Genomic DNA, 56,123 nt, shown 5'->3' with positions numbered 1-56,123 from the left:
GAGGTGTTCGGCGGGGCGGAGCTGTCCGGGGGACAGTGGCAGCGGCTGGCCTGTTCCAGGGCCCTGTACCGCCGTCCGGCCCTGCTGATCCTGGACGAGCCCACCTCGCAGATGGACCCGCGCGGTGAACACGGCATCTTCGAGCAGATCAAGGCCGTCGCCGCCGACCGCATCACGATCGTGGTGACGCACCGGCTGGAGAACACCAAGGTGGCCGACCGCATCGTGGTCATGGAACAGGGGCGCATCACCGAGCAGGGCGGATACCAGGACCTGGTCCACGCGGGCGGCACCTTCGCCGAACTCCTCGAACTCTCCCAGGACCGGTAGCGGCTTCCCCCGCGGCCGGCAGCGGCGGCCTCCCCCAGGGCGGGTAGGGGCCTGCCCCGGTCCGGCGGGACACCTGGTCGTGTCCCGCCGGACCACCGGACCACCGGACCACCGGACCACCGGACCGCTCAGCACCGCGGCACCGCGGCACCGCGGCACCGCGGCACCGCACCGAATCACCGGACCGGACCGCCCGACCGGGCCACGGGACCGCCGGACCGCCCGGCGTTCAGCGGCGTCGCCGGGTCAGCGGCAGAACTCCGCCTCGACCGCTGCCTGTTCCAGGCCGTGGTCCCCCCAGTCGCCGTTCCGGTTGATCGTGATGACGTGCTTGCCGTCGGCGGTGGCCACGGTGCGGGTCAGCGAGCCGGTGATCTCCCCGCTGTGCCCCCAGACCCGCACACCGCAGGTGGTGAGCGTCTGGGACCGGATGCCGAGGCCGTAGGACCTGCCGCCGCCCAGGTCACGGGTGGTGAACATGTCCCGCTGCTGGGCGGGCGGCAACAGCTCGCCGCGGAGCAGGGCGCGGAAGAACACGTTCAGGTCCCGGGCGGTGGAGATCAGCTCGCCGGAGGCTCCGGACACCGAGGGGTCGAGCTCGGTGACGTCGTGGACCTGCGGGTCGGGATCGCTGACGTAGAGCGTGGAGTAGTGGCGGCCGTGCGGGCCGGGGATCGAGGGCGCGGTGCCGGGGAGCGTGGTGCCGTCCAGGCCCAGCGGCCGGATGATCCGCCGTTCCACTTCCTCGGCGTAGGTGTTGCCGGTCACCTTCTCGATGACCATGCCGGCCAGGATGTAGTTGGTGTTGGAGTAGTCCCAGCCGGCGCCGGGCGCGAAGCGCGGTTCGTGGGCGAGACCTGTCCGCACCAGTTCCTCGGGGGTGGCGCCGTCGAACCGGTGGTCGAAGAACGCCGTGCCGGTGTACTTGGCGCGGAATCCGGGGTCGTCGAGGTAGTCGTAGAGCCCGCTGGTGTGCTGCAGCAGCTGGCGCAGCGTGATGTGGCGGCCGTCGTTGCCGTTGCCGCGCACCAGGCCGGGCAGCCACCTGTCCACCGTGTCGTCGATCGACAGGCGGCGCTCGGGTTCGGCGGCGAGCTGCAGCAGCACGGTGGCGATGAAGGGTTTGATCAGACTGCCGGCGCGGAAGCGGTCCTCCGGCAGGAGGGGGCGGCCGGTACGCAGGTCCGCGACCCCCGAGGTGCCGTGCCAGCTCTTGCCTCCGCGGTCGACCCGGGCCAGGACCCCCGGGGTGCCCTGCCGGGTGATCGCGTCGAGGGCCTCCTGGGTCGCGGAGTGGGGGGAGGGGCGAGCCCCGGCCGCTACCGGGGCGGCCGCGGTCGCGGCGACCGCCCCCGCCATCGCCAGGACGGCCAGGGTGCGCGGTAAAGCCTGCTTGAGCATGGGGTTCTCCCTCTTCGGATGGGTCGGCACCCAGGAGGACTCCCGATCAACACGGCAGGTTGAGTGGCGGGCCCCGGCCCCGGCCCGCGCCGTGCCGGCGGACCGCGGGGGCGGTCCCGGCGGTCCTCGGCCGGGGGCGCCGGCTCCACCGGAGCCCGGGCCCGCGGTGCCCTACCGGGCCGGCGGTGGGCCTCGGGGCGGCGCCCCGGCGGGGGCGCGGCTACCGTACCCGGATGATCTTGGCACCGGGATCAGGACGGAAGGAGCCCCCATGTACACGGCAGCCGAGGACGGGACGCACGACGAGTTCTTCCCACTCGTCCCGGCTCCACCGGACGGTGTCCGCTGGTCGGCGCCCACCGACCTGGAGCAGCACCTGTACAAGGTGGGCCGCGCGGACGACTCGTACGCCTATCTGCGCACCCTGGCGACCGAGGGGGTGTACTACCCGGTCCGTCTCGACCAGGCGGTGTCGGCCGACGAGGACGAGTACCCGATGCTGACCACCGAGACCCCGGACGGGCGGGTGGTGGCGCAGGTGTACACGGCCGGCCTGCTGCCGCGTCCGCATCCGTACCTGGTGTACGAGTACGTGACGGTGGGCGCGCTGGCGCACGTCCTCCCTGCGGACGTGGACATCCTCGCGGTCAACGTGGCCACGCCGTGCGAGCGGTACTTCCCGACCACCGACGACGAGCGCGAGGTGTGGCTGGACGTGCACCACGAGCTGTTCGACCCGGACGCGCTGATGGACCGCGTGGTGACCCGGCGGGGCGGCGCCCCGGAACCCGGTCCGCTGCTGCACGGGCTCGCCTGCGGGGCGCACCTGTGCTATCGCAACGGCGACGCGTGGAACACCCCGCACTGGCACGGCATGGGTTACCGGGGCGAGGTGGCGCGGATCGCCGACGACTGGGGGGTGCACGGCCGCGAGGACTGGCTCGCGACGCAGCGGCGACTGCTCGACCGGGAAGTGAGCCCCTGGTACTGGGACTTCGTGCTGGAGATCCGGACCGCGCTGGTCCGTGCGTCCGGCGGCCGCCTCGACCCCGGGCAGTGGCGTGAGCGGGTGGAGGCGACCGTGCGCGACCGGGCCCTTCAGACCGGTCTCCCCGCCGACGACCCCGGATTCGGGGACTTCGTGGCCGGGCTGCGGGAGTTGGTGGGCAAGGTGCTGCGGTACGAGGCGCGGTTCCGGGCCGACGGGCTCCTGCCGCCCGACGGTCTCGTCCACTCCGTCGCCGCCTGGGACCTCGGCCGCGCGTCCAAGATGGCCCGCTGGGGCCTGGGCGCCCGGTACGCCGGGGAGGCCGAGATGCGCGCCGCGGTGGAACAGGTGTCCGCGGCCGCGCGGGCCGCGTACGGCTCGTGGGCGGAGTTCTCCGCCGGATATGTGCTCGGCCGGTGCCTGCACTTCGACGAGGAGGAGTTCGGCCCCTGGTACACCACGGTGCGGGACGCGCACCTGGAGCTGGTGGACGACCCGGAGAGCCCGTGGCGGACGGTGCCGTTCGCCGCGGGGTAGCGCCGGGCGCGGGCCGCACCGGCCGCCGCCGACCGACCCGTCCCGGAACAGCACGTCGTCGGCCCCGGCGACGGGGCGCCCCGGGCCGCGGGCGCCCGCGGGCCGGCGCCACCGGGCACGCGCCGGACGCCGGCGCTCCCCGGCGGCCGGACCGGCGGTTTCGTTCCCGGGGCAGGCACCGGCGGCCGGCGGCCGCGCCGGGGCCGCCCCGCACACCCCCGCCCATTGGTCCATACCTATTGACGCAATGGTCTAGTCCTCCTACTGTCTGCGGCACGATCCCCCGCGCGCCGCACCGGAGTTGCCGCGGGGTGCCGCACCCCGGTCCCCGCTCCCCCGCCACGGCACCGTTCGACTCCCCCACCGCACCCCCCATCCAGGAGGCCCCTTCGTGTCGCTGTCCCGCACCAGAACGAGAGCCGCCCTCGCCACGGTCTCGGCCGCCGTGGCCGGGCTGCTCCTCGCCACCCTGCCCGCGACGTCCTCGCACGCCGAGGACCAGTCCGGCTGCCGCCCCGACGGGCTCTACACCACCCCCGGCGTCGACGTGCCGTACTGCTCGGTCTACGACACCGCCGGCCGCGAGAAGATGGGCGCCGACCACCAGCGCCGGGTCATCGGCTACTTCACCGGCTGGCGCACCGGCAAGGACGGCACCCCCGCCTACCTCGCCTCCGACATCCCGTGGGACAAGGTCACCCACATCAACTACGCCTTCGCACACGTCGACGGTGCCAACAAGGTGTCGGTGGGCGGCGGTGCGGACAATCCGGCCACCGGCATGACCTGGCCCGGGGTGGCCGGCGCCGAGATGGACCCGGAGCTGCCCTACCAGGGCCACTTCAACCTGCTCAACAAGTTCAAGAAGAAGCACCCCGGCGTCAAGACGCTGATCTCGGTGGGCGGCTGGGCCGAGACCGGCGGCTACTTCGACGACAGCGGCAAGCGGGTGGACTCCGGTGGCTTCTACGGCATGGCCACCAACGCCGACGGCTCGGTCAACCAGGCCGGGATCGACACCTTCGCCGACTCGGCCGTCTCCTTCATCCGGACGTACGGCTTCAACGGCGTCGACATCGACTACGAGTACCCGACGTCGATGAAGGACGCCGGCAACCCGCTGGACTGGAAGATCGCCAACGCCCGCCGGGCCGGTCTCAACAAGGGCTACGCCGCCCTGATGAAGACGCTGCGCGAGAAGCTGGACCGGGCGGGCGCGGCCGACGGCAGGCACTACCTGCTCTCGGTGGCGGCCCCCTCCTCGGGCTATCTGCTGCGCGGCATGGAGACGTACCAGACGACCAAGTACCTGGACTACGTCAACATCATGTCCTACGACCTGCACGGCGCCTGGAACGAGCACGTCGGCCCGAACGCCGCGCTCTACGACGACGGCAGGGACGGGGAGCTGGCCAAGGCCGGCGTGTACACCACCGCGCAGTACGGCGGGCTGGGGTACCTCAACGGCGACTGGTCCTACCACTACTTCCGCGGCGCGATGCCGGCCGGGCGGATCAACCTCGGCCTGCCCTACTACACCCGCGGCTGGAAGAACGTCACCGGCGGCACCGACGGGCTGTGGGGCACCGCCAAGGCTGCCTCCTGCCCCGCCGGATCGGGCCTGACCACCTGCGGTGACGGCGCCGTCGGGATCGACAACCTGTGGCACGACAAGGACGACGACGGCAAGGAGTCACCCGCCGGCTCCAACCCCATGTGGCACGCCAAGAACCTGGAGAAGGGGGTCACCGGCGACTACCTGAGCCGGTACGGCTTCCCGGCGGACACCAGGCTGACCGGCACCTACGCGCGCAAGTACGACGCCACCCTGGTAGCGCCGTGGCTGTGGAACGCCGAGAAGAAGGTCTTCCTCTCCACCGAGGACGAGCAGTCGGTGGCCGCCAAGGCGAAGTACGTGGTCGACCAGGGGCTGGGCGGCACCATGGTGTGGGAGCTGGCCGGCGACTACGACTGGAACGCCGCCAAGGGGCAGTACGAGCCGGGCGACACGCTCACCACCACCCTGTACGACGCGTTCAGATCCGCCCCCGGCTACGGCGCGCAGCGGGCCACCACCACACTGCCCCAGGAGGTCGTCGACCTCGACGTCAGCTTCCGCGACTTCCCGCTCGGCGACTCCAACTACCCGATCAGCCCGAAGATGCGCATCACCAACAACAGCGGTGCGACCATCCCCGGCGGCGCGGAGTTCCAGTTCGACTACGCCACCTCGGCACCCGGCAACGCCAAGGACCAGTCCGGCTGGGGACTGAAGGTCGTCCGCAGCGACCACACCGCGGGGAACAACGTCGGCGGGCTGAAGGGCGCCTACCACCGGGCCTCGGTGAAACTCCCCGGCTGGCAGTCGCTGGCCCCGGGCGCCTCGGTGGACGTCGACTTCGTCTACTACCTGCCGGTGTCCACCCCGTCCAACTGGACCGTGAGCTTCGACGGCCGGACCTACGGGCTCGCCGGCGACCTGACCCGCGGCGCCAAGGTCGTCCGCCCCGGTGACGGCGGTACGCCGACCCCGACGCCCACCCCGCCCGGCGGCACCTGCACCGCGCCGGCCTGGAGCGCGACCGCCGTCTACACCGGTGGCGCCACGGTCTCCTGGGCCGACCACAACTGGAAGGCCCGCTGGTGGACCCAGGGCGAGCGGCCCGGTTCCGGCTCGGCCGTCTGGCAGGACCTGGGCGCCTGCTGACCCACCGGGCGCCGGTCGCCGCCCCGCGCGGGAGGCGGCCGGCGTCCGGGGCCCGGCCGGCGCCGCACGGCCGGCCCGCCGCGCGCCCCTCCGGCCGGGACCGCCGTCCCGGCCGGAGGGGGCGCGCGGTCGTGCCCGGACCGGGTCAGCGGGGCCGTTCCGGTGCGCCCTTCCCGGCCCGGGGGTCCAGCACCTCGGCCGTCATCACCCGCCGGAACGGCAGCACCGTCACCGCGACGGCGACCGCGAAGACCGCGAACGCCGGGCGCGGCCCCAGCCACTGGGCGAGCAGCCCGACCGCCCCCGCGCCGACCGGCATGGCGCCCCAGGTGAACAGCCGGCCGGCCGCTCCGGCCCGGCCGAGCAGGGCGTCGGGCACCCGTTCCTGGGTGAGGGTGCGGGAGTTGACCGACCAGAGGGTGCCGCCCATGCCGCCGGCGAACGCGGCGGCCGTCACCGCCCAGGACGCGGTCGTCACGGCGGGCACGGCCATCATCGCGAGGGTGCCGACCAGATCGGCGAACATCACCCGGCGGCGGCCGAACACCCGGTTGAGCCGGGTGACGGAGACCGCGCCCACGAGCCCGCCCAGGCCGAGCGCGCCGAGCAGGGTGCCGTACTCGCGGGAGTCCAGCCCCATCGCCCCGGTGGCGTACAGCGGCATCAGCGCCAGCCAGGCGCCCCAGCAGGCGCACAGCACGGTGAGGATCAGCGACATGGTGCGCAGCAGCCGCTCCCGCCACAGATGGCGCAGACCTGCCGCGATCTGCTGGTGGACGGTCTCCCGGGCGGCCGGGGCGCCGGTCGGGCGCGGGTCGCGCTCGGCGCGGAAGCGGCCCGCCAGCAGCAGGAGCACCAGGGACGCGGCGAGGTAGGACACCCCGGTCGCCCCCAAGGCGAACCCGGCCCCGGCGGTGAGCAGCAGGCCGCCGACGAACGGTCCGCAGAACTCGTTGCAGACGGTCTCCGCGCCGGCGATCCACGCGTTGGCGCGTTCGCGTCCGGCGGGTGGGACGAGGGCCGGGACCAGCGCCGCGGCGGCGGTGAGCGCGATGACCTCCGCGACGCCGAGGACCGCGCCGGCCGCGCACAGCACGGGGATGGACAGCCGGTCGGTGGCGGTGGCGTGGAGCAGCGCGCCGATGGCGAGCAGTCGCATGCCGTCGGCGAGCCAGAGCAGCCGGCGGCGGTCGAACCGGTCGACCAGGACGCCGACGTGGAGGGCGACCAGCAGCCAGGGCAGGGTCAGTGTGAGGGCCACCGCCGCGACCTGCGCCGGGGAGCCGGAGACACGGGTGGCGAGCAGCGGCAGCGCGATCTTGGTGACCCCGTCCGCGAGGTTGGTGACGGCGGTGAAGATGAGGAGCACGGCGGTGTTGCGGCTGCCGCGGGGTGCCGCCTCCCCGGCCGCGGACGGGGGCGGTGCGGTGCGGCGCACCGTTTCCAGAGCCTGCTCACCCATACCCAACTCCTAACCATCTATCTACTTAGCCGGTTGACCGCCGGGCCGAGTGTGCCATGGGACGCGGTCATCCCGCTACCGGTCAAACCGTTGACCGGTTAGCCGCTGTAGGCTGGCGGGACACGGAGGTGACACATGCTGAAGGCCCCGGCCCCGGCGCTGCTCGTCGAGGCGTTCGCCAACACGCTCGATGTCCATCTGGGCACCGACGCCCTGGCCACGCCCGCGCTGCTCGCGGACTGGCTGGTCGACCGCGGCCTGCTCGACCGCCGTCCGCGCGTCGGCGACGAGGACCACGCCCTCACCCTGCGGCTGCGCGCCGGCATCCGCGAGGAACTGGGCACCCACGTCGGCGACGTCCCGGACGCGGCGGTCCTGGCCGCGGCGGACGAGGCGCTGCGGGAGCTGCCGGTGCTGGTGACCGTGCGCGGCGGAGCCGCCACCCCGGCGCCCGGGCTGCGGCCGGCGCGCCGGGGTGTCGCCGCGATCGCCCTGGCCTGGGCGCAGGTGACCGCCACCGGGGAGGCCGCCCGGCTCAAGCGCTGCGCGGAGCACACCTGCGCCGAGGTGTTCTGGGACGTGTCGAAGAACCGCAGCCGCCGCTGGTGCTCCATGCAGGTGTGCGGCAACCGCGCCAAGGCCCGCGCGCACGCGGCCCGGCAGGCCCGGGCGGCCGGCCGCCCCGGGGACGCGAACTGACGCCGGCCCGGCCGCCGGACCACTCTGCGAGGATGTCCCCCATGGACGAGGAAGTCATCCCGATCCTGCACGTCGGGGACGCCGCGGCGGCGGTCGCCTGGTACGGCCGGCTGGGCTTCACCCGGCAGTGGGAGCACCGTTTCGAGCCGGAGCTGCCCGCGTTCGTCGAGATCGCCCGGGGCCCGGTGCGGCTGTTCCTGTCGGAGCACGCGGGCGATGCCCGCCCCGGCACGCTGGTGTACCTGCGGGTGCGGGACGTCGACGCGGTCGCCGCGGAGTTCGGGGTGGTCCCCCAGGACGCGCCGTGGGCCCGCGAGGTGGAGCTGCGCGACCCGGACGGCAACCGGCTGCGGGTGGGCACTCCGGCGCCGTGACCCCGCCGGCCGGCGCCTCCGGACCGCCCTGGCCGGTGGCGGGGCACCCGGCCCGGATCACGAGGGGCGCCCGGCGCCCCGGCGGCCGGCCGGCGCGCGGTGGGGCGCCGGCGCGCGGTCAGCCGATGGCGAACCGCAGTTCGGGCCGTGCCCAGGTGACCGCGGGCGGCGACGGGGCGACCGTGCCGACCCGCTCGGCGCCCAGCCGCCGGTAGAACCTCTCGGCCGGCGGGTGCGCGACCACCCGGACCGCGCCCAGCCCGACCCGGAAGGCCTGCGCCTTCATGTGCTCGATCAGCAGCCTGCCGATGCCCGCGCCCTGCGCCTCGTCCGCCACGAACGCCAGGTCCAGCTCCGCGGGTTCCAGCACCAGGGCGTAGAAGCCCAGCAGCCGGCCGGCCCCGTCGACGGCCTTGAAGACCTGGTGCCGGGCCAGGTAGTCGGCGGTGACCCGGTAGCCGGAGATGATCGAGGCGTAGTCGCCCCGGTAGGCGGCGGACGCGTGGATCAGGTCGGTGAGCGGAGTGGCGTCCGCCGCGGCGGCGCGCTTGATCGTTGTCTGCACCATCGCCGCAGTATAGGGGCGCCGCCGGGAAGGGGTCATTACCGTCGAGCCGCACGGGACGCCGCGGACGGTCAGCGGCCACCGGCGAACCCCTTGACCGTTTGACAGGAGTTTGTCCAGGTTCTATCACAGGAATCAGGACGCCACGGAAGATCGTCCGCGGCGGACCGGACGGCCGCACCGGACCGGGGGCGGGCATCCGGAGGCGCACCGCGCCGGGTGCCTCGCGAAGGTGAGGTGGAGAGGCAGGGCTGACATGGCGCGCGCAGTCGGAATCGACCTGGGCACGACCAACTCCGTGGTGAGCGTGCTGGAGGGCGGTGAACCCACGGTCATCGCCAACACCGAAGGCGCCCGGACCACCCCGTCGGTCGTGGCCTTCGCCAAGGGCGGCGACGTCCTGGTCGGCGAGATCGCCAAGCGCCAGGCGGTGACCAACGTCGAACGCACCGCCCGCTCGGTCAAGCGGCACATGGGCGATCCCGGATGGCGGTTCCCGGAGACCGGCGAGATCGACGGCAAGCGGTACACCGCCCAGGAGATATCGGCCCGGGTGCTGCAGAAGCTGAAACGGGACGCGGCGGCGTACCTGGGCGAGGACGTGACGGACGCGGTGATCACCGTCCCCGCGTACTTCAACGACGCCCAGCGCACCGCGACCAAGGAGGCCGGCGAGATCGCCGGGCTCAGGGTGCTGCGGATCGTCAACGAGCCGACGGCCGCGGCGCTCGCCTACGGGCTGGACAAGGAGAACGACCAGACGATCCTCGTCTTCGACCTCGGCGGCGGCACCTTCGACGTGTCGCTGCTGGAGATCGGCGAGGGGGTGGTCGAGGTGAAGTCCACCAACGGCGACACCCAGCTGGGCGGCGACGACTGGGACCAGCGGATCGTGGACCATGTGATCGCCCGGTTCCGCGGCAGCCACGGCGTGGACCTGTCGCGGGACAAGATGGCCGTCCAGCGGCTGCGGGAGGCGGCCGAACGGGCCAAGATCGAACTGTCGGCCGCGACCGAGACCACCATCAACCTGCCGTACATCAGCGCCTCGCCCGAGGGTCCGCTGCACCTGGACGAGAAGCTCGGCCGCGCCCGGTTCCAGGAGCTCACCGCCGACCTGCTGGAGCGCTGCGAGACCCCCTTCCGGCGCGCGGTCGAGGATGCCGGGATCAAGGTCGAGGACATCGACCACGTGATCCTGGTGGGCGGCTCCACCCGGATGCCGGCGGTGACCGACCTGGTCAAGGAGCTGACCGGCAAGGAGCCGCACAAGGGCGTCAACCCGGACGAGGTCGTCGCCGTCGGCGCCTCGCTGCAGGCCGGTGTGCTCAAGGGCGAGGTCAAGGACGTCCTGCTGCTGGACGTCACCCCGCTGTCCCTCGGTATCGAGACCAAGGGCGGCATCATGACCAAGCTGATCGAGCGCAACACCACCATCCCGACGAAGCGCTCGGAGATCTTCACCACCGCCGAGGACAACCAGCCGTCGGTGCAGATCCAGGTCTTCCAGGGCGAGCGCGAGATCGCCGCGTACAACAAGAAGCTCGGCATGTTCGAGCTGACCGGCCTGCCGCCGGCCCCGCGCGGGGTCCCGCAGATCGAGGTCACCTTCGACATCGACGCCAACGGCATCATGCACGTGGCCGCGAAGGACCTGGGCACCGGCAAGGAGCAGAAGATGACCGTCACCGGCGGCTCCTCGCTGCCGAAGGACGACATCGACCGCATGGTGCGGGAGGCCGAGCAGTACGCGGAGGAGGACCACCGCCGCCGCGAGGCCGCCGAGACCCGCAACCAGGCCGAGCAGCTCGTCTACCAGACCGAGCGGCTGCTGCGGGACAACGCGGACAAGATCCCGGCCGACGTCCGTGACGAGGTGGCGGCCGCGATCACGGACCTGAAGAAGAAGCTCGAGGGCGACGACACCGCGGCGCTCCGGGCCGCGACCGAGAAGGCCGCGACGGCCGCGCAGAAGATCGGCACCGTCCTGTACGCCCCGCCCCGGACCGCCCCCGACGAGGGCACCGGCTCCGACGGCGCGCCCCCGGGCCCGGACGAGGACGTGGTCGACGCCGAGATCGTCGACGACGAGCAGCAGCGCAGGGAGGGCGACGGATGAAGCGGCCACCCCGGTATCCGCCGCCGGCCGTCCGGGACGGGCCGCGGAGCACCGGCCCGGAGCGGCCCGGCGCCGTCGCGCCGCCCGCCGGTGGCGCCGGCGAACCGCCGGACCGGAGCGCCGGCGGTGCGGCCGCCGCCACCGGGCCGGGCGGGCGGAGCACGGCGCCGGACCCGCGGGCCCGGCTCCAGGAGCGCACCGCGGATCTGCAGCGGCTGAAGGCCGAGTACGACAACTACCGCAAGCGGGTGCGCCGGGACCGGCTGGCCGTCCGGGAGATCGCGGTGGCCAATGTGCTCGACACGCTGCTGCCGGTACTCGACGCCATCGACGGGGCGCGTGCGGCCGGTGAGGTGACCGGCGGGTTCGAGCGGGTGGTCGGTGCCCTGGAAGGCGGGCTCACCGCGCTGGGCCTGCGGTCGGTCGGCCGGCCGGGGGAACCGTTCGACCCCACCGTGCACCAGGCGCTCCAGCACGCCCACGACGACCGCGTGGCGAGCGCCACCTGCGCGGTGGTGCACCGACCCGGCTACCGGGTCGGCGACCACCTGCTCCGGCCCGCCCAGGTCACCGTGGTGGACCCGCCGCCGGAGGCCACCGGGCCGGGCACCTCGCGGGAGTGAGCGCCGGCCGCTCCCGTGCCGTGCCGTGCTGGCCGGCCGGTCCGGCACGGCACGGGGAGACGACGCGACCGCGGTCACCCGGCGGGGGCGGTGGTCGCCCGGGCGAGGGCGGTCGCCCGGCGGGGGCGGTCAGGCGGCCCGGGCGAGTTCGGCCCGGCCGAACAGCAGCGGGTAGCCGGCGGGGAGCGCGGCGAGGACGCGGGTGAGCAGGTCGGGCCCGGCCATGCGGGCGACCACGGCGAAGACGGTGCCGGTGTCCCACCGCGAGGTGGCCGGGGTGCCGCCGGTCCGGTCCGCGAGGTCCTTCACGAAACCCCAGCCGGTGAGGGGTTCGGGGTCGGGCACCTGGGCGGCGAACACCCGGGCCGCCTCGGTCGGCAGGTGGGCCGCCAGCGCGACCCGCTCGTCGCCGGTGAGCTGCCGGCCCAGCGCGGCGAGCACGGCGCGCACCACCTTCTCGGCGCGCTCGCGGGTGGGGTACGCGCCCTCGTACCGCACGGTCTCCAGCATCTGCTCGAACGTCATGACCGCCGCGGGCCGGACCGCTTCGGGCTGGTGGAACATCGGTGGCTCGGTCACCTTTCTCTTCTCCGGGACACGGAGGACGGGACCGGGGGGACCGCTTCCCGTCCTCCGTCACTGCTGGTCACGTGGTCCGGCTCAGCCGCTGATCTCCCTGCGCGTACGGTCCCCGCCGACGGCGATCCTGCGGGGCTTGGCGCGTTCGGCGATCGGGATGCGCAGGGTGAGCACACCCGCGTCGTAGTCGGCCCGGACGTTCTCCGTGTCGAGGGTGTCGGCCAGCACGAACCGGCGGGAGAAGACACCCAGCGGCCGCTCGGCCAGCTCCATCTGCACGTCGTCGGCGCCGGCCGCGGGCCGCCGCTCGGCCTTGACGGTGAGCATGTTCCGTTCGACGTCGACGTCGATCGCCTCGGGGGAGACGCCGGGCAGGTCGAGAGCGATGACGTACTCGTCGCCCGCCCGGTAGGCGTCCATCGGCATCGGCGCCGGCCTGGACCAGGTGCCGGTCGGGTTCAGCAGCCGCTCGGTGAGACGGTCGAACTCGCGGAACGGATCGGTGCGCATCAACATGGCGAGACACCTCCATCAGTTCAGTGCCAATGCGCTTCGTCTGCATCCGGTTGTAACATGTCATCCAAGCGATGACAAGCACGCTGTCATCCGATCGATGACACAGAGGAGGGAGGCTTCCCGTGCCCGCAGCCGACCGGCCCCCGACCCCCGCGCCCGTGCCCTTCCTCGCCGCTGCGGCGGCGTTGAGGGCAATCGACGAGGCCGTCCGCGCCGCACGCGCCGCGGACGCCGACGAACCCCCCGCGGCCGACCCGGAACCCCGGCAGGCCCTCGCCTCCCTCCTGCTGCTGCGGGAGGTCCGGGAACAGCTCTCCGGCTGGGAGAGCGGCCTGATCGAAACGGCCCGGGCGGCGGGCGCCAGCTGGGCCGACCTCGCCGGACCGCTGGGCGTCGCCAGCCGCCAGGCCGCCGAACGCCGCTATCTGCGGCTGCGCCCGGGCGCCGCCGACACCACCGGGGAGCAGCGCGTCCAGGCCACCCGGGACCGCCGGGCCGCCGACCGCACCGTCGCCGCCTGGGCCCGCCTCAACGCGGCCGACCTGCGCCGTCTCGCGGGCCGGATCACCGCCCTCACCGACCTGCCGGCCGCGGCCCGCGACCTCGTCGGCGACCTCGACCAGGCCCTCGCCGCCGACGACGCGGCCCGGCTGGTGGACCCACTGGCCGCCACCCGCCCGCATCTGGAGCCCGGCCACCCCGAGCTGGCCGCCCGGGTCGACGGCATCACCCGGCACACCGACCGGCTCCGCCGGGACAGCGACGGCCGGCGCCGCGCCACCTGACCGCCCCTGACGGCGCCGGGAGCCGTGGTGGGGCGGCGCCCCGGAATCCCGCTACGGCGGGCGGGTCACTCCGCCGGTCGAGCCGCCGCGCGGCGGGGTAGAACCAGGGCATGTGTGCCGCAGCGCAGCCGTGTCCCGTCGGTCCGGACGTACCGGCCGGCCCGCCCTCCGGCCCCGCGGGGCAGCCGGCGGAGGACGGGGCGCGCCCGGCCGGGGCGGCCGGGCGGGGGCCGGTCCGCGGGGTGCTGTTCGACTTCTCCGGCACCCTGTTCCGGATGGAGCCGGCCGAGTCCTGGCTGCGGACCGTGCTCGACCGGGCGGGACTCCCCGCGGCCGACGCGGCGGTCGCGGAGCTGGCGCGCCGGCTGCGGGAGGCCGGAGCGGTACCGGGCGAGGCGGCGCCGCGGACGGTGCCGCCGCACCTCGCCGAGGTCTGGCGGACACGGGACAGCGACGCGGCGCGGCACCGGGCGGCCTACACCGCGATGGCCCGCCGGGTCCCGCTGCCGCGCGAGGAGTTGTACGACGCCCTGTACACCCGCCACACGGAACCGGCCGCGTGGCAGCCGTACCCGGACGCGGCCGGGGTACTGGGCGGCCTGCGCGCCCGCGGGGTCCCGGTGGCGGTGGTGAGCAACATCGGCTGGAACCTGCGGCCGGTGTTCCGCGCGCACGGGCTGGACCGGTTCGTCGACGCCTACGCCCTGTCCTTCGAGCACGGGGTGCAGAAGCCGGACGGGCGGCTCTTCGCGGCGGCGTGCCGGGCGCTGGGCCGGGCGCCCGGTGACGTCCTGATGGTCGGCGACAGCCCGCGGGCGGACGGCGGGGCGGCGCGCCTGGGGTGCCGGGTCCACCTGGTGGACCATCTTCCGGTGGAGCGACGGCCGACCGGACTGCTGCCGGTACTGGATCTGGTGGCGGGGTCCGCCGGCTGATCGCCGGGCTCGCGCGGGGCCGGTCCGTGCGCCCCGGACCGCCCGGATACCGGGGCGCGAAGCCCTGCCGGGGCCGGGCGCGGCGGACCCCCGCTTCGACTCCACCGGACAACTCGCCATCTTCCTGCGGGCGCGGCGAATGACGATGCTCTGGTGTCGCGCACGTGCCCCATAGACGGCCCGCGACAGCGAACGACACCTCAGGAGCGCCTGCCGGTGAGGGCGCTGGTCAGCGGTGTCAGGGGATGGAGACACTCGATCCGAACTCGAACGTGCCGCTCGCACCACCGGGCGGGACACTGCCGATCGCCTCTCCCTGACAGTCCGGCCCGTCGTAGACGGTGGCAGTCTGATCGGTCTGGTTGATCACGATCAGCGGATTGATCTGCCCGTTGTGGCAGCCGCTGGGGTTCTCGTACGACCTCGGGACGATCGTCAGGACTCCGTTCGCGGCCACGGCCTGCCCTGATGACGACACGACCAGGGCCGCCGCCGCGATCACCGACGCCAGCACCGCTCCGATACGACGCATCACTACCTCCGGAAGAGCTCAGGAAGGCACCAGCGCCTCCCGGCACATTGCTACCGACCTTCGCTTGAGCACTGCTCATTTCCGACTGAGCCAGGACCACCGGGAGCGCTACCGGTGACGGAACCTGTCGAACACGAAGCGTCCCGCCTCACCCGCCGCGGCGACCGCCGGAATCTCCACGGCCATCCCCGAGACGACTCCCGGCGCGCACGGCCGACTCCGGGCCGCCGACCTCGACCGGACCCCGATGACCGACCGGGTATGGACTCCGGCGGCCACACGCCTGAACCCCCGAAACCCGCCCCGAGCCCGCCTCGAACAGCGGTCCGGCACAGCGGTGGCAGATGGTGCCGCGTTCGCAGACCCCCGGGACCGTCTTCTCGAAACCCGTGTGCGCCAAGGCGGCCCAAGAGGCCGGTCCCGCCCCACGGAACCGGGATCCACGGACTCCGCCACACGTACGCGAGCGTCCTCGTCGCGCGCGGCGCCGGAGGCCCAAGGCCGTGGCCGTACGCTGGGCGACACCGGTGGAAGTGGCCATGAGCGTGTACGCGCACCTGTTTCCTGACGAGGACCAGGAGACGAGGCCGTCGTGGACGACTTTTCGGAACGTGCCCTCGATGCGCCCCGCTCCCCCGAGCAGCCACAAAAGCCCAGGTGAGAGACGTAGAGCCGCCGATCTCGGACGATCCCCCGTTTCGCCCGAAATCGACGGCAACCGCGAAGGGTCCGCTCCGTTCGGCGGCGGGCGGACATCTCGCGGCACGCTGAGTATATTGGCTTTCAGCCAGTCAACGCAGGAGTTACAGGATGTCCCCCCGGAGCGCATCGGTCAATGAGGAACTGCGGCGGCGTTCGCAGACGCGGCTGCTGGACGCGACGGTCGAGCTGGTGGACCAACGCGGCTACGAGGCGACCACGCTGGCCGACATCGCCGACCGGGCCGGCGCGGCACGCGGCCTGGTGTCGTACTACTTTCCCAGCAAGCGGGAACTCCTGCAGTCGGCCGTGCACCGCCTGATGCACCGGGAGTTGGCGGCGGCCCTGGAGCGGGAGCCCGCGGCCACCGACGGCCGGGAGCGGCTGGCCCGGGCGATCGACGCCGTGCTGGGACTGGCCCGGGACCGGCCGCGGCTGATGCGCACGCACATGGCGGGCATCCTGACCGCGGAGGGCTTCGTCCAGTGCCCGGAGCAGCAGAAGCTGGCCTCCCTGCTCCGGGGGACGGTCACCGCGTACGGCTCGGCGGAACCGGACACCGACTACGTGCTGCTGCGCGCCCTGCTGATGGGCGCGGTGGTGGCGATCCTGCTGCCGGGGGCGCCGATGCCGCCGGAGCGGCTGCGCGCGGAACTGTTCCACCGGTACGGGCTGGACTGGCACCAGGGCGCCCCGCCGGGTGCCGAACCACCCGGCGGGGCGCCGTCACGGTCGGACGGCTGACGCCGGCCGCGGGGGCCGGCGCCGGCCGGTCGTCACCGGTAGTCGGGCTGGGTCTGCACGTTGAGTTCGTGCAGGCGGACCCGCTCGGCGCTGTCGGTGCGCCTGTCGTCGATCTTCAGGACGTCGAAGCCCTTGGCCATGTCGTTGGAGTAGATGTACCCGTTGTAGTAGTAGGCGGACCAGGAGCCGCCGCCGACCGGCTTGTCCGCGGAGAGCGGCCCGCGCTCGAAGTAGCCGATCTCCTTGGGCTTGTCGGAGTCGGTGAAGTCCCAGACCGAGACCCCGCCCTGGTACCAGGCCTGGACCATGATGTCGCGGCCCTTGACCGGGATCAGGGAGCCGTTGTGCGCGACGCAGTTCTCGGTGTCGGCCTGGTGGCGCGGGATCTTGAAGTAGCTCCGGAAGACCAGCTTGCGGTGCTTGCCCTTGCCGACGATGTCGTAGATGCCGTCGGCGCCGCGGTCCGGACCGACCTTGGCGTTGCAGGTGGCGGCGCCGCCGCCGCCGAGCTCGTCGGTGAAGACGACCTTGTTGCCCCGCTCGTTGAAGGTCGCCGAGTGCCAGAAGGAGAAGTTCTCCAGGTCCTTCACCCGGTCGATCACCTTCGGCGCGGCCGGGTCGGCGATGTCCAGCAGGACGCCGTCACCCATGCAGGCGCCCGCGGCCAGCTTCAGCCGGGGGAAGACGGTGATGTCGTGGCAGCCGGTGGTGGGGACCATGTCCGGCTTGCCGGCGTCACCCGGGTTGCCGCCGTCCGGGAAGAGCACCGGGAAGTCGACGACCGCGGACTTCTCCGGGTTGGCGCGGGGCACCTTCACGATGGAGATGCCGTCGTGCGGCGGCTGGCAGTCGGGGAAGCTCGCGCTCGGCGAGTAGGACGAGACGTAGACGTAGACGTCCTTGCGGTCCGGCACCAGGGTGTGGGTGTGCGAGCCGCATGCGGTCTCGACCGCGGCGACGTACCGGGGGTTCCGCTTGTCGGTGATGTCGAAGACCTTGACGCCCTCCCACGAGGACTTCTCGCTGGCCGGCTGCGTGGTGCTGTTGCAGGAGTCGTCGCTGCGCGAGGAGTCGGTCGACAGGATGAGCAGGTTGCCGGAGACGGCGACGTCGTTCTGCGCGCCGGGGCAGAGCACCTGGCTGACCGTCTTCGGGTTCCGCGGGTCGCTCACGTCGAAGACGACGAAGCCGTCGTAGTTGCCCGCGAAGGCGTACTTGCCCTGGAACGCCAGGTCGGAGTTGGTGCCCTTCAGCGCCTGCTTGGGGATGTTGGCGAGGTGGCTGATGTTGTCGCTGTGGACCACCTCGTCGACACCGGGTATGTCGCCGTTCTCGATGGCGGACCGGGCCTCGGAGGTCTGGGCCCGGGTCAGCGGCTCCGCCTTCGGTCCGCTGCCCGGGTCGGGCGACGCGGCTGCCGGGCCGGCCATGAGCAGGGAGGCCACCAGGCCGAACGCGGCAGCGGCCGCGCCGAGGTATCTGTGTCGCGTCGATGGTCGGTGCCACGACTTCACTGCGTACTCCCTTGCGTTCGTTCGGGGTTGAACCGTTCACGGCCCACGGCAGTATCGCTCCAAGCGTGTACACAACAACAGATGGCAACACACATGTAATGAACTTTTCCGATCACGACCAGCCACGGACGTGCTAGTACGGTCACTGTCATGGAACCGCTCGCCGGTCCTTCCCTCACCACTGGAGGTCACCGTGTTCAACCGTCGGACGGCGGCACGCCCGGGCGCGTCCGCGCCGGCCGTGGCCCTGGTGATGGCGGCACTCGCCCTGGCCGGGTGCGAGTCGGGCGGCGACCGTGAGACGGACGGGAAGAAGGACTCGCCCGCGGTGATCGCGCCGGGCAAGCCGGGCGAGCCGGCGAAGACCCTCTCGGCCGAGGAGGCGGAGCAGGCGGGCGACGACGACTCGCCCAACTCCGCCGACTTCGGCTACGTCCGCATGATGATCGTCCACCACCGGCAGGCCCTGGTGATGACCGATCTCGCCCCCGACCGGGCCGAGTCGGGCCGGGTCAAGAAGCTGGCCGAGCGCATCTCGGCCGGCCAGGGGCCCGAGATCACCGCCATGGAGGGCTGGCTGGCCAACCACGGCGGCGACGGCAAGGGCGGCCACGGGGGCCACGAGGACCACGGGTCGATGCCGGGCATGGCCACCGAGAAGCAGCTGGCCGAACTCCGCGCCGCGCGCGGCGAGAAGTTCGACGAGCTCTTCCTCAAGCTGATGATCACCCACCACACGGGTGCCGTGACCATGGCCACCGACGTCCTGAAGTCGGGCAACAACGTGCTGGTGGAGGAGATGGCGGGCGATGTGATCTCCCAGCAGAGCATCGAGATCCGGCGGATGCGGGAGCTCGACTGACCCCGGCCGGAGCGTCACCCGCCACCGGCGGGCGTGATCACTCCGGCGCGGAGGGCGACACCGGGGCACCGCTGACGGTGATCGCGCCGGCCGGGCACAACTCGGCGGCCTGACCCGCCGCTTCGGCGAGGTGCGGCGGCGGGGCGGGGTCCAGCAGCAGCACCCGGCCGACCTTGCGGTCCTGGTCGAACACCTCCGGCGCGGTCAGGGCGCACATGCCGGCGCCGCAGCAGCGCTTCCGGTCCACGCTGATCTCCATCGGTCACGCACCGTCCCAGGTGACCGGGAGCCGGAGCACGCCGGAGATCTGCGAGTGGTTCAGCGGCACCTCCTCGGGCGGCACGGCCAGCCGCAGCGTCGGGAACCGCCGGAACAGCGCGGGGAAGGCGACGCGCATCTCGACACGGGCCAGCTGCTGGCCCAGGCACTGGTGGATGCCGTGCCCGAAGGCCAGATGACCGACGGCGGAACGCCGCAGGTCCAGGTCGTCGGGGTCGGCGAACCTGGCCGGGTCGCGGTCGGCGGCGTGCACCGCGAGCGTCACCATCTCCCCGGCGCGCACCACCTCGCCTCCCAGCTCGACGTCCTCCAGCGCAGCCCGCCCCAGGAAGGGGGTGATGGTCAGATAGCGCAGCAGCTCCTCCACGGCTCCGTCGGTCAGGTCTCCGTCGGCGCGCCAGGCGTCGAGCTGCTCGGGCCGGCCGAGCAGGGCGAAGGTGCCCAGCGCGAGCATGCTGGAGGTGGTCTCCAGGCCGGCGCCCATCAGCAGGATCGCGATGTTGACGAGTTCCTCGTCCGTGAGCCCGGTGGTGGCCAGGTCACCGAGCAGGTCGTCGGTGGGCTCGGCGCGCTTGGCCCGCACCAGGTCCCGCAGGTACCCGACGCTCCCGGCCATGGCGCGGTCCAGTTCGTCCTGGGTCGCGTCCGGGTCGTTGGCCGTGGTCGCGGTGTCCCGGAAGAGCTCGCGGTCGGCGTAGGGCACACCCAGCAGCTCACAGATCATCAGCGCCGGGACGGGCTGCGCGTAGGCCCGCACCAGATCCACCGGCGGGCCCATCCGTTCCATGTGGTCCAGCTGCTCGGTGGCGACCTTCTCGACGTGTTCAGCGAGCCGGCGCATCCGGCGGACGGTGAACTTGCCGGTGAGCATTCGCCGGTAGCGGGTGTGCTCGGGCGCGTCCATCTGGAGGAACATGCCCGGCGCGGCCGGCGGGAACTCCATCAGGGCCGCCGCGCCGGGAAAGGGCGAGTGGGCGATCTCGGCCCGGGTGCTGAAGCGCGGGTCGGCCAGCACCGATCGGACCAGGGCGTGGCTCGTCACCAGCCAGCCGAGGTGCCCGTCGGGGTAGCGCATCCGGACCAGCGGCCGCTCCCGGCGTAACCGCGTCAGCTCCTCGGCGGGATCGAAGGGGCAGCCCGGAGGCCGCGTCATGGGCAGTTCGCCGACGGCCGGCGGGGACTGGGTCATCTCGGTTCCATTCCGGTCGGGGCAGGCGGCACGCCAGGCCCCGGCCTCGTCACAAACCTTCAGTACCCAGGAAACGCTACGTTGCATTCAATTCTCAATCAATATTCGGAGTTGCGCTTCTGCGTGTTCCACCAGGTCAGTTACGTGGAATCATTGCAATGATGCTGAAGCTGAATGCAATTCCGAACCGCACTTTGTTGCAATGGGATGGAAGTGAACGCACACTGTCCACCGACCCCGTGGCCATCGGGGTCCCCCGAGGCACAGGAGGCGGCGCCGATGCCGGGCGGCAGACTGACACAGCAGGACCGCCGGAAGATCGCCGCGGGCCTGACCGGAGGGCTCGGCTATGCCGACATCGCCCGGCAGTTGGACCGGCCCACCTCGACCGTCACCCGGGAGGTGCTGCGCAACGGCGGCGCCGACGGCTACCGTGCCGAGCAGGCCCAGCGGGCGACCGAACGGCGCGCCCGCCGCGGCCGGCGGACCCCTCCCCCGGCGCCACCGGCCGCCCCCGACACCTACGGGCGGGACCCCGCGGCGGTGCGCGAGTTCGCGGAGCGGTTCACCGCGCTGCTGATCCTGACCGGGCTCCCCCGGATGCCGGCGAACGTGCTCACCTGCCTGCTCACCACCGACGCCGGCAGTCTGACGGCCGCCGAGCTGGTCCGGCGGCTGCGGGTCAGCCCCGCCTCGGTCTCCAAGGCCGTCGGCTTCCTCGAGGGGCAGCACCTGCTCCGCCGGGAACGCCGCTCCGGTCAGCGGGCCGAGCGGTACGTCGTCGACCCCGACGTCTGGTACCGGGCCTGGCAGGCCGGGGTGCGGGCGAACAACGCGCTGGCGGCAGCGGCCGGCGGAGGTGCCGAGATCATGGGCACCACGACACCCGCCGGCGCCCGGCTGGAGGAGATGAGCGCGTTCCTGGAACACCTCGGCCGCGACCTGGCCGAGCAGGCCGAGTACTGGTGGCGGTTCCTGGCGGACCGGCGGACGGCGGAGTGACCACCCCCGCCCCGCCGGCCGCGTCCCGGACCGGGCGGCGCGGCCCGGCCGGTCCGGGCCCGCCGCGGCGCGGCGGGCACCGGACGCTTCGCCCGGGGTGGAGCGCGGGTACCGCTCGGGCCCTCCGCCCGGGCCCGGGCCGCCGGCCTCCGCAGCCGGGCGGGGCGGCTCGGCTCCCCGCGCACCCTATGGCTACCGCCCCGTCGGGGCGACCGCCGCCAGGGCGTCGACGCTGCCGGACATCACGGTGCGCAGGTGCTCGGTGAGGTGCTCGACGGGCCAGTCCCACCAGGCGAGTTCCAGCAGCCGCGCGATGTCGGCGTCGCTGAAGCGGCGGCGCAGCACCCGGGCCGGGTTCCCCCCGACCACGGCGTAGTCGGGGACGTCGTCGACGACGACCGAACCGGAGGCGACGATCGCTCCGTGGCCGATGCGGACCCCGGGCATCACCGTGGCCCGGTAGCCGAACCAGACGTCATGGCCGACCACCGTGTCCCCCCGGCCGGGCAGCCCGGTGACGAGGTCGAAGTGATCCGTCCACGATCCGCCCATGATGGGGAAGGGAAAGGTGGAGGGGCCGTCCATCCGGTGGTTGGCACCGTTCATGATGAACCGCACGCCCTCGCCCAGCGCGCAGAACTTCCCGATCACCAGCCGTTCCGGGCCGTAGTGGTACAGCACGTTGCGGGTCTCGAACGCGGTCGGGTCGTCCGGGTCGTCGTAGTACGAGAACTCCCCCACCTCGATCAGCGGCGAGGTCACCAGCGGTTTCAGCAGCACCACCCGGGCCTGTCCGGGCATCGGGTGGAGCACGGTGGGATCAGCGGGACGAGCAGACACGGTGGACCACGCTTCCTCGGTTGCGGGCAGAACGGGAACCACCATGATCGCCCGTCACCTCACCACCGGCACCGGCGATTTCGGTGCCGGGACCGGAGGGCGGTCAGCCGCCGCCGTCCGGCCGGTGTGGTCGCCGGTCCGAACGGCACGCCCGCCGGCCGCGGCGCCCGGCGGTGCGCCCCGCACGCCCGCACCCCCGGAGGGCCGGCGGGCCCACCTCCGGACCCGGCTGAAGGGGGTCGCTAGTACAGCATGCAGGGGGGTGGCGGCCCGCCGCTGCAATCGGCCCACACCATGCCGCAGAAGCAACTGCACGCGTCGGAGAGCCCGCAGGCGCCGATGCACTTGATGAAGAGGTCGAAACAGGGACCCGCGAGGACGATCTCCCCGCTGTCCCGGTGCTGCCGCCGCGCCGCCAGGTAGCGGCCGGAGTCGCCGGGCACCGTTGACTCGGCAGTGAATCCAGGCAGAGACATGATGAGTCAACTCCCGCTTTCCGCTGTGGGAAGACTCCCGGGCCCACTTCTCATGCTACGCGCCTGGCGCGCTGGCCCGCAGACCCTGCGCGTTCCTCCGGGCGGTGCGGTGATCCCGGGGAAAGTGCCTGGTGAAGACGGACGTTGCCATGACCCGCCGGCCGCGCACGGGGCGGGGCGCGGAGGTCGACGCAGCGGTTCCAAGGACCGGGGCGCACCGGGCGCCACGCCGCGCCGGTGCCACCGCGCCGTGCGCCCCGTCCCGGCCGCCACGCCGCGGAGGCGGCCCGGGCCGGCGCCGCGACCGCCGGGGTGTCGCGGCGCGCCGGATGCCCGGGGCGGGGTGCAGACTCTGTGGTGCCGGACACGTCCGGTATCCGATCCGGCAGCCGACGGCGACCGGACGCCCGGCGAGACCCAGGAGGCGATCCGCCATGGACGAGGTACTGCTCGCGGTGGGCACCCGCAAGGGCCTGTTCCTCGGCCGCCGCGGCGGCGGCGTGTGGTCCTTCACCGGCCCCCGCTTCCCCATGCAGGCCGTGTACTCGATCGGCATCGACACCCGCCGCCGGGTGCCCCGGCTGCTGGTCGGCGCCGACAGCACGCACTGGGGTCCGTCGGTCTTCCGCTCCGACGACCTGGGCGCCACCTGGCAGGAGCCGCCGAAACCGGCGGTGCGGTTCCCCGCGGGGACCCGGACCTCGCTGGAGCGGGTGTGGCAGTTGCAGCCGGCCGGGCCCGACGCCCCGGACGTGGTGTACGCCGGGACCCAGCCGGGCGCCCTGTTCCGGTCCGAGGACGGCGGCGAGACCTTCGCGTTCGTGCGGAGCCTGTGGGAGCATCCGCAGCGCGCCCGGTGGGGCGCGGGGTACGGCGGCCAGGCGGTGCACACCGTGCTCACCCACCCGCGGGACTCGGCCCGGGTACTCGCCGCGGTCTCCTCCGGCGGCGTCTACCGCTCGGCGGACGCCGGGCGCAGCTGGGCACCGTCCAACGCGGGGATCCGGGCGGACTTCCTGCCCGACCACTATCCGGAGTTCGGGCAGTGCGTGCACAAGATCGCACCGGACCCGGTCGTCCCGGACCGGCTCTACCTGCAGAACCACGGCGGGGTCTACCGCAGCGACGACGCGGGCGCGAGCTGGGCGGAGATCGGCGGCGGGCTGCCCGCGGACTTCGGTTTCGCGGTCGCCACCCATCCGCGGCGCGGTGGCGTCGCGTACGTCTTCCCGGTCAACGACGGCGGCGACCGCTTCCCGCCCGGATACCGGTGCCGCGTCTACCGCACCGAGGACGCCGGGGCGTCCTGGTCCCCGCTCTCCGCCGGACTGCCCGCCGACGACCACTACGGGGTGGTGCTGCGGGACGCGCTGCGCACCGACGACGCCGACCCGGCGGGCGTCTACTTCGGCAACCGCAACGGCGAGGTCTTCGCCAGCGAGGACGAGGGGGACAGCTGGCGGCAGCTCGCCCGCCATCTGCCCGACGTGCTGTGCGTGCGGGCGGCGGTGGTCGGCTGAGGGGGCGGCGCCCGGCGGGGCGGGACCGGCCGGGCGGGGGCCGGCCGCGGGCCGCCCGGCGACCGGGTGGGGGCTCACCCGCTGAGCCGATAGAGTGACGGATCGTGGCTGCGCGACGACCGTTGAACGAAATTGTGGAGACCGGCTGGGCCGAGGCACTCGAGCCGGTGGCCCAGCGGATCACCGAGATGGGCGACTTCCTCCGCGGCGAGATCGCCGCGGGCCGCACCTACCTGCCGGCCGGGCAGCATGTGCTCCGCGCCTTCCAGCAGCCCTTCGACGAGGTGCGGGTGCTCATCGTGGGCCAGGACCCGTATCCGACCCCGGGGCACGCGGTGGGGCTCAGCTTCTCGGTGGCCCCCGAGGTCCGGCCGCTGCCCGGCAGCCTGGAGAACATCTACCGGGAGCTGCACACCGACCTCGGCCATCCGCGGCCTTCCAGCGGCGACCTCACCCCGTGGACGCAGCAGGGCGTGCTGCTGCTGAACCGGGCGCTGACGACCGCGCCGCGGCGGCCCGCCGCGCACCGCGGCAAGGGCTGGGAGGAGGTCACCGAGCAGGCCATCCGGGCCCTGGTGGCCCGCGGTCGCCCGCTGGTGTCGATCCTGTGGGGGCGGGACGCCCGTAATCTGCGGCCGCTGCTCGGCGACCTGCCGAGTGTGGAATCCGCCCATCCGTCCCCGATGTCCGCCGACCGGGGGTTCTTCGGGTCCCGCCCGTTCAGCCGTGCCAACGAGCTGCTGGTGCGGCAGGGGGCGCAGCCGGTGGAGTGGCGTCTGCCCTGAGCAGGCCCGAGGAGAGCGGTCCGGATGACGGTACTCTGCCCGTCATGACCACACATCCGAACACTCCTGCGGGTTGGTACGCCGACCCGCAGGGCACGCCTGACCTGCTGCGTTGGTGGGACGGCAGCCAGTGGACCGAGCACACCCACCCGGGCGGGCCCGGCCAGGTGCCGCACCAGCCGGTGGCCGACCCGGCCCGCGTCCAGCGTCAGGTCCAGCAGCAGGCCGGGGTCGTCCAGCCCGGGGTCGGCGGCGGCACGCTCTTCACCGAGCCGGTGCTGGTGGTGAACCAGAAGGCCAAGCTGATCGAGCTCACCAACGAGTACAGCGTCTTCGACCAGCACGGCCGCACCCTCGGCTCGGTGGTCCAGGTGGGGCAGTCGACGCTGAAGAAGGTCGCCCGCTTCGTCTCCAGTCTCGACCAGTTCATGACCCACCGGCTGGAGATCCGCGACGCCAACGGGCAGCCGCACCTGGTGCTCACCCGGCCGCGGAAGTTCATGAAGTCCAAGGTGATCGTGGAGCGCCCGGACGGTCAGCCGGTGGGCGAGATCGTCCAGCAGAACGTCATCGGGAAGATCAACTTCTCGATCGAGGTCAACGGGCAGCGGGTCGGCGCCATCAAGGCGGAGAACTGGCGCGCCTGGAACTTCTCCATCGTGGACCACACGGAGACCGAGGTCGCCCGGATCACCAAGACCTGGGAGGGCCTGGCGAAGACCATGTTCACCACGGCGGACAACTACGTGCTGCAGATCCACCGGCAGCTGCCGGACCCGCTGCTGAGCATGGTCGTGGCGACGGCGCTGACCGTCGACACCGCCCTCAAGCAGGACGCCCGCGGGTTCGGCTGAGCCCGGTGGACGCCCAGCAGGACACCGCCCCGGCCGGCCCGGGCCCGGGTGCCGCTGCCCCGGCCGCGCCCGGCAGCACCGCCGCGCCCCGCCCCGGCCACGTCCTGGGTGTCGACTCCGGCGGTTCCGGGGTGCGGATCGCGATCGCCCGCGCCGACACGCCCGGCGCGCCTTCGGTGTGGTCATCGGCCGCGCCGGCCGTCGTCGGTGAGCGCGGCATCGACGCCGCGGGCCTGCTGGCCCGGGTGCTGCCGGCCATCCGGGACCTGCTCCGACGGGCCGGCACCGACCGGCTCGACGCCGTGTGCGTGGGGGCGGCCGGCATGGCGACGCTGGGCGAGGACCTGCGCGCCACCCTGCCGCGGGTGCTGGCCGAGGAGTTCGGGGTGCGCCGGCTCGCGCTGGCCGCCGACGGCGTCACCGCCTACGCCGGAGCGCTGGGCCAGCGGCCCGGCGCGGTGGTCGCGGCCGGCACCGGCCTGATCGCCCTCGGCACCGGACTGGACGACGGCTGGCGCCGCGCCGACGGCTGGGGCCATCTGCTCGGGGACTGCGGCAGCGGCGCCTGGATCGGGCGCGCGGGCCTGGAGGCCGCGCTGCGCGCGTACGACGGGCGGCCCGGCGGCTCACGGCCGCTGCTGGCCCGCGCGGAGGCGGTGTTCGGCCCGGCCGGCGAACTGCCCGGGGCGCTCTACCCCCGAGCCGACCGGCCCGCCGTGCTGGCGTCCTTCGCCCCGGAGGTCGGCCGGTGCGCGGAGCACGACCCGGTGGCCGCGGCCATCCTGGACACCGCGGCCCGCCACATCGCCGAGGCGGCGGAGGCGGTCTGCCCGAAGGCGCCCGCACCGTCCCACGCGCCCGGCCGGCCCACCGCCGGACCCCGGTGCGCGGTGGCGCTCACCGGAGGGCTGTTCCGGATGGGCGACCGGCTGCTCACCCCGGTCCGCGCGGAGCTGGCGGCCCGGTTGCCCCATGCCGAGCTGCGGGAGGCGGCGGGCGACCCGCTGGCCGGCGCGGTGGCGGTGGCCGCGGCACTCGCCACCGACTCCTTGCGGCTGCCCCCGGACCCGGCCCTGCTGCACCTCGTCTGACCGGCCGCCGCCCCGGGGCTCGGCACGCCCCGCCCCGGACCGGACCGGCGCGCGCCCCCGCGGTGGCGGACCGCCGCGCCTCCCCCGGCAGCCCCCGGGCCGCCGCCCCGGACGGTCCCAGGTCGCCGGCCACCTGGGCGTTCGGCGGTCCGAGCGCCCCGAGCCGGGCGCTGCGCAGCCACGCAATCCGGCATAGCGGGACGTACAGCACCCAGTCGTACCCTCAGCGACCACCGGGCCACCCGAACGACTAACATGCGGCGCCATGAGCTCCCCCACGCAGCCGGCGTCCGGCCTGCCTGTACGAACGCCTCGCCCCCGTCAGACCGGACGGCACCGCCGACCGGAGCCCGCGGCGGCGCCTGTCGGTGCGCCCCCGCTGGTGCTGGCCGTCCCGGGGGCTCCCGACGCGGCCGCTCGCGGCCTGGCGGAGGAGATCCTCAGCATCGCCCGCTCGGAGCTGCCCGGCCTGGACGCCCGGATCGGCTGGACCGAGGGCGACGACGCGGAGTTCCCGCCGCTGGCCGCCGTGCTGCGGCAGGCCGGCGCGGAGCGCGAGGACCGGGTGCGGCGCGCCCGGGAGGCGGCGGAGGCCGCCGCCGAGGAACTGCGTGCCGTCGCGGTGGCCGAGGGCGTGGACCCCGCCGAGATCCCCTTCGACGACAGCCGGATCCGGGCCGCCGCCGAGGGCCCCGGGGCCGTCGTGGTGCCGCTGCTGGCCGGCCCGGACGCGGAACTGCTGGCCGTCATACGCACGGCCGCGGCGGACGCGGACTGCGCCGCCGAGGTGACCGATGTGCTCGGCCCGCACCCGCTGCTCGCCGAGGCGCTGCACGTACGGCTGTCCGAGGCCGGGCTCGCCCGTGCCGACCGGGCCCGGCTGTTCACCGTGGCCACCGCCGCGGACGGCATCATCCTGGCGACGTCCGGCGGCGCGGCGGGCGCCCAGGCGGCCGGGATCACCGGAATGCTGCTCTCCGCGCGGCTCGCGGTGCCGGTGATGGCCGCCGCCCTGGACGAGCCCGGCGCCGTGCTGCGGATCGCCGAGCAGCTGCGCGCCTCCGGCTCCGCGCGGCTGGCCCTGGCCCCGTACCTGATCGGTCCCGAGGTCCCCGGCGGGCTCCCCGCCACCGCGGCCGAGGAGGCGGGCTGCGCCGCAGCCGAGCCGCTGGGCGCGTACCCCACGGTGGGCAAGCTGGTGCTGTCGCTCTACGCGACGGTGCTGGGCATCGCACTGCAGCCGGGCCGCCAGGGCACGCCGCTGGGCTGACGTCCCGACCGGGCCGCCGCCGGCCCGGTCAGGCAGGACGGAAGGGGCCCTCCGCACCGCGGAGGGCCCCTTCCGCCGTGTCCGGCCCGCCCCGGGCCGGACAGCACGCCGTGACCGCCGCAGCGCGGCCGCGGCCGCTGGTCAGGCACCCACCAGGGGGGAGCGCCGGGAGCTGCGCAGCGGCGCGGAGAGTTCGGTCAGGGACCGCTCCAGCCCGTGCAGATGGGCGAGGGCCGGTTCGGCGACCGGACGCCGGGCCACGGGGGCGGCCGGTGCGCCGGTCGCCACCGCGCGGGCCGCCGCCCCGGACGGCCTCACGACGGACGGGGCCCCGGCGGCGGTGGCCGCCGCGCCCGCGTCCCGCGCCTTCCCCGGAGTGGTGAGCGCCTCGACGGCGGCCTCCACCCGCCGGCAGGCGGCGGCCAGCCGCTCGTCGTGGGAGGCCTCCGGGTCCGCGGCGACGGACGCCAGCCCGCGCACCTCGCGGGCGCAGTCGTCGAGCAGCGCGAGCACCCGGCGGGCCTTTTCCTTACGGGTGCGCGACGGGCTCAGCGGATGGACCAGCGGGGCCAGCGAGAGCCGCACCCGGCCCAGCAGCACCTCCAGTTCGGCGACGCGCGGGGCGGGGTCGGCGGTCCGGGAGCCGGCCAGCCGGTCGGACGCCTCGGCGGCACAGGCGTGGACGCAGCGCAGGGCCCGCTGGATCCAGGCGTCGGTGGTGGCGTGGGTGGTCACCGGAAGCACGATCAGGACGGCCAGGGCGGCGGCGACCGCCCCCACCCCGGTCTCGGCGAGCCGGAGCGCGAGCAGGCCCGGGTCCAGGACGCCCAGCAGTCCGTAGAGCAGCCCCGCCATCACCGTCACCGCGAGCATCATCCAGGTGTAGGAGACGGGGGCGGAGTAGAAGATCCCGAACACGCACAGCGCGACCAGCACGGCGGTGGGGGCCGCGGCGCCGTGCAGCGGCACCGCGACGAGGAGCCCCACGCCGATGCCGGCGACGGTGCCGAGCATCCGGCGGAACCCGCGGACCAGGGTCTCCCCCCGGGACGCGGTGTTGACGAAGATCCACCAGACCGCGCCGACGGCCCAGTACCAGCGGTCCTGGGAGAGCAGCTGGCCCACCGCGAGGGCCAGCACACCGGCCACGGCCACCTGGACGGCCTGGCGGGTGGTGGTCCGTGCCAGGCCCGGTCCGCCCGGCGGGGCCGGTGCGGCCGGCGGGACGGACCCCCGTTCGTAGCACCAGGCGCCGAACCGGACCCCCGAGGAGGCGACCAGGGCGAGCAGCAGGGCGGAGCAGAGTTCGGGCAGCTGCCCGGGCACCGTGTGCAGGAACTGCGCCGCGAAGAAGGACATGAACGCGAAGACGCCCAGGGCGTGGCCGCGCGGGCCCCAGCGGCGCGCGTACACCCCGGCCGCCGCCACCGCGAGGAACGCCGTGTCGCGGGCGAGCGGGTGGTCGTGCAGCCCGGCGGCGAGGGCGAGTACCGGCAGGCCCGCCACGGGCAGCAGCGCCGTGGTGACGGCCTGGCCGCGGACCGTGGGGTCGGTGACCGTGAAGAGGGCGAGGAGCGCGGCGAGCCCGCCGGCGATCAGCGCCGGGAGCGGGTGGCCGGTGAGGCCGCACACGGCGACCGCCAGGCCGATGCCGAGGACGGACCGGGTGGCGCTGCGCAGCCGCAGCAGCCCGGGATCCGGAGCCACGAACATCCTCTTCAGCACTGCTGCCCGCCCCTTCGTCATACACGGCATGAAAAAGGCGCCGCGGAATCCGCAGCGCCATCGACCATCACATGACAGCATCTTGGACACCAGTGGCACAAGCGAGGCCGGAGCGACTGGGCCATTGGTACAGCCTGCGGGTCGGTGGTCGGCCGTACCGCGGGCCAACGGACCAGCCGGGAGGCCGCTCGGCGGACCGGCGGCCGATGGTCCGCGGCCGGTGGCGGACCGGCCGGCGGGGGTGCTGACCTGTGGGAAGTACGCGGCCGGTGGGGGTTGCGCGCCGGTGGAGGACGCACGGCGGGCGGAGGGCGTGTGGCCGCAGGAGGACGCACGGGCACAGGAGGGCCGGAGCGCGCTCAGGCGCCGGAGGGTGCGCGCCGATCGAGGGCGGGCGGCCGGTGGAAGGCGGGCGGCGGGCGGGCCGGCACGCCCGCCGCACGGGCCCGGCCCGGCGACGCCCTCGGGCACCACGGCCGGGCCCGGTGCCGGTGGGTGCCGGTGGGTGCCGGCGACGCGGCCCGGCGGTGGAGGTGCCCGCGCCGCCCGCCCCGCCGGCCCACCGCCCGCCCGACCGGCCCACCGGCCGGCCCCGCGGTCCCGGCCGGCCGCCCGGGTACAGTCGGAGCCCGGCCGCGGCGGGGAACGGACGCGGTGACCGAGGAGAGGCCGAGGGACCCATGGCGGTGGTGGACGCGCTCGACGCGCGGATCCTGCGCATGCTGCTGGAGCAGCCGCGCACCAGCGTGCGGGAGTACGCGCGGCAACTGGGCATCGCCCGGGGAACCCTGCAGGCGCGGCTGGACCGGCTGGAGCGGGAGGGCGTGATCACCGGCAGCGGCCCGTACCTGTCCCCGGCCGCGCTCGGCCATCCGGTGCTGGCGTTCGTCCACATCGAGGTCACCCAGGGGCATCTGGACGACGTCGGCGACGCGCTGGCCGCGGTGCCGGAGATCATCGAGGCGTTCTCGATCACCGGCTCGGGGGACCTGCTCACCCGCGTGGTGGCCCGCGACAACGCGCATCTGGAGGACGTGGTGCAGCAGCTCATCCGGCTGCCGGGGGTGGTCCGCACGCGCACCGAGATGGCGTTGCGGCGCCGGGTGGCGTACCGGGTGCTGCCGCTGGTGGAGGCCGTCGGCCGGGCGGCCGAGGAGGCGACCCGCCGTCCGTGAACCGGACGCCGGGCACCCCGGGCGGATGAGCACTGCGGCGCGCCGCGCGGCGGCGTGGGCGGTGGCGCCCCTCGGGGTGGAGGCGGCGCGGCGCGCCGGGATCCGCCGCGTCGCGGCATCTCACCTGTCCGGGACCGCGGACGTTCCGTCGTTCGCCGCCGCGGGCCCGCTCGTCCGCGGCGCCCGCGGGGAGGCCGGCGCGCGGGCCGCCGACGACCGGGTGACCACCGGCGCCCGGCCGGCCCCGGGCGCGCTACCCGAAACCCGTTGCTCCCGGGCCCGCCGGGACCTACGGTCTTGATCATGCTGCCTGTGGTGGAGACGGACGAGGAGTGGGACGAGATCGTCCCCGACGAGACGGTGATGCGCCCCGGAGCGGCGGACCTGTGCGCCCGGCTGGGGCTCGCCGGGGCCCCGCTGACGCGCTTCACGGAGGGTTCCCAGCCGGTCTACGCGGTGGGGGACGAGCATGTCCTCAAACTCTTCCCCAAGGCGGCGGCCGACGACGGCGTCGCCGAGGGGCGGGTGCTGACCTACCTTCAGGGGCGGCTGCCGGTCGCCACCCCCGAGGTGCGCGACTTCGGAGCGTACGAGAACGGCTGGCGGTACGTGCTGATGTCCCGGCTGCCGGGCACGGGACTGGCCACCGCCTGGGAGGGCCTGGCCCGGGCGGACCGCGAACGGGTGGTCACGCAGGCCGCCGAGGCGCTCGCCGCCCTGCACGCCGTGGACCCGGAGCCGCTCGCGGACGTCCTCGGCCCCGGGGACTGGGGCGCGTTCCTGGACCGGCAGCACGCGGGCGCGGTCGCCCGGCAGCGGGCCCACGGACTGCCGGACTCCTGGACGGAGCAGATCCCGGACTTCCTCGGCACCGTGGCGCTGCCGCGCGCCCCGCACCGTTCGCTGCTGCACACCGAGTTCATGAGCCAGCACCTCCTCGTCGACGCGTCCGGCCCGCGGCTCACCGGACTCTTCGACTTCGAGCCCGCGATGATCGGCGACCGCGGCTACGACTTCGTCGCCGTCGGCCTGTTCGTCACCCGCGGGGACGCCGCGCTGCTGCGCCGGTTCACCGAGGTGTACGGCCGCGCCTTCGACCCCGCCGAGCTGCTCGCGTACACCCTGCTGCACGTGTACAGCAATCTCCCCTGGTACCTGCGGGAGCTGCCGGCCCCCGCCGACGGCACGCTGCGGTCACTCGCCGGGGCCTGGTTCGGCACGGCCTGACCAAAACCGCCCGGAACGGCCCGGCCGGCCCGCCGGCACCACGGCACCGCCCGGCCGGCCCGCCGGCACCACGGCACCGCCCGGCCGGCCCGCCGGCGCGGCACCGGCCGGGCGCCGACCGCCCCACGGTCCCGTCCGACGGCCCCGGCGCGCGCCGCGCCCGTCGCCGACCGCCCGCCGCCGCGCGGGGCTAGCCGGCGAGGAAGGACAGCCGGACCTGGCGGTGCGGGTTGTCCCGGTTGGTGTCGACCAGGCAGACCGACTGCCAGGTGCCGAGCACCAGTCGGCCGCCGACGACCGGCAGTGTCGCGTGCGGCGGCACGAGGGCCGGCAGCACATGGTCCCGGCCGTGCCCGGGGCTGCCGTGCCGGTGCCGCCAGCGGTCGTCCGCGGGCAGCAGGTCGCGCAGCGCCGCCAGCAGGTCGGTGTCGCTCCCGGCACCGGTCTCCAGCACCGCCAGGCCGGCGGTGGCGTGCGGCACGAACAGGTTGAGCAGCCCGTCGCGGCCGCCGGCGTGCTCCCGCAGGAACGCCTCGCAGTCCGCGGTGATGTCGGCGACGGTTTCCTCGGCGCCGGTCGTGATGTCCAGGACATGGGTGTGGAAGCTTCGGGTCATGCCCCCCATCCTGCTCCTCGCGGTCCCGGATCCCGCACCGCGCCCACCGCGCCGGGCGTCCGGCCACCGCGCCCGGCCGCCGAGCCGCCGCACCGGGTCTCCGGGCCGCCGCGGGCCCGGTCGCGGCACCGCCCCGGGCGGCGGACGGGCCGAGGACGGGCGGCGGACGGGCCGGGTGGCGTGCCGCGGGAAGAAGCGCACCGCCCGCAGAGTTGGTAGAAACATGAACAAGCTCGGGGTGCGGGACGCGACGGACGTGCGGGACGTGCGGGTGGTGGTCGTCGGAGCCGGCCAGGCCGGGCTCTCGGCCGCCTTCCACCTGCGCCGGGCGGGACACGAGCCGGACCGGGACTTCGTGGTACTGGACCACTCGCCGCGCCCCGGCGGCGCCTGGCAGTTCCGCTGGCCCACCCTGACCTACGGCAAGGTGCACGGCATGCACGCGCTGCCGGGCCTGGAGCTGACCGGCGCCGACCCCGACCGCCCCTCCGCGGAGGTGATCGGCGGCTACTTCGACACCTATGAGCGCACCTTCGGCCTGGGCGTGCACCGGCCGGTGGACGTCACGGCGGTCCGGGACGGCGACGACGGCCGGCTGCTGGTGGAGACGTCGGAGGGCCCCTACCGCGCGCGGGCGCTCATCAACGCCACCGGCACCTGGGACCGCCCGTTCTGGCCGCGCTTCCCCGGCCAGCGGGACTTCCGCGGCCGGCAGTTGCACACCGCGCGCTACCCGGGCCCCGGCGCCTTCGCCGGACAGCGGGTCATGGTGGTCGGCGGCGGCACCTCGGCCGTCCAGCACCTGCTGGAGATCGCCGAGGTCGCGGCGGGGACGGTCTGGGTGACCCGGCGCCCCCCGGCCTTCCGGCCGGGCCCGTTCGGCGAGGAGCAGGGGCGGGCCGCGGTCGCCCTGGTGGCGGACCGGGTCCGCCGGGGGCTGCCGCCGCAGAGTGTCGTGTCGGTCACCGGCCTGCCGATGACCGAGGCCATGGAACGGGCCCGGGCCGCCGGTGTGCTGGACCGGCTGCCGCTGTTCGACCGGCTCACTCCGACCGGGGCCCGCTGGGCGCCCGGCACGATCACCGGCGCGCCGCGTCCGCCGGTGCGGACCACCGGGGACGGCGGCCGGGCCGCCGACGTCGACGTCGTGCTGTGGGCCACCGGCTTCCGCGCCGCCATCGACCACCTCGCCCCGCTGCGGCTGCGCGAACCCGGCGGCGGCATCGCGGTCGAGGGCACCCGCGCGGTGCGCGACCCGCGGATCCACCTCGTCGGCTACGGCCCCTCGGCGAGCACCATCGGAGCCAACCGGGCCGGCCGCGCCGCGGTGCGCGAGATCGAGGAGCTGCTGGCGGGCGTGCCGGCGTGAGCCGGCGGCCGCCGGTGCCCTCGCGGAGGCCGCCGGCCGGCCGGAGGCCGCCCCGGTTGCGCCATCGGGACCCGTGCCGCTGTTGACATCCCGCCCGGCGGGGAACGCTGGCCTGGGCGGGCCCCGAGCACCGCCGCACCGGTTCGACGACGGCCGACCCCCGACCGAGGAGACCGATGAACACCAGTTCCCCCGACAGTCCCCTCCCCACCTCCGCGCGCACCTCCCTCCCCTACTACGAGGACCCGGCCCCCGGCAGCGGCGTGCTGCCGCCGCGGGCCTGGGTGGCGGCGTCCGACGCCGCCCGGCTCGACCTGGGCGGCCGCTGGGCGTTCCGGCTCTCGCCGACCGCGACCGCGGACGAGTCCTTCGCGCGGCCCGGCCACGACACCACCGGCTGGGACGAACTCCCCGTCCCGGCGCACTGGGTGCTGCACGGCCACGGCGCCCCCGCCTACACCAACACCCCCTACCCCTTCCCGGTCGACCCGCCGCGGGTGCCGGCCGAGAACCCCACCGGGGACCACCGCCGGCTCTTCGACCTCCCCGCCCACTGGCCCGCGGACGGCGAGGCGGTGCTGCGGTTCGAGGGCGTCGAATCCTGCGCCAAGGTGTGGCTCAACGGGCGGGAACTGGGCAGCTTCCAGGGCAGCCGGCTGCCGCACGAGTTCCGGGTGGGCACGCTGCTGCGGCCGCGCGGCAACGTGCTGGCGGTACGGGTGCACCAGTGGTCGGCCGGCAGCTACCTGGAGGACCAGGACCAGTGGTGGCTGCCGGGCATCTTCCGCGAGGTCACCCTGGTGCACCGGCCGCCGGGCGCGGTCGGGGACTTCTTCGTGCACGCCTCGTACGACCACACCGGCGGCACCGGCACGCTGCGGGTGGACGCGGACGCCCCCGGCCGGGTCACCGTCCCGGAGCTGGGGCTGGACCTGGCCACCGGGGAGAGCGCGACCGTCCCCGTGGAGCCGTGGACCGCGGAGACCCCGCGGCTGTACGCGGCCGAACTGGCCACGGCGGGCGAGCGGGTCCCGCTGCGCGTCGGGTTCCGGACCGTGGCGATCGTGGACGGCACGCTGCGGGTCAACGGGCGCCGGGTACTCTTCCGCGGCGTCAACCGGCACGAGTTCCACCCCGAGCACGGCCGCGCCGTGGACCGCGCGACCATGCGCCGCGACCTGCTGCTGATGAAGCGTCACAACATCAACGCGGTGCGGACCAGCCACTACCCGCCGCATCCGGTCTTCCTCGACCTCTGCGACGAACTGGGCCTGTGGGTCGTCGACGAGTGCGATCTGGAGACCCACGGCTTCCACGCGGTGGGCTGGCGCGGCAACCCGGTCGCCGACGACCGCTGGACCCCGGCCCTGCTGGACCGCGCCGCCCGGACCGTGGAGCGGGACAAGAACCACCCGTCGGTCGTCATCTGGTCGCTGGGCAACGAGTGCGGCACCGGCCGCGGGCTGACCGCGATGGCGGACTGGATCCGGGACCGCGACCCGTCCCGCCCGCTGCACTACGAGGGCGACCTGTCGTGTGCCGACACCGACCTGTACTCGCGGATGTACGCCCCGCACGACGAGGTCGACCGCATCGGGCGGCGGGCGGAGGACCCGTGGGGCGATCCGGCGCTGGACGCCCGGCGCCGCGCGATGCCGTTCCTGCTGTGCGAGTACGGGCACGCCATGGGCAACGGTCCGGGCGGCCTCAGCGAGTACCAGCGGCTGTTCGAGACCCACGAGCGGTGTCAGGGCGGTTTCGTCTGGGAGTGGATCGACCACGGGCTCGCCCGGCGCACCGAGGACGGGCGGCCGTACTTCGCCTACGGCGGGGACTTCGGGGAGGAGCTGCACGACGGCAACTTCGTCTGCGACGGGCTGCTCTTCCCCGACCGCACCCCCTCGCCGGGGCTGGTCGAGTACAAGAAGGTGATCGAGCCGGTGCGCATCACCGGGGACGGCGACACGGGCGCGCTCCGGATCACCAACACCCACGACTTCACCGACCTGTCCCACCTGGCCTTCCGCTGGGAGTACGCGGTGGACGGGGCGGAGGTGGCCGCCGGCGAACTGGCCGTGCCCCCGCTGGGCCCCGGCGAGTCGGCCGACCTGAAGCTGCCCGAGCCCCCGGCCACGGCCCGGGCTGGGGAGGCGCTGTGGACCGTCACCGCGCAGCTGGCCCGGGACACCGCCTGGGCCGAGGCGGGGCATCCGGTCGCCTGGGCGCAACTGGCGCACACCGCCCGGCCGTCCCGGCCGTACGCGTCCGGCGCCCCGGCGGTGGCCCCGCGCCGGGACGGGGCGTCGCTGGTGCTGGGGCCCGGCACCTTCGACCCGGAGTCGGGCACCGCGACGTCGCTGGCCGGGATCGCCGTCGACGGGCCCCGGCTGGACCTCTGGCGCGCTCCGACCGACAACGACAACGGCGCGCCCTGGCAGCCGGACGAACGGTACGGGGTGATCTGGCGGAAGCTGGGGCTGCACCGGCTGCGGCACCGGACCGACGCGGTCCGGGTGACCGACCGGGAGCTGGTGGTGACCGCCCGCGTCGCGCCGGCCGCCACCGATCTCGGGATGGCGGTGGAGTACCGCTGGAGCGCCACCGGGGACCGGCTGCGGCTGGACGTCTCGGTCACCCCCGAGGGCGACTGGAGCTGTCCGCTCCCCCGGCTCGGGGTCCGGCTGACGGTACCGGCCCGGTACGGCGACGCCCAGTGGTACGGCGGCGGGCCGGGCGAGGCGTATCCGGACACCTGTGCCGCGGCCCGGCTCGGCCGGTGGGCGATGCCCGTGGACGCCCTGCAGACGCCGTACGTCCGGCCGCAGGAGAACGGCGCCCGGGCGCAGGTGCGCTGGGCCCGGCTGACCGCCCCGGACGGCGGCGGACTCCGGATCGACGGGCGCCCCCACTTCTGGTTCACCGCCCGCCGCTGGTCCACCGAGCAACTGGACGCCGCCGGGCACGGTTTCGACCTGGTGCCGTCGGCGGACACCGTCTGGATCCACCTGGACCACGGGCAGCAGGGCATCGGCAGCCAGTCCTGCGGGCCGGGGGTGCTGCCGCCGCACCGGCTGACGGCCGCGCCGGCGACCTTCTCGTTCATCTTCTCCGCCGTGCGGTGAGGCACCGCGGGGCCCCGCCGGGTGCGGTGGGGCCCCGGCGGGTGCGGTGGGGCCCCGGCGGGTGCGGCATGCGGCCGGCCCGGGCGGGTGCGGCATGCGGCCGGCCCGGGCGGGTGCGGCATGCGGCCGGCCCGGGCGGGTGCGGCATGCGGCCGGCCCGGGCGGCGGGGCGCCGGGCGGGCTACTTCGGCTGTACGGCGCGGAGCGCGGCGAGCGCCCTGTCGGCGTGCACGCTCATCCGGATCTCGCTCTTGACGATCTCCAGCACCCGCCGGTCGGTGCCGATGACGAACGTGACCCGCTTGGTCGGCAGGGCCGCGAGCTGCCGCTTGACCCCGAACCGCTCCCGCACCACGCCCTCCGGGTCGGCGAGCAGCGGATAGCCCAGCGTGTACGTCTCCGCGAACTGCGCCTGCTTGGCGACCGGGTCCCCGCTGATACCGACCGGCCGGGCGCCCACCGACCGGAACTCCGCGGCGATGTCGCGGAAGTGGCAGGCCTCCTTGGTGCAGCCGGGCGTCATGGCCGCCGGATAGAAGAACAACACCACGGGGCCGTCCGCGAGCAGGCCGCTCAGCGTCCGCGGCGTACCGGTCTCGTCGGGCAGTTCGAAGTCCTCGACCACATCTCCGATGTCCATGGGCAGCAACTTACTCACCGGTCCGCGGTCGTGGGGACCCGCCGCCCGGCCGATGCCCAGCCGTTGGACGGGCCGGACCGGCCCAGACCGGACAAGACAGGACCAGACAGGACCGGACCGGACCGGGCCGGGCCGTGACGGGACACGGCCCGGGGCCGGCCGGGACCGGCCGACACCGGACCGGCTCGGGGCCGGCACCACAGAAGCGGCGCGGCGCGGGTCAGTCCGGCGCGGCCAGGGCGGCCGCGATGTCCGGGGCCCAGGCCAGCAGTTGTTCGTCCGCCCCCGGCCGGGCCACGCACTGCAACCCCAGCGGCAGTCCGCCCGGCGAGTGCCCGGCCGGCAGGCTGAGCGCGGGCGCTCCCGCGTAGCTCCACGGCATGCACATGATGCCGCTGCCGGTGCTGTCCAGGCCCCGGGGCGCGGGCCCGGTGGCGGAGGGGGCGATCCACAGGTCGATGTCCCGGTCGGCCATGAGGGCCCACAGCCGTTCCCGGAACTCCGCGCGTTCCCGCAGGGCCCGGGTGTAGCGGTCCGGGGTGACGGCCATGCCCTGGCGGATCGCGGTGGCCGTCTGGCCGCGGTACAGCCCGGCGTGGCGGGCGAACCAGTCGGCGTGCACCCGCGCGGTCTCGTAGCGGTTGATGGCGAACTGGGCGGCTTCCAGCTCCGCGAGGTCCGCCATGCACGGCACTCGGCGGACCTCGAAGCCGGCTGCCGCGAGCCGTGCGACCTGCGCTTCGAAGGCCCTCCTGGCCTGTGGTTCGGCCCGCTCCAGAAAGGGCCCGTCGGGTACCGCCGGGCGCGGGCGCGCTCCGCGGCCGCTCTCCGCCGGGCGGGGCCGCCAGTCGTCGCAGAGCACCGCGGCGGCACGTTCCGCCAGGGGGAGGTCCGCCGTGAAGAGGCCGACGGTGTCGAAGCTGGGCACGTTCGGGATCACTCCGTCGATCGGCACCCGGCCGTAGGTCGGTTTGAAGCCGATCACCCCGCAGTAGGCGGCCGGACGGATCACCGAGCCGACCGTCTGGGTACCGATGGCCAGCGGCACCATGCCCGCCGCCACCGCGGCCGCGGATCCGCTGCTGGAACCGCCGGGGGTGTGCCCGGGGCGGCGGGGGTTGTCGGTGGGTCCGGGCGCGGTACCGGCGAACTCGGCGGTCACCGTCTTGCCGGCGACCAGCGCGCCCGCGGCCCGCAGCCGGTTCACGGCCTCGGCCTGCGGGCCCTCGAACAGCCCGGCCGGAAGGGCGGATCCGGCGCGGGTGGGGAGTCCGTCCACCCGCACGATGTCCTTGACCCCCACCGCCACTCCGCGCAGCGGGGGTTCCGGGTCGGGGTCCGACGAGCCGTCGCGGTCCCCCTCCCGGGTGCCGGCCGCCCACCACGCGGTCGACCGGGCCTCCGCCCTGAGCCGCTCGCGCCGCCCGGGTTCGGGCAGGAAGGCCCGGATGTCCCGGTCGGTGCGGTCGATCCGGTCGCAGACCTCCTCCACCGCGGCCTCGGCCGTCGGTGATCCTCCGTCAAAGGACATGGCCGGCAAGCATACGGGGCGGGCGCTCCCGCCGGCTCGGGACCGGCCGGCCGGGCCGCCGCGGGCCGCGGGTCAGCGGGCGCCCGCGCGGAGGTAGTGCTCGACCGGCCGGGTCGCGGCGCCCAGGGCGGCCGCGTCCGGACCCAGGCGGCACAGTTCGACACCGGCGGGCGCGGCGGACCGGCGCAGCGAGCGGGCCGCCACCGCCTCCCGGATGACGGGCAGCCGGTGGGCGCCGAGCAGCGCGCCGGCCCAGCCGCCGAGGATGATCCGTTCCGGGTTGAAGAGGTCCACCAGGAGGGCCAGCCCGGTACCGAGGTACTCGGTGGTCTCGTCCACCACGCGCCGGGCGGCGGCGGACCCGTCCGCGGCGGCGACCAGTGCCGCGAAGGCGGCCTCGGCGTCCTCGCCGCGCACCGGGCGGCCCCGCCGGGCCTGGCGGTAGCGCTCCAGGACCGCGTCGGCTCCCAGGTACGCCTCCAGGCAGCCGCGGGCGCCGCACCGGCAGCGACGGCCGTCCGGCCGCGCCGTGGTGTGGCCCCAGCGGCTGGTGCGGCAGCCGGCGGCCGGGCGGGCGGGGTGCCGGCCGCGGGTGAGCACGGAGGCGTCGACGCTCGTCCCGACCCGGGCGAAGACCGCGTGCCGGGTTCCACGGCCCGCGCCCCGCCACATCTCGGCCTGGCCGAGGGCGTGGCCGCTGTCGTCGATGAAGACCGGCAGGCCGGAGCCGGCGCTCAGTAACCGCCGCAGCAGCGCGGTCTCCTGGCCGGCCGGACGGGCGCGGGCGGCCGCGGCCGGGACGGGGGCGGCCGGGCCCCGGGCCGGGGGGTGGCAGGCGGTGGCCACGGCGACGCCGAGCACTTCCGCCCGGGGGACGCCGGCGGTGTCGAGGACGGTGCGCAGCCCGGTGAGGGTGTGGCGGATGATCAGGCCGGTGTCATGGCGGCCGGACCGCAGCGGGTAGTCGGCCTTCGCCCGCGAAGCGAGAGCCAGGTCGAAGAGTTCGACGCGAACCCGGTCGCGGGTGGCGTCGACCCCGATGACGTGCCGGTGGCCGGGCGCGACGCGCAGCAGGGCCGGATGTCCGGCGCCGGCACCGGCCTCGGTGACGGCTCCCTCGCGGAGCAGGTCGGTGAGGGTCGCGTTCACCGTGGCCGCCGCCAGGCCGGTGCGGCGGGCGAGTTCCGCCCTGCTCAGCGGGGCGTCGAAGTACAGGGCCCACAGGAGTGAGGAGCGGTCGCCGGACCGCGGATCGCACGCCATGGCCCGCTGCCGGGCTGCCACCATGTGCCACCTCCGGTGGCACATGATTCGAGCCCGGTTTGAAGTGTGTCAACAGGTCTGGATCCGTTTGCCTCGAAGAAGTTGACCCGCTCCGGCCGCCTGCGGCAGCCGAAAGGGCATCAGCTCCGCACCGATCAGGGCATATGGTTCCGGGCGCGCCCCGGGGTCACCGCGGCGACGGCCGGGGCGGTTCACTTCTTGAAAAACCCGTGTGCCGGTGGGGCCGGGCGGGGCCGGCGGCTCACGCGGCCGGCCGCCCCCCTCATTCGCCCCGGAACAGCTCCAGCAGGTCCTGGCGCCCGAAGACCCCGGCGGCCTCGATCGCCGAGGGCGTGCCGGCCGCCGGATCGGCGCCGTGCTCGAGGAGCAGCCTGACCACCTCGTCCTCGCCCTTGAACACCGCGCCGGCGAGCGGGGTCTGCCCCCGGTCGTTGGCCCGGTCGGGGTCGGCCCCGCGCTCCAGAAGCGCCGACACGGCCTCGCGGTGGCCGTGGTAGGCGGCGAGCATGATCAGCGAGTCGCCCTTGTCGTTGGTGAGGTTCACCGGGACGCCCGCGTCCACGTACGCGGCGAGGGTGTCGGTGTCTCCGTGCCGGGCCAGGTCGAAGACCTTGGCGGCCAGTTGGAGGACCTCGGGGTCGTGCGCGGGCTCGGTCTCGGCGTTCGGTTCGTTCATGGCTTCCACCCTACGGATCGGCGCCGCTCGCGGGCCTCGCGCGGCCCGGCGGAGCGATTCAACGGACGAAGTGAGCTAAATCTCGATATATGTTCCATTTGCGACTTTGCACTGATGGATACATGCTGTGACCTGGGCACCACGTGTGGTGACCGATCCCGACCAAGCCAGGAGAACTGTCATGATTCTGTCCATCTCCGGAGTCGTCCTTCTCGGCGTGATCGTCTTCGTGTTCCTCCGCAAGGGCGGTCTCAAAACCTCCCACATGGTCATCAGCGCCCTGTTCGGCTTCTATCTGGCCAGCACCGCCATCGCCCCGAGCATCAAGGCCGGCGGCGCCAGCCTGGCCGGACTGCTGGGCGGGATCAAGATCTGACGTGTTCCGCCGACCACCCCTCCCCCGCGCCCTGGCCGACGGAGCCGTCGACGTCCTCCACCCGCTGGTCACCGTCTCCCGCGGGGTACGGCGGCTGTCGGCCCGGACCCGGCAGACCTGGGACCGGACCCCGAAGGACCGGCGCGGCCCCCTGGTACTGATGGGGATGACCGCCGTCCTGGTGGTCGGCCTCGTCCCCTACGGACCGGTGCTGGCGCTGCTGGGCCTGATGGCCGCGGCCGGCTGGGCCGGGCGCGGCGAGCCGGCCTTGGCCGCAGGCCCGGACCCGGCCGGGGCCGAACGCCTCCAGACGCTGTACGACGCTCTGGTGCCGTACTTCTCGGTCCCGCAGGACACCGATCCGCTGTACCGGCACGGCGGTGAGTGGCAGGCGGCGTTCGACGAGCACGCCTTCGACGACAGCGGCCGGCTGGTCCGGCTGCGGCTGCGCTACCCGGCGTACTTCACCGACGCGGAGCCGGAGTCCCGCGCCCGCGTGGAGCAGTTGCTGCGCAGCAAGTCCGGTCGCGGCCGGGAGTACCTCTTCGCCTGGGACGAGGAGGGCAACCGGCTGGAGGTGAGCGTGCTGCCCCCGCTGCCCGGCGACATCCCCGCCCAGCGTTTCGTGACCTCGGCGGGCGAGACCGTGCTCGGCTTCACCGACCCGGCGGGAATGCCCCGCACCCTGCCGCTGACCGGCGCGGACGGCACCGGGCCCCGGGACGTGCCGGCCGTGGTGTGGCGGACCGGGTCCCGCTCCACCGAACAGCACCTGCTGGTCCTCGGGCAGCCGAGCAGCGGGGTCACCACGCTGCTGCGGTCCATCGCGCTGCAGGCGCTGCACACCGGCGACGTGCTGGTGATGGACGGCGCGGGCACCGCCGACTACGCCTTTCTGACCGGCCGTTCGGGCGTGCTGGCGGTGGAGAGCGGACTGACCGGGACGCTCGCCACCCTGGAGTGGGCGGCGCACGAGACCGAGCGGCGGCTGATCGCCACCAACCGCGCCCGGCAGTTGGGCCACGCCCTGCCCGGTGACGTCCACCGGCCGCTGTGGATCATCGTGGACCGGCCCACCGAGCTGAGCCGGCTGGCCTCCGCCGACCGGCGCACCGATCCGCAGCGGCTGCTCGAGGTGCCGCTGCGGCAGGGGCGGGCGGCCAACGTCACGGTGGTGGTGGCCGATCAGTGCGACAGCGCCGAGGCGCTGGCCCTGCCGGTGCTCACCCACACCCGGGCCCGGGTACTGCTGGGCGTGGCCGGGCCCGACCAGGTGCGGGCGGTGCTCGGCGCCCCGCCGCGCACCACACCGGTCGACGAGGTGCCGCCGGGCCGCGGCTACGTCCGGCTGGGCGGCGGCCCGGTGCACCGGCTCCAGGTGCCGGCCACCCCGGACCCGTTCGACCCCGGTGCGGCCGAACCACTCCGCCGGGCGGTCCTGGAGCTGCTGCCGGAGCCCACCGGGCCGGTGGAGGAGGCGCCCGACGGGCGGCGGCCGGACGACGACGGGGCGCTGCCGGCGACGGCCTCGTCGCCGTAGCCCGGCGGTGCCCGGTGCCCGCCCGCTCCGCTCAGGCCACGTAGCTGCGCGGCAGGTCCGCTTCCACGGCCGCACCGGTGGCGACCAGCCGCGCGGCGTCGGCGAGCCGGGAGGCGGCCTGCTCGGCGACCGCGCCGCTGACCGTGAACGGCAGCCGCACGTACCCCTCGAAGGCGCCGTCCACCCCGAACCGCGGCCCGGAGGGCACCCGCACCCCCAGCCGCTCCGCCACTTCCGCGATCCGCGAGCCGGAGAGTCCGCCGGTGCGGGTCCACAGGGTCAGCCCGCCGCGCGGCACGGTGAACTCCCAGTCCGGGAGGTGCTTGCGGACGGCCGAAACCACCGCCTCCCGGTTCTCCCTCGCCTGCTCGCGGCGGAGCGCCACGGCACTGTCCCAGCCACCGGTGTTCAGCAGCCAGGTGACGGCCAGCTGCTCGACGACCGGGGTGCCGAGGTCCACGTAGGCGCGGGCGGCGACCAGGCTGCGGATGACGTCGGGGGCGGCACGCACCCAGCCGATGCGCATCCCGGCCCACAGGGACTTGCTGGCCGAGCCGATGGTGACCACGGTGCCGCCGGCCGGGTCGAAGGCGCTGACCGGCCGCGGCATGGCGGGGCCGTCCTCGGCGCCGTCCAGCACGAGTTCGGCCATGGTCTCGTCGGCGACCAGCACCGTGCCGGCGGAACGGGCGGCGTCCACCAGCGCCCGCCGCTGCTCGTCGCCGGCGAGGGCCCCGGTGGGGTTGTGGAAGTCGGCGATGACGTATGCCATCCGGGGCGCCGCGTCCCGGATCACCTGGCGCCAGGCGGGCAGGTCCCAGCCGGCCAGGCCGGCGGCCATCGCCACCGGCACCAGCCGGACCCCCGCCTCCCGCATCAGCTGCAGCACGTTGGCGTAGGAGGGCGATTCCACGGCGACCCGCTCGCCGGGGCGCACGAAGAGCCGGCAGGTGGCGGCGACGGCGCCCATCCCGCCGGTGGTGACCATGATCTGCTCGGGCATGGTGGGGATGCCGCGCGCGGTGTACCGGTCGGCGAGGGCCTGCCGGAGGACGGGGAGCCCGGCCGGGTAGTCCCCGTGGGTGCGGGCGTAGGGCGGCAGTTCCTCGATGGCACCGGTCATCGCCCGGGTGAGCCAGGGCTCCGGGGCGGGCAGCGCGGCGCAGCCGAGGTCGATGACGGAGGTCGCGGCCTCCGGCGGCAGCGGATCGAGGCCGCGGGCGGGCAGCGGCCGGCCGGCCGGGACCGCGGTCCAGCTCCCGGCGCCGCGCCGGGACTCCAGGAAGCCCTCGCCGCGCAGCGCTTCGTAGGCGGCGGCGACGGTGGTCCGGCTGACCTGGAGGGCGGCGGCCAGTTCCCGCTCGGCGGGCAGCCGGGCGGCGACCGGGACCCGGCCCTCCAGCACCAGCAGCCGCACGCCGTCCGCGAGTGCGCGGTAGGCGGGGAGACGGCGGCCGCCGGGCAGGGCGGTCGCTTCCCGGGTGTGCTGCGACTGGAGCAGGCGGGCGAGTTGCACGGCGCCCACTGCCGAGGTCCACGGGCTCATCGGTTTGCGGTCCACCTTCCCTGAATTGGCCATGGAACTGGACTGGTCCTTGGCTCCAGAGTGTCACGCTGAGGGCCACTGGCACCAGTCGGCCCTCGCCCCGTGCCCCACCGGCCCGCTACCGGCCCGCCCTGAAGGAGCCCTCGTTGTCCAAGCCGCCCGCGTCCCGGAGGCCGCACCTGACCCGCCGCCTCGTCCAGCTCTACGCGGGCCTGGTCCTGTACGGGGTGAGCATGGCGATGCAGCTGCGCGCGGCCCTGGGCCTCGATCCGTGGGACGTGTTCCACCAGGGGATCACCGAGCGCACCTCGCTGTCGTTCGGCACGGTGACGATCCTGGTGGGGGCGGCGGTGCTGCTGCTGTGGATCCCGCTGCGGCAGCGGCCGGGGCTGGGCACCGTCTCCAACGTGCTCGTCATCGGGCTGGTGGTGGACGGGTCGCTGTGGCTGATGCCGGAGCTCGACGCGCTGGCCGGCCGGATCCCGCTGCTGGTGGCCGCGATCGTGCTCAACGGGGTGGCGACCGGCCTGTACATCTCGGCCCGCTTCGGGCCCGGGCCGCGGGACGGGCTGATGACCGGACTGCACCGGCGCACCGGGCGTTCGGTCCGGCTGGTGCGTACCGGCATCGAGGTGGTGGTGCTCGCCACCGGGTTCCTGCTCGGCGGCACGGTCGGGGTGGGTACCGTGCTGTACGCACTGGCCATCGGGCCGCTGTCGCAGTTCTTCCTGCGGTTCTTCGAGATCCCCGCACCCGCGGGCACCAGGTCGCCGGTGGTGGCGCGGGGTACTGCGCAGGGGCCGGACCCGGACACCGAAGGGGAGCCCGGGAGCCCGGTGACCGACAGGATCGAGCCGTGATCAAGGGCCCGGATTTCGAGCTTGGCGATGTGGAGCGGTAGTGTACGCCCTTGGCCTACCAGGCGGACCGTTACTGCGCGCTAAAGTGCTGAGAACGCTGGGTGACATCTGCTGCCAGATGTGACAAACCGGGCGCCTGTGGGTAGAACAACGGGGCGGCACGACGGGCGACGCATGTCCCAGTACGGGAATCTTCACCGCCGACCGGACGTTGACCGGATGACGACGACAGCGACACCTGTCCTGTGGGCGACAAGCCCGGGAGGCACGATTCATGAGTGAGCGAGCTCTTCGCGGCACGCGACTCGTGGTGACCAGCTACGAGACCGACCGCGGCATCGATCTGGCCCCGCGCCAGGCGGTGGAGTACGCATGCCCGAACGGCCATCGATTCGAGATGCCGTTCTCGGTAGAGGCGGAAATTCCGCCGGAGTGGGAGTGCAAAGCGTGCGGCGCCACGGCACTCCTGGTTGATGGCGATGGCCCCGAGGAGAAGAAGGGCAAGCCCGCGCGTACGCACTGGGACATGCTCATGGAGCGGCGCACCCGCGAGGAGCTGGAGGAGGTGCTGGCCGAGAGGCTGGCCGTCCTGCGCTCCGGCGCCATGAACATCGCCGTGCATCCGCGGGACACCCGCAAGTCCGCCTGACGGCGGAGGAAGCACCGACAAGGGCCGGGGCCGCTGCGTCGCAGCGGCCCCGGCCCTTGTCACGTCCTGTCCCCGCCCGGTCCGTCCCGGTCCGGCCCGGGCCATCACGATCCGGACCGGCCTGCCATGATCCGGCCCGGTCCGTCGTGGTTCGGGGCGGCTCCTCGCGGTTGGGGAGGGCCCGTCGCGGTTCAGACCGGTCCGTCGCGATCCGTCCTGGTGTGGGCCGGGACAGGCTCCGGACCGCCCCGGGCCGGCGGGTGCGCGATCAGCGGGGCAGCGGCGGATCGTCGCGGCGCGGCCGGTCCGCCCCCGGCTCGTCGTCCCTGATCACCTCGCCCTGGACGACCTTGCCGTCCGGCCGGCGGACGCGCGCCTGCTGGAACACGTCCCCCATGCCGCCCGGGGTCATGGCGCGCATCCGGCTCTCCAGGAACCGCTCGGCCCGGCGGTGCAGCAGCGCCCGGGTCGGCGGGAACAGGCAGAGCAGCGCGGCGGCGTCGGAGACCAGGCCGGGGAGCATCAGCAGCAGCCCGCCGAGCATCGGCAGGGTGTTCCCGCTGCCCTGCGGGGAGCCGGGGGTGACCGCCGGACCGCCCCCCGGGTTCTGCAACGACCCGGTCAGTGACTGCCAGGCCCGCCGGCCGGCCCGCTTGATCACGACGGCGCCCAGCACCACTCCGGCGACCAGCAGCAGGAAGACGGTGAAGCCGCCGGCCGCGTCCGCCACCAGGGTCAGCAGCCAGATCTCCAGCACCAGCCAGGCGGCGAGACCCAGCGGCACCAGGGTGCGGGTACGGGAACGCTTGGGTCGGGGAGGGCCAGGGTGCTGCGATGCGCCGGTCGTCATGGATCAAGTGTGCCTGGAGCCGCGTCGGAACGGGGCCCCCGGGGGCGGCGGCGCCCCGCCGTCACGCCGCGGGCCCGGCCGGCGATCGGCCGGGCGGCGGGCGCCGCCCGGCGCGCCGGGCTACTCCGGCTTGCGGCCCAGCACCCGGTTGACCCGGGACCCCACGCCCCAGGAGGTGACCCGCCACAGCGCCTCGGCGAGGATGTCACGGCTCATCTTGCTGTCGCCGCGGACCCGCTCCACGAAGGTGATGGGCACCTCGACGACGTGGAACCCGGCCTTCACCGCCCGCCAGGCCAGGTCGACCTGGAAGCAGTAGCCCTGCGAGGCCACCGCATCCATGCCGAGCCCCTCCAGGGTCTCCTTGCGGAAGGCCCGGTAGCCGCCGGTGATGTCCCGCAGCGGCAGGTCCAGCAGCAGGCGCGAGTAGGTGCTGCCGCCGCGGGAGATGAACTCCCGGGACTTGGGCCAGTTGACCACCCGGCCGCCGGGCACCCAGCGGGAGCCGAGGACCAGGTCGGCGCCCTTCAGGGCGGTCAGCAGCCGCGGCAGTTCCTCCGGCTGGTGGGAGCCGTCGGCGTCCATCTCGACCAGCACCCCGTAGCCGTGCTCGATGCCCCACTGGAAGCCGGCCAGGTAGGCGGCGCCGAGCCCCTCCTTGCCCTTGCGGTGCAGCACCTGGACGTGGTCGTCGCCCGCGGCCAGCTCGTCGGCGATCTTGCCGGTGCCGTCCGGGCTGTTGTCGTCGGCGACCAGGATGTGCGCCTCGGGCACGGCGGACCGCACCCGCGACACGATGGGCTCGATGTTCTCCGCCTCGTTGTAGGTCGGAATGATCACCAGGACACTGCCGAGCGGACCGTACTGCTTCCGCGGCCGGCCGGCCTCCCGGTCCGTGTCGCCGTCGGCCCCCCGGTCCGTGTCGCCGTCGGCCCCCCGGCCCGTGTCGCCGTCGGCCTTCCGGTCCGTGTCGCCGTCGGCCTCCCGCGCTTCCGCGGCCGCGCGGCCGCGCGGCGTCCCCGGCCGGTCCGCACGGCCCTCGCGGTCTTCGCCGGCCTCCGGGACCTCGTGGTCCGCCTGGTCGTCGCGGTTCGTGCTGCGGCGCGGCCCGTCGGCCTCGCGTGCGTCGCTCACGGATGCTGCCCCTTCTCGTCCGTTCGTCCCCGACGGCCGATCACGATCGCGGCCGCGCAGGACAGAACGCCCACCATAGCGAGCACCCACTCGGGTGCCGCACCGACGCGGTCCGCAACCGTCCGGTCGTCCCGCAACGGAATGGTCGCGGTGAGGACGTCCTGGGTGAATTCCTCGGTCCGCTGCTGGACCGTGCCGTCCGGGCCGACGATCGCGCTGATGCCGCTGGGCGCGGCGGTGACCACGGCCCGGCCGTGCTCGATGGCCCGCAGTTTCGACATCACCAGCTGCTGCTCGGGCTGGCCGGTGCGGCCGTAGGTGGCGTTGTTGGTCTGGATGACCAGGGCCCGGGCCCCGGCGTTCACGGTGTCCCGGACGATCTCGTCATAGGCCACCTCGAAGCAGATCACGTCCCCGAGGCGGGCCGGGCCCACCTGGAGCACCCCGGTGTGGTCGCCCGGGTAGAAGTCCCGGGGGACCCGGTCCAGCCGGGAGATGACCTTGCTCAGCTGCTCGCGGAAGGGCACGTACTCACCGAACGGCACCGGGTGCTGCTTGGTGTAGGAGGCGCCGGGACCGCTCACCGGGTCCCAGACGATGCCCTGGTTCTCGACGTAGCCGCGCTTGCTGGGGTGGTCCACGAGCGCGCCGACCAGCACCGGCACCCCGACCGCCTTGACCGCCTGGTCGATCCGCGCGTACGCCTCGCGGTGCTTGTAGGGGTCGAGGTCCGAGGCGTTCTCCGGCCAGATGACGAGGTCCGGCCGGGACTCCGGGTTCTTCTTCACTTCCTCGGCCAGCCGCAGCGTGGCTTCGACGTGGTTGTTGAGGATCTTCATCGGCCGGCCCAGGAAGTCCATGCCGGGCTGCTGCACGTTGCCCTGGATCACCGCGATGCGGACCGTGTCGTCCGCGTCGGTGGGCACCGGGACGGCGTAGCCGGCCGCCGTGACGGCACCGGCCGCCGCCAGCGTGACCGCGACGGGGACCAGGGGCCGCCGCCGCCCGCCGGCCGGCGCGGTGGCGGCGGCCGCCGGCTCCTCGGTCCGCTCGGCCCGTGCGGCCGCCCGGGACCGCCACAGCGCCAGCCCGGCGGCGGCCAGCAGCGAGCCGGTGAGCGCCACGGCGAAGGTGACCAGCGGGGCGCCGCCGAGTGCGGCCAGCGGGGTGTAGGGCGAGCCGGTGTTGGCGAACGCCAGCCGGCCCCAGGGGAAGCCGCCGAACGGGGTCCGGTCCCGGGCCCACTCCTGGGCCACCCACAGGCACGCCCCCCACAGCGGCCAGGCCGGCAGCCGGGAGATCAGCGCCAGCCCGGCGCCCATCGGCAGCAGGAACAGCGCCTCGATGACCGAGAGGCCGACCACCGCGTCCCAGCCGATCACGTGCAGCCACTTGAGGAGCACGAAGAAGAACGGCACCCCGAACACGAAGCCGGTCCAGGCGCCCTGGCGGGCGGTGCGGCCCCGGGTCAGCAGGGCGAGCGCGGCGACCGACAGCAGGGACAGGGGCCACAGGCCGTACGGCGGGAAGGCCAGGCCGAGGGCGACGCCGGCCGCCGCGGCGGCGGCGCTGCGCCGCCACTCGCGGCGCGCGAACCCGGCCAGCCGGGCGCCTCGGCCGGGCTTCCGGCCGCCCGCCGCTTCCGGGCCCACCGCGGTGGCGGCCCCGGAGGCGCCCCCGGCCCGCCCGGCGGGCTCCGCGGCGGCCTTCGAGGCCGCCACCGCGGGGCCGTCGGCCCGCTCCGCCACGGGGCGCTCAGCGGCCCCGGAGGCGCCCTCGGCCGGGCCGGACGCCGCCGTGCGCGGCTCCTCCGGCCGGTCGGCTGCCGGGTCGCCGGTGGCGGCCTCAGCGGTGGTCTCGGGTCCCGATGGCACGGTCGCGGCCTTCCTGCAGGTCATGGGGTGGTGACCCGACGGTACAACGCTCCGGGCGGAATGTGCCCCCGAGGGGCCAAGAGCGGTTCGGCGGCGAGGGGTTCGGGCCGGTGGGACGAGGCCGCGCCGCCGGCCGTCCCGCGCGCCGCGGCACGGGCCGGGGAAACCCCCGGGAGGCTGCGGATCGGGGCCCGGCGCCCTTCGGGCCGACCTGGGGCCCGCTGGCTGCGGGTCGACCGAGAGCCGTTGTCTACTGAGCGTCCGGGCCCGACCCGGGTCGCACCGGCCGGCCCGGCGGCCCCTCCCTCGCCCCCAATGCGCTGGACCTGGCTCCCAGCGACGGCGTACCGGCGCGGTACGCCACCGACGTTGGCCCAGCGACGTTCGACGACTGTGTGGAGACTGCCCGGTCGGACATCCTGTGGTGGACCCGGCCGAACCTACCGGCCGCCGCCCGCTCCCTGTCAACACCGGCACGACCTGCGTTGTTCTCCCAAAGGGGCAGGTCAGTACGGACAGTGTTCAGATGTCACGGCCGGTGAAGGGCACATCGTTCGGCGTACGCCGGGGCCCGTCGTCACCCCTTCGGCCCCCACCGGCCGCCGGTGCGCACCCGCCCGCGGCCCGTGTGCGCGCCCGGTCGCCGGGGCTCCTGTCGCACCGCCCCGGCCGCCGCCGCGCCCTCCCCCGGTCGCGGCTGTGCCCTCCCCGGCGGCCGCCAGGCCGCGCCGGGCGGCGCCGCGCCGTCAGCCGAACACGGTGCGGCCGGCCACCACCGTGCGCAGACACACCGGCAGCGGACCGCCCGGGGTCAGGTCGGGCAGCCCCGGGGTGCCCGAGCGGGGGTCGGTGGACCAGTTGGCCACCCGGGTGTCCGGGACCTGCACGACCAGTTCGCCGCCCGCCCAGACCGCGTAGTCCGCGGGCGCGCCGGGGACCAGCACGCCGGCGTCGTCCCGGCCGGTCGCCCGCCAGCCGCCCCGGGTGTGCGCGGTGAACGCGGCCCGCACCGAGATCCGGTGCTCCGGGGTCCGGTGGAACGCCGCGGCGCGCACCGTGCCCCAGGGGTCGAGCGGGGTCACCGGGCTGTCCGAGCCGAGGGCGAGTGGCACCCCCGCGCGCAGCATCGCGGCGAACGGGTTGAGGGTGCGGGCCCGGTCCCGGCCCAGCCGCTCGGCGTACATGCCCTCGTCGCCGCCCCAGGCCGCGTCGAAGGCGGGCTGCACGGAGGCGGTCAGGCCCAGCTCGGCGAAGGCGGCGACGGTCTCGGGGGTGAGCATCTCGGCGTGCTCGACCCGGTGCCGGGCGGCGCGGATCCGGGCCGTGCCGACCCTCTCCGCGGCGGCCCGCACGCCCTCGACCACGGTCCGCACGGCGGCGTCGCCGATGGCGTGGAAGCCCGCCTGCAGCCCCGCCTCGGTGCACGCGGCGACATGGGCGGCGACGGCGGCGGCGTCCAGGTAGGCGGTACCGGTGTGGGCGGCGTCGGCGTACGGCTCGTGCAGGCAGGCGGTGTGCGACCCCAGCGCCCCGTCGACGAACAGGTCGCCCGCCGCGCCCACCGCGCCCAGCTCGCGCACCTTCCGCAGGTCGGCGGCGCTGGTGACGGCCTCGGCCCAGTAGCCCACCACCCGGGGCCCGGGGGTGCGCGCGGCGAGCGCCAGCAGGCCGGTGAAGTCGTCCTCGCTGGAGATGTCCGGGCCGCCGCACTCGTGCACCGTGCCGATGCCCAGCTCCGCGGCCCGGGTCAGCGCGGCGCGCTGCGCGGCGGCCCGCTGGGCGGGGCTGATGCTGCCGTAGGCCACGGCGCGCACCGCGTGGTGGGCCGCGGTGGTCAGCGGGCCGTCCCGGTGGAACCCGGGCCGGTCCAGGATGCCCGGCACCAGGTCGAGCAGCGCGGTGGTGGCCACCGCGGAGTGCACGTCGACGCGGGAGAGGTAGAGCGGGCGGCCGCCGGTGGCCCGGTCCAGCTCGGCCCGGGTCGGCGGCCGCCGCTCGGGCCAGCGGGTGGCGTCCCAGCCGTGGCCGAGCAGCACCGGGTCGGTGGGGTGGGCGGCGGCGTGGGCGCGGACGAGTTCGAGCGCCTCGGCCAGACCGCTCGCGGGGCCGAGGTCCAGCCCGGTGAGCGCCAGCCCGGTGGAGGTGGTGTGCACATGGGCGTCGGTGAACGCGGGCGTGACCAGCGCCCCGTCGAGGTGCACCACCTCGTCCACACCGTCCGCGAAGCCGTCCGCGGCGCCCTCGGAGCCGACCCAGGCGACGGTGCCGTGCTCGACGATCATGGCGGTGGCGAAGGGGTCGGCGGGGCTGTGCACCTCGCCGCCGCGGAGCAGTACGATCCGCCGGCTGTCGTCCTCACCCGGGCCCCGGGCGGTGTCACCGGGGCCGGAGGCGGTTGTGCGATCGGTCATGGTGTCCAGTGTCGCCTGCGCGATCACACGCGCGGCGGCCGGGCCTCGTACGGGGTGGACAGCACCACGGTGGTACGGGTGGAGACCCCGGCCAGCGACCGGATCCGGGTCAGCAGGTGCTCCAGCTCCAGGGGGGTGGCGACGCGCACCTTGAGGATGTAGTTCTCGTCGCCCGCCACGCTGTGGCACGCCTCGATCTCCGGGACGTCGGCGAGCCGGTCGGAGATGTCGTCGGGCGCGCTGGGGTCGAAGGGTTTGACCGAGATGAACGCGGTGAGCGGCAGACCGACCGCCTCGGGATCGACCACGGCCGCGTAGCCGCGGATCACCCCGCGCTGTTCGAGGCGGCGGACGCGCTGGTGCACCGCCGAGGTGGACAGGCCGGTGGCCTTGCCCAGGTCGGTGTAGCTCATCCGCCCGTCCTTGACGAGCAGTTCCACGATCTGTCTGTCCAGCTCCTCCACAGCGGATCACCTTATGGGGTCAATGCCTCCGGGGGACAGCCGGAGCGGCACCCGGCGGCCTGACGGCCGCCCGCATCTGCACCCGGCATGTGACCAATGCCACAGGTACTGGTCGGTGTCGCACGGAGTGCCGCGATTACCGATACCCCGTCAGGGGAAATGCTTGCTGTGGTCGAGGCCCGCAGTGCCTCCCGACCCACCCGAGGGGGAGAAGGACATGCCCGATCTGGAGCGCCTCGACGAAGGCGACAACGACCTCTACGAAACCTACGAGATGTTCCGGGTCACCTGCCCGGACTGCGCCCGGCCGATCGCTCTGCTGGCGGACGAGGACGTCCTGCCCGAGCACGCGCTGTGCCCCTCCCCGTGGAACCCGTTCGGTCTCACGGTCTGCCCCGGGACGGGGCGGCCGGCCGCGCAGGCCGCTCCCGCCGACGGCACGTCCGGCACCCAGGAACAGGACGCGGCGCTGCTGCTCACCCTGCCGGAGAGCCTGGACTGGCGTACCCAGCCCTTCTCGCACATCGGCGGCCCCGGCTCCCGTCCGCTGCGGACGCCCCGGCTGCGGGGACGCCGGTAGCGGCGCCGGGCGTGCCGGGCCCCTCGCGTCCGGCACCCGCCGGTGGCCCGGGCGGCCCGCCCGCCGTTCCGCCCCGGCCCGCTTCCTCCCCGGCCGGCACCCCCGGCACCTCCGCGCCTTCCCGGTCGCCCCGTGCCGCGGAGCGGGCCCCGGGTGCGGCCCGGGTGCTCGGCCGCCGGGCACCCGGACGCCGGCGGACGCCGTCAGAACTCCAGCACCGCCTGTACCGGCAGGTGATCGCTGGGGAACCGGCCGTTCCGGGAGAAGGTGTTGATCGCCGCGTAGCGGGTGCGCACCTCCGGTGAGGTGAGGATCCAGTCGATCCGGTCGCCGTCGGGCACCAGCGGCCGGTAGCCGTGGAAGGTGGCGTACCGCGCGCTGCGCCGGTCCGCCACGTCCCAGGTGTCCACCAGCCCCGCGCCCGCCAGCAGGGCGTCGTAGACCGGGTTGCCGTGCGCGGGCACGTTGAAGTCCCCGGTGACGATGCGCGGCAGCGCCGCGTCGAGGCCGCGCAGCCGCTCGGCGATCAGTGCCGCCGAGCGTTCCCGGGCGGGCTGGCTGCGGTGGTCCAGATGCGTGTTGAGGGCGTAGAACTCGCCGCCCCCGCGCCGGTCGCGGAACCGGACCCAGGTGACCATCCGGACCACCGCCGCGCCCCAGGTGTTGGAACCGATCAGGTAGGGGGTGTCGGAGAGCCAGAAGTGGTCGTACTCCAGCGGCTCCAGCCGCTCGGTGTCGTAGAAGACGGCCATGAACTCGTCGCGGCTGCCCCCGGCCCGGCCGGTGCCCAGCCAGTCGTAGCGCCGGCCCAGGTCGGCGTGGATGTCGCGGAGCTGCGCGTGGAGGCCCTCCTGGGTGCCCAGCAGGTGCGGTTCCTCCCGGCGCAGCAGCTCGCGGGTCACCGGGCGGCGCTCGGCCCAGGTGTGCGGTGGGGTGGCACTGGCGTAGCGGAGGTTGAAGGACATGGCACGCAGCGACCGGCGCGCTCCGGGGGCGGCGGCGTGGGCCGGGCCGGCGGCCCGGGCGGCGATCGGCAGGGCGAGCGCGGCGGCCGCCGCGCTCAGACCGTGGCGGCGGCTCAGCTGGGGGGCGGGCATGGCGTCCTCCGTGTGTCCTCGGCGAGGGTCCGGTGGCCCGGAGCGCCGGCCGGGGCCGGTCACGGGGCGGGCCCGACGGAGGGTCTCAGAGGACGCGGCGGACGGGAAGCGGCCGCGGGCGGCGGGGAGCCGAACAGCTCGTGAAGGCGGGCCCCGGTGGACGGGCCCGCGCGGCCCGGTGCCCGCCCGCGCGGGGCGGGCAGGACACCGGCCCGCGCCCGCTCAGCGGCTCTCCGGGCCGAGCAGCTGCCGGCCGATGACCAGTCGCTGGATCTGGTTGGTCCCCTCGACGATCTGCAGGACCTTCGCCTCGCGCATGTACCGCTCGACCGGGAAGTCGACGGTGTAGCCGTAGCCGCCGAACAGCTGGACGGCGTCGGTGGTGACGCGCATCGCGGTGTCGGTGCAGAACAGCTTGGCCATCGCGGCCTGCTTGGCGTAGGGGAGCCCCGCGTCGCGGCGGCGGGCCGCGTCGAGGTACAGCGCGCGGCCGGCCTCGACCTGGGTCGCCATGTCGGCCAGCATGAAGCGCAGCCCCTGGAAGTCGGCGATCGGGCGGCCGAACTGCCGGCGCTCGGCGGTGTAGTCCAGCGCCGCGTCGAGCGCGGCCTGGGCGACGCCCACCGCGCAGGCGGCGATGCCCAGGCGGCCGGCGTCCAGCGCGGCCAGCGCGACGCCGAAGCCCTGGCCCTCGTCGCCGAGGCGGCGTTCGTCGGGGATCCGCACCCCGTCGAAGTGGAGCTGCGCGGTGGGCGAGCCGTTCATGCCCATCTTGCGCTCGGGGGCGGCGGCGGACAGCCCCGGGGCGTCGCCCGGGACCAGGAAGGCGGTGATGCCGCGCGGGCCCTCGCCGCCGGACCGGGCGAGCACGGTGTAGAAGTCGGCCACGCCGCCGTGGGTGATCCACGCCTTGGTGCCGTCCAGCGTCCAGGTGTCGCCCTCCCGGACGGCGCGGGTGCGCAGGCTGGCGGCGTCGGAGCCGGAGGAGGGCTCGGAGAGGCAGTACGCGCCCAGCAGGCCGCCGCCGAGCATGGCCGGCAGGTGCTCGGCGCGCTGCTCCTTGGTGCCGAAGCCGGCGAGCGCGTGGCAGGAGAGGGTGT

The 56,123-nt window shown here is 74.9% G+C and carries 51 protein-coding genes (2 of these 51 running past the window's edge); 26 read left to right on the top strand and 25 right to left on the bottom strand.

Features of this window, described 5'->3' with window-relative positions:
* Positions 1–330: the end of an ATP-binding cassette domain-containing protein gene (locus tag ACH4B3_RS10275; RefSeq protein WP_398462355.1), read on the top strand. It extends 1,398 nt beyond the left edge of the window; only the last 330 of its 1,728 coding nucleotides appear in the window; its start codon lies beyond the left edge, outside the window; its stop codon occupies positions 328–330.
* A 246-nt stretch (positions 331–576) separates the two neighbouring features.
* Here ACH4B3_RS10275 and ACH4B3_RS10270 read toward each other — a convergent pair whose 3' ends face one another.
* A complete protein-coding gene (locus ACH4B3_RS10270; RefSeq protein WP_398462297.1) occupies positions 577–1,731 on the bottom strand; it encodes a serine hydrolase domain-containing protein in 1,155 nt (384 codons plus the stop codon).
* Positions 1,732–2,002: 271 nt separating this feature from the next.
* On the opposite strand from ACH4B3_RS10270, the gene ACH4B3_RS10265 reads away from it, so the two are divergent.
* Both ACH4B3_RS10265 and ACH4B3_RS10260 read left to right on the top strand, forming a co-directional pair.
* Positions 2,003–3,256: a DUF1266 domain-containing protein gene (locus tag ACH4B3_RS10265; RefSeq protein WP_398462296.1), complete on the top strand. Its 1,254-nt coding sequence runs from the start codon at positions 2,003–2,005 to the stop codon at positions 3,254–3,256.
* Positions 3,257–3,647: 391 nt separating this feature from the next.
* Positions 3,648–5,963, top strand: coding sequence for a chitinase C-terminal domain-containing protein (locus ACH4B3_RS10260; RefSeq protein WP_398462295.1), 2,316 nt, complete (start codon positions 3,648–3,650; stop codon positions 5,961–5,963).
* 145 nt (positions 5,964–6,108) lie between these two features.
* Here the strand turns inward: ACH4B3_RS10260 and ACH4B3_RS10255 are convergent, their stop codons facing one another.
* Entirely contained in the window at positions 6,109–7,425 is a 1,317-nt protein-coding gene (locus ACH4B3_RS10255; protein ID WP_398462294.1) for an MFS transporter, read from the bottom strand.
* A 135-nt stretch (positions 7,426–7,560) separates the two neighbouring features.
* On the opposite strand from ACH4B3_RS10255, the gene ACH4B3_RS10250 reads away from it, so the two are divergent.
* Both ACH4B3_RS10250 and ACH4B3_RS10245 read left to right on the top strand, forming a co-directional pair.
* On the top strand, positions 7,561–8,124 hold the full coding sequence (locus ACH4B3_RS10250) for a CGNR zinc finger domain-containing protein (protein ID WP_398462293.1): 564 nt from the start codon (positions 7,561–7,563) through the stop codon (positions 8,122–8,124).
* Between the two features lie 41 nt (positions 8,125–8,165).
* Positions 8,166–8,498, top strand: coding sequence for a glyoxalase superfamily protein (locus tag ACH4B3_RS10245; protein WP_398462292.1), 333 nt, complete (start codon positions 8,166–8,168; stop codon positions 8,496–8,498).
* Between the two features lie 118 nt (positions 8,499–8,616).
* On the opposite strand, the gene ACH4B3_RS10240 is transcribed toward ACH4B3_RS10245, so the two are convergent.
* Complete coding sequence (locus ACH4B3_RS10240; protein WP_398462291.1) at positions 8,617–9,066, bottom strand: GNAT family N-acetyltransferase; 450 nt, start codon at positions 9,064–9,066, stop codon at positions 8,617–8,619.
* Positions 9,067–9,319: 253 nt separating this feature from the next.
* Here ACH4B3_RS10240 and dnaK point away from each other — a divergent pair, with 253 nt between their 5' ends.
* Both dnaK and grpE read left to right on the top strand, forming a co-directional pair.
* Positions 9,320–11,182, top strand: a complete 1,863-nt coding sequence (gene dnaK / locus ACH4B3_RS10235; protein WP_398462290.1) for a molecular chaperone DnaK — start codon at positions 9,320–9,322, stop codon at positions 11,180–11,182.
* Positions 11,179–11,805 (top strand): nucleotide exchange factor GrpE, encoded by a 627-nt coding sequence (gene grpE / locus ACH4B3_RS10230; protein WP_398462289.1) that lies wholly within the window; start codon positions 11,179–11,181, stop codon positions 11,803–11,805. The genes dnaK and grpE overlap by 4 nt, the downstream gene beginning before the upstream one ends.
* A gap of 129 nt (positions 11,806–11,934) precedes the next feature.
* Here the strand turns inward: grpE and ACH4B3_RS10225 are convergent, their stop codons facing one another.
* A complete protein-coding gene (locus tag ACH4B3_RS10225; RefSeq protein ID WP_398462354.1) occupies positions 11,935–12,369 on the bottom strand; it encodes a DUF2267 domain-containing protein in 435 nt (144 codons plus the stop codon).
* Positions 12,370–12,465: 96 nt separating this feature from the next.
* Entirely contained in the window at positions 12,466–12,900 is a 435-nt protein-coding gene (locus ACH4B3_RS10220) for an Hsp20/alpha crystallin family protein (protein WP_398462288.1), read from the bottom strand.
* A gap of 122 nt (positions 12,901–13,022) precedes the next feature.
* Between ACH4B3_RS10220 and ACH4B3_RS10215 the strand changes: the two genes are divergently transcribed.
* Together ACH4B3_RS10215 and ACH4B3_RS10210 are read left to right on the top strand one after the other, a co-directional pair.
* A complete protein-coding gene (locus tag ACH4B3_RS10215) occupies positions 13,023–13,685 on the top strand; it encodes a hypothetical protein (protein WP_398462287.1) in 663 nt (220 codons plus the stop codon).
* Between the two features lie 110 nt (positions 13,686–13,795).
* The gene (locus tag ACH4B3_RS10210; RefSeq protein WP_398462286.1) at positions 13,796–14,620 is read left to right on the top strand and encodes an HAD family hydrolase; all 825 of its coding nucleotides are present in this window, start codon (positions 13,796–13,798) and stop codon (positions 14,618–14,620) included.
* Positions 14,621–14,858: 238 nt separating this feature from the next.
* Here the strand turns inward: ACH4B3_RS10210 and ACH4B3_RS10205 are convergent, their stop codons facing one another.
* Positions 14,859–15,152, bottom strand: coding sequence for a hypothetical protein (locus ACH4B3_RS10205; protein WP_398462285.1), 294 nt, complete (start codon positions 15,150–15,152; stop codon positions 14,859–14,861).
* Positions 15,153–15,962: 810 nt separating this feature from the next.
* On the opposite strand from ACH4B3_RS10205, the gene ACH4B3_RS10200 reads away from it, so the two are divergent.
* Positions 15,963–16,595, top strand: a complete 633-nt coding sequence (locus tag ACH4B3_RS10200) for a TetR/AcrR family transcriptional regulator (protein WP_398462284.1) — start codon at positions 15,963–15,965, stop codon at positions 16,593–16,595.
* Positions 16,596–16,627: 32 nt separating this feature from the next.
* On the opposite strand, the gene ACH4B3_RS10195 is transcribed toward ACH4B3_RS10200, so the two are convergent.
* On the bottom strand, positions 16,628–18,025 hold the full coding sequence (locus ACH4B3_RS10195; protein ID WP_398462353.1) for an LVIVD repeat-containing protein: 1,398 nt from the start codon (positions 18,023–18,025) through the stop codon (positions 16,628–16,630).
* A gap of 277 nt (positions 18,026–18,302) precedes the next feature.
* Here ACH4B3_RS10195 and ACH4B3_RS10190 point away from each other — a divergent pair, with 277 nt between their 5' ends.
* Entirely contained in the window at positions 18,303–18,971 is a 669-nt protein-coding gene (locus tag ACH4B3_RS10190; protein ID WP_398462283.1) for a DUF305 domain-containing protein, read from the top strand.
* Between the two features lie 37 nt (positions 18,972–19,008).
* On the opposite strand, the gene ACH4B3_RS10185 is transcribed toward ACH4B3_RS10190, so the two are convergent.
* Entirely contained in the window at positions 19,009–19,230 is a 222-nt protein-coding gene (locus tag ACH4B3_RS10185; protein WP_398462282.1) for a ferredoxin, read from the bottom strand.
* Between the two features lie 3 nt (positions 19,231–19,233).
* A complete protein-coding gene (locus ACH4B3_RS10180; protein WP_398462281.1) occupies positions 19,234–20,439 on the bottom strand; it encodes a cytochrome P450 in 1,206 nt (401 codons plus the stop codon).
* A 279-nt stretch (positions 20,440–20,718) separates the two neighbouring features.
* On the opposite strand from ACH4B3_RS10180, the gene ACH4B3_RS10175 reads away from it, so the two are divergent.
* A complete protein-coding gene (locus ACH4B3_RS10175) occupies positions 20,719–21,441 on the top strand; it encodes a helix-turn-helix domain-containing protein (RefSeq protein WP_398462280.1) in 723 nt (240 codons plus the stop codon).
* 192 nt (positions 21,442–21,633) lie between these two features.
* Here the strand turns inward: ACH4B3_RS10175 and ACH4B3_RS10170 are convergent, their stop codons facing one another.
* Complete coding sequence (locus ACH4B3_RS10170) at positions 21,634–22,242, bottom strand: CatB-related O-acetyltransferase (protein WP_398462352.1); 609 nt, start codon at positions 22,240–22,242, stop codon at positions 21,634–21,636.
* 281 nt (positions 22,243–22,523) lie between these two features.
* Positions 22,524–22,757: a hypothetical protein gene (locus tag ACH4B3_RS10165; protein ID WP_398462279.1), complete on the bottom strand. Its 234-nt coding sequence runs from the start codon at positions 22,755–22,757 to the stop codon at positions 22,524–22,526.
* Positions 22,758–23,191: 434 nt separating this feature from the next.
* On the opposite strand from ACH4B3_RS10165, the gene ACH4B3_RS10160 reads away from it, so the two are divergent.
* The 5 genes from ACH4B3_RS10160 to ACH4B3_RS10140 all read left to right on the top strand — a co-directional run bounded on the left by ACH4B3_RS10160 (position 23,192) and on the right by ACH4B3_RS10140 (position 28,277).
* Positions 23,192–24,277: a WD40/YVTN/BNR-like repeat-containing protein gene (locus ACH4B3_RS10160; protein WP_398462278.1), complete on the top strand. Its 1,086-nt coding sequence runs from the start codon at positions 23,192–23,194 to the stop codon at positions 24,275–24,277.
* 122 nt (positions 24,278–24,399) lie between these two features.
* Positions 24,400–25,062 (top strand): uracil-DNA glycosylase, encoded by a 663-nt coding sequence (locus ACH4B3_RS10155; RefSeq protein ID WP_398462351.1) that lies wholly within the window; start codon positions 24,400–24,402, stop codon positions 25,060–25,062.
* Positions 25,063–25,106: 44 nt separating this feature from the next.
* On the top strand, positions 25,107–25,916 hold the full coding sequence (locus tag ACH4B3_RS10150; protein WP_398462277.1) for a phospholipid scramblase-related protein: 810 nt from the start codon (positions 25,107–25,109) through the stop codon (positions 25,914–25,916).
* Entirely contained in the window at positions 25,913–27,007 is a 1,095-nt protein-coding gene (locus tag ACH4B3_RS10145; RefSeq protein WP_398462350.1) for an N-acetylglucosamine kinase, read from the top strand. The genes ACH4B3_RS10150 and ACH4B3_RS10145 overlap by 4 nt, the downstream gene beginning before the upstream one ends.
* Before the next feature lie 265 nt (positions 27,008–27,272).
* Positions 27,273–28,277: a hypothetical protein gene (locus ACH4B3_RS10140; protein ID WP_398462276.1), complete on the top strand. Its 1,005-nt coding sequence runs from the start codon at positions 27,273–27,275 to the stop codon at positions 28,275–28,277.
* Between the two features lie 141 nt (positions 28,278–28,418).
* On the opposite strand, the gene ACH4B3_RS10135 is transcribed toward ACH4B3_RS10140, so the two are convergent.
* Positions 28,419–30,002 (bottom strand): FUSC family protein, encoded by a 1,584-nt coding sequence (locus ACH4B3_RS10135; RefSeq protein WP_398462349.1) that lies wholly within the window; start codon positions 30,000–30,002, stop codon positions 28,419–28,421.
* Positions 30,003–30,682: 680 nt separating this feature from the next.
* On the opposite strand from ACH4B3_RS10135, the gene ACH4B3_RS10130 reads away from it, so the two are divergent.
* Together ACH4B3_RS10130 and ACH4B3_RS10125 are read left to right on the top strand one after the other, a co-directional pair.
* Positions 30,683–31,177 carry an Lrp/AsnC family transcriptional regulator gene (locus tag ACH4B3_RS10130; RefSeq protein ID WP_398462275.1) on the top strand — a complete coding sequence of 165 codons (495 nt, stop codon included), beginning with the start codon at positions 30,683–30,685 and terminating at the stop codon, positions 31,175–31,177.
* A gap of 303 nt (positions 31,178–31,480) precedes the next feature.
* Positions 31,481–32,404, top strand: coding sequence for an aminoglycoside phosphotransferase family protein (locus ACH4B3_RS10125; protein WP_398462274.1), 924 nt, complete (start codon positions 31,481–31,483; stop codon positions 32,402–32,404).
* A gap of 190 nt (positions 32,405–32,594) precedes the next feature.
* On the opposite strand, the gene ACH4B3_RS10120 is transcribed toward ACH4B3_RS10125, so the two are convergent.
* Positions 32,595–33,020, bottom strand: a complete 426-nt coding sequence (locus ACH4B3_RS10120; protein ID WP_398462273.1) for a YjbQ family protein — start codon at positions 33,018–33,020, stop codon at positions 32,595–32,597.
* 223 nt (positions 33,021–33,243) lie between these two features.
* Between ACH4B3_RS10120 and ACH4B3_RS10115 the strand changes: the two genes are divergently transcribed.
* The gene (locus ACH4B3_RS10115; protein ID WP_398462272.1) at positions 33,244–34,389 is read left to right on the top strand and encodes an NAD(P)-binding domain-containing protein; all 1,146 of its coding nucleotides are present in this window, start codon (positions 33,244–33,246) and stop codon (positions 34,387–34,389) included.
* A gap of 176 nt (positions 34,390–34,565) precedes the next feature.
* The gene (locus ACH4B3_RS10110; protein ID WP_398462271.1) at positions 34,566–37,511 is read left to right on the top strand and encodes a glycoside hydrolase family 2 TIM barrel-domain containing protein; all 2,946 of its coding nucleotides are present in this window, start codon (positions 34,566–34,568) and stop codon (positions 37,509–37,511) included.
* Positions 37,512–37,692: 181 nt separating this feature from the next.
* On the opposite strand, the gene ACH4B3_RS10105 is transcribed toward ACH4B3_RS10110, so the two are convergent.
* The 4 genes from ACH4B3_RS10105 to ACH4B3_RS10090 form a co-directional block, all read right to left on the bottom strand.
* Positions 37,693–38,151 (bottom strand): peroxiredoxin, encoded by a 459-nt coding sequence (locus ACH4B3_RS10105; RefSeq protein ID WP_398462270.1) that lies wholly within the window; start codon positions 38,149–38,151, stop codon positions 37,693–37,695.
* 220 nt (positions 38,152–38,371) lie between these two features.
* A complete protein-coding gene (locus ACH4B3_RS10100) occupies positions 38,372–39,682 on the bottom strand; it encodes an amidase (RefSeq protein ID WP_398462269.1) in 1,311 nt (436 codons plus the stop codon).
* A 72-nt stretch (positions 39,683–39,754) separates the two neighbouring features.
* A complete protein-coding gene (locus tag ACH4B3_RS10095) occupies positions 39,755–40,969 on the bottom strand; it encodes an ROK family transcriptional regulator (RefSeq protein ID WP_398462268.1) in 1,215 nt (404 codons plus the stop codon).
* A gap of 259 nt (positions 40,970–41,228) precedes the next feature.
* Entirely contained in the window at positions 41,229–41,642 is a 414-nt protein-coding gene (locus tag ACH4B3_RS10090; protein ID WP_398462267.1) for an ankyrin repeat domain-containing protein, read from the bottom strand.
* Positions 41,643–41,823: 181 nt separating this feature from the next.
* On the opposite strand from ACH4B3_RS10090, the gene ACH4B3_RS10085 reads away from it, so the two are divergent.
* Positions 41,824–42,018: a hypothetical protein gene (locus tag ACH4B3_RS10085; RefSeq protein ID WP_398462266.1), complete on the top strand. Its 195-nt coding sequence runs from the start codon at positions 41,824–41,826 to the stop codon at positions 42,016–42,018.
* Between the two features lies 1 nt (position 42,019).
* Complete coding sequence (locus tag ACH4B3_RS10080; RefSeq protein ID WP_398462265.1) at positions 42,020–43,558, top strand: hypothetical protein; 1,539 nt, start codon at positions 42,020–42,022, stop codon at positions 43,556–43,558.
* Between the two features lie 31 nt (positions 43,559–43,589).
* Here ACH4B3_RS10080 and ACH4B3_RS10075 read toward each other — a convergent pair whose 3' ends face one another.
* Entirely contained in the window at positions 43,590–45,104 is a 1,515-nt protein-coding gene (locus tag ACH4B3_RS10075) for a PLP-dependent aminotransferase family protein (RefSeq protein WP_398462348.1), read from the bottom strand.
* Positions 45,105–45,337: 233 nt separating this feature from the next.
* Between ACH4B3_RS10075 and ACH4B3_RS10070 the strand changes: the two genes are divergently transcribed.
* Together ACH4B3_RS10070 and ACH4B3_RS10065 are read left to right on the top strand one after the other, a co-directional pair.
* A complete protein-coding gene (locus ACH4B3_RS10070; RefSeq protein ID WP_398462347.1) occupies positions 45,338–45,964 on the top strand; it encodes a YitT family protein in 627 nt (208 codons plus the stop codon).
* A gap of 274 nt (positions 45,965–46,238) precedes the next feature.
* Positions 46,239–46,613 carry an RNA polymerase-binding protein RbpA gene (locus tag ACH4B3_RS10065; protein ID WP_135337109.1) on the top strand — a complete coding sequence of 125 codons (375 nt, stop codon included), beginning with the start codon at positions 46,239–46,241 and terminating at the stop codon, positions 46,611–46,613.
* Between the two features lie 268 nt (positions 46,614–46,881).
* On the opposite strand, the gene fxsA is transcribed toward ACH4B3_RS10065, so the two are convergent.
* From fxsA to ACH4B3_RS10040, 5 genes are all read right to left on the bottom strand, one after another.
* A complete protein-coding gene (gene fxsA / locus ACH4B3_RS10060; protein WP_398462264.1) occupies positions 46,882–47,463 on the bottom strand; it encodes an FxsA family membrane protein in 582 nt (193 codons plus the stop codon).
* A 120-nt stretch (positions 47,464–47,583) separates the two neighbouring features.
* A complete protein-coding gene (locus ACH4B3_RS10055) occupies positions 47,584–48,306 on the bottom strand; it encodes a polyprenol monophosphomannose synthase (RefSeq protein ID WP_398462346.1) in 723 nt (240 codons plus the stop codon).
* Positions 48,307–48,593: 287 nt separating this feature from the next.
* Positions 48,594–50,471 carry an apolipoprotein N-acyltransferase gene (lnt, locus tag ACH4B3_RS10050; RefSeq protein WP_398462263.1) on the bottom strand — a complete coding sequence of 626 codons (1,878 nt, stop codon included), beginning with the start codon at positions 50,469–50,471 and terminating at the stop codon, positions 48,594–48,596.
* A gap of 746 nt (positions 50,472–51,217) precedes the next feature.
* On the bottom strand, positions 51,218–52,882 hold the full coding sequence (locus ACH4B3_RS10045) for an amidohydrolase (protein WP_398462262.1): 1,665 nt from the start codon (positions 52,880–52,882) through the stop codon (positions 51,218–51,220).
* A 23-nt stretch (positions 52,883–52,905) separates the two neighbouring features.
* Positions 52,906–53,346, bottom strand: a complete 441-nt coding sequence (locus ACH4B3_RS10040) for an Lrp/AsnC family transcriptional regulator (RefSeq protein WP_398462261.1) — start codon at positions 53,344–53,346, stop codon at positions 52,906–52,908.
* Positions 53,347–53,563: 217 nt separating this feature from the next.
* Between ACH4B3_RS10040 and ACH4B3_RS10035 the strand changes: the two genes are divergently transcribed.
* Complete coding sequence (locus ACH4B3_RS10035) at positions 53,564–53,926, top strand: hypothetical protein (RefSeq protein WP_398462260.1); 363 nt, start codon at positions 53,564–53,566, stop codon at positions 53,924–53,926.
* A 203-nt stretch (positions 53,927–54,129) separates the two neighbouring features.
* On the opposite strand, the gene ACH4B3_RS10030 is transcribed toward ACH4B3_RS10035, so the two are convergent.
* On the bottom strand, positions 54,130–55,023 hold the full coding sequence (locus tag ACH4B3_RS10030; RefSeq protein WP_398462259.1) for an endonuclease/exonuclease/phosphatase family protein: 894 nt from the start codon (positions 55,021–55,023) through the stop codon (positions 54,130–54,132).
* Between the two features lie 222 nt (positions 55,024–55,245).
* A protein-coding gene (locus tag ACH4B3_RS10025; protein ID WP_398462258.1) for an acyl-CoA dehydrogenase family protein crosses the window boundary here: on the bottom strand, positions 55,246–56,123 show its 3' portion. 295 nt of this gene lie beyond the right edge of the window; 878 of the gene's 1,173 nt are visible here — the last part of the coding sequence; its start codon lies beyond the right edge, outside the window; it ends in the stop codon at positions 55,246–55,248.

It is taken from the genome of Streptomyces sp. NPDC018031 (genome assembly GCF_044327625.1).
Lineage (GTDB): Bacteria > Actinomycetota > Actinomycetes > Streptomycetales > Streptomycetaceae > Streptomyces.
This window is presented reverse-complemented; position numbering and strand designations above follow the sequence as displayed.

Bases quoted from the DNA above. Each gene is read 5' to 3' on its own strand.
- ACH4B3_RS10220 (WP_398462288.1), bottom strand. From the start codon at position 12,900: ATGTTGATGCGCACCGATCCGTTCCGCGAGTTCGACCGTCTCACCGAG.
- ACH4B3_RS10130 (WP_398462275.1), top strand. From the start codon at position 30,683: ATGGCGGTGGTGGACGCGCTCGACGCGCGGATCCTGCGCATGCTGCTG.
- ACH4B3_RS10030 (WP_398462259.1), bottom strand. From the start codon at position 55,023: ATGCCCGCCCCCCAGCTGAGCCGCCGCCACGGTCTGAGCGCGGCGGCC.
- ACH4B3_RS10070 (WP_398462347.1), top strand. From the start codon at position 45,338: ATGGCGATGCAGCTGCGCGCGGCCCTGGGCCTCGATCCGTGGGACGTG.
- ACH4B3_RS10170 (WP_398462352.1), bottom strand. From the start codon at position 22,242: ATGCCCGGACAGGCCCGGGTGGTGCTGCTGAAACCGCTGGTGACCTCG.
- ACH4B3_RS10160 (WP_398462278.1), top strand. From the start codon at position 23,192: ATGGACGAGGTACTGCTCGCGGTGGGCACCCGCAAGGGCCTGTTCCTC.
- ACH4B3_RS10205 (WP_398462285.1), bottom strand. From the start codon at position 15,152: ATGCGTCGTATCGGAGCGGTGCTGGCGTCGGTGATCGCGGCGGCGGCC.
- ACH4B3_RS10265 (WP_398462296.1), top strand. From the start codon at position 2,003: ATGTACACGGCAGCCGAGGACGGGACGCACGACGAGTTCTTCCCACTC.
- dnaK (WP_398462290.1), top strand. From the start codon at position 9,320: ATGGCGCGCGCAGTCGGAATCGACCTGGGCACGACCAACTCCGTGGTG.
- ACH4B3_RS10165 (WP_398462279.1), bottom strand. From the start codon at position 22,757: ATGTCTCTGCCTGGATTCACTGCCGAGTCAACGGTGCCCGGCGACTCC.
- fxsA (WP_398462264.1), bottom strand. From the start codon at position 47,463: ATGACGACCGGCGCATCGCAGCACCCTGGCCCTCCCCGACCCAAGCGT.
- ACH4B3_RS10175 (WP_398462280.1), top strand. From the start codon at position 20,719: ATGCCGGGCGGCAGACTGACACAGCAGGACCGCCGGAAGATCGCCGCG.
- ACH4B3_RS10180 (WP_398462281.1), bottom strand. From the start codon at position 20,439: ATGACCCAGTCCCCGCCGGCCGTCGGCGAACTGCCCATGACGCGGCCT.
- ACH4B3_RS10195 (WP_398462353.1), bottom strand. From the start codon at position 18,025: ATGGCCGGCCCGGCAGCCGCGTCGCCCGACCCGGGCAGCGGACCGAAG.
- ACH4B3_RS10085 (WP_398462266.1), top strand. From the start codon at position 41,824: ATGATTCTGTCCATCTCCGGAGTCGTCCTTCTCGGCGTGATCGTCTTC.
- ACH4B3_RS10115 (WP_398462272.1), top strand. From the start codon at position 33,244: ATGAACAAGCTCGGGGTGCGGGACGCGACGGACGTGCGGGACGTGCGG.
- ACH4B3_RS10225 (WP_398462354.1), bottom strand. From the start codon at position 12,369: ATGTTCCACCAGCCCGAAGCGGTCCGGCCCGCGGCGGTCATGACGTTC.
- ACH4B3_RS10105 (WP_398462270.1), bottom strand. From the start codon at position 38,151: ATGGACATCGGAGATGTGGTCGAGGACTTCGAACTGCCCGACGAGACC.
- ACH4B3_RS10100 (WP_398462269.1), bottom strand. From the start codon at position 39,682: ATGTCCTTTGACGGAGGATCACCGACGGCCGAGGCCGCGGTGGAGGAG.
- ACH4B3_RS10125 (WP_398462274.1), top strand. From the start codon at position 31,481: ATGCTGCCTGTGGTGGAGACGGACGAGGAGTGGGACGAGATCGTCCCC.
- ACH4B3_RS10140 (WP_398462276.1), top strand. From the start codon at position 27,273: ATGAGCTCCCCCACGCAGCCGGCGTCCGGCCTGCCTGTACGAACGCCT.
- ACH4B3_RS10255 (WP_398462294.1), bottom strand. From the start codon at position 7,425: ATGGGTGAGCAGGCTCTGGAAACGGTGCGCCGCACCGCACCGCCCCCG.
- ACH4B3_RS10095 (WP_398462268.1), bottom strand. From the start codon at position 40,969: ATGGTGGCAGCCCGGCAGCGGGCCATGGCGTGCGATCCGCGGTCCGGC.
- ACH4B3_RS10110 (WP_398462271.1), top strand. From the start codon at position 34,566: ATGAACACCAGTTCCCCCGACAGTCCCCTCCCCACCTCCGCGCGCACC.
- ACH4B3_RS10240 (WP_398462291.1), bottom strand. From the start codon at position 9,066: ATGGTGCAGACAACGATCAAGCGCGCCGCCGCGGCGGACGCCACTCCG.
- ACH4B3_RS10045 (WP_398462262.1), bottom strand. From the start codon at position 52,882: ATGACCGATCGCACAACCGCCTCCGGCCCCGGTGACACCGCCCGGGGC.
- ACH4B3_RS10210 (WP_398462286.1), top strand. From the start codon at position 13,796: ATGTGTGCCGCAGCGCAGCCGTGTCCCGTCGGTCCGGACGTACCGGCC.
- ACH4B3_RS10185 (WP_398462282.1), bottom strand. From the start codon at position 19,230: ATGGAGATCAGCGTGGACCGGAAGCGCTGCTGCGGCGCCGGCATGTGC.
- ACH4B3_RS10270 (WP_398462297.1), bottom strand. From the start codon at position 1,731: ATGCTCAAGCAGGCTTTACCGCGCACCCTGGCCGTCCTGGCGATGGCG.
- ACH4B3_RS10150 (WP_398462277.1), top strand. From the start codon at position 25,107: ATGACCACACATCCGAACACTCCTGCGGGTTGGTACGCCGACCCGCAG.
- ACH4B3_RS10065 (WP_135337109.1), top strand. From the start codon at position 46,239: ATGAGTGAGCGAGCTCTTCGCGGCACGCGACTCGTGGTGACCAGCTAC.
- ACH4B3_RS10035 (WP_398462260.1), top strand. From the start codon at position 53,564: ATGCCCGATCTGGAGCGCCTCGACGAAGGCGACAACGACCTCTACGAA.
- ACH4B3_RS10090 (WP_398462267.1), bottom strand. From the start codon at position 41,642: ATGAACGAACCGAACGCCGAGACCGAGCCCGCGCACGACCCCGAGGTC.
- ACH4B3_RS10245 (WP_398462292.1), top strand. From the start codon at position 8,166: ATGGACGAGGAAGTCATCCCGATCCTGCACGTCGGGGACGCCGCGGCG.
- ACH4B3_RS10200 (WP_398462284.1), top strand. From the start codon at position 15,963: ATGTCCCCCCGGAGCGCATCGGTCAATGAGGAACTGCGGCGGCGTTCG.
- ACH4B3_RS10120 (WP_398462273.1), bottom strand. From the start codon at position 33,020: ATGACCCGAAGCTTCCACACCCATGTCCTGGACATCACGACCGGCGCC.
- ACH4B3_RS10250 (WP_398462293.1), top strand. From the start codon at position 7,561: ATGCTGAAGGCCCCGGCCCCGGCGCTGCTCGTCGAGGCGTTCGCCAAC.
- ACH4B3_RS10075 (WP_398462348.1), bottom strand. From the start codon at position 45,104: ATGAGCCCGTGGACCTCGGCAGTGGGCGCCGTGCAACTCGCCCGCCTG.
- grpE (WP_398462289.1), top strand. From the start codon at position 11,179: ATGAAGCGGCCACCCCGGTATCCGCCGCCGGCCGTCCGGGACGGGCCG.